General features: G+C 65.1%; 51 protein-coding genes, 1 tRNA gene and 1 pseudogene (1 of these 53 running past the window's edge). 25 read left to right on the forward strand and 28 right to left on the reverse strand.

All coding sequences use genetic code 11. The annotated features are described in order from the left end of the window. The 5 genes and pseudogenes from K408_RS0105245 to K408_RS0105265 form a co-directional block, all read right to left on the reverse strand. Window positions 1–283: pseudogene (locus K408_RS0105245) on the reverse strand (transposase); the annotation flags it as partial. A 48-nt stretch (window positions 284–331) separates the two neighbouring features. Beyond that, a complete protein-coding gene (locus K408_RS0105250; protein WP_024341929.1) occupies window positions 332–745 on the reverse strand; it encodes a hypothetical protein in 414 nt (137 codons plus the stop codon). 158 nt (window positions 746–903) lie between these two features. Beyond that, window positions 904–979 (reverse strand) — tRNA-Lys (locus K408_RS0105255). Between the two features lie 368 nt (window positions 980–1,347). Then, complete coding sequence (locus K408_RS0105260; protein WP_024341928.1) at window positions 1,348–4,014, reverse strand: glycosyltransferase; 2,667 nt, start codon at window positions 4,012–4,014, stop codon at window positions 1,348–1,350. Between the two features lie 229 nt (window positions 4,015–4,243). Next, complete coding sequence (locus K408_RS0105265) at window positions 4,244–4,834, reverse strand: hypothetical protein (protein ID WP_024341927.1); 591 nt, start codon at window positions 4,832–4,834, stop codon at window positions 4,244–4,246. Window positions 4,835–5,177: 343 nt separating this feature from the next. Here K408_RS0105265 and K408_RS0105270 point away from each other — a divergent pair, with 343 nt between their 5' ends. After that, window positions 5,178–6,737, forward strand: coding sequence for a glycoside hydrolase family 17 protein (locus tag K408_RS0105270; protein ID WP_024341926.1), 1,560 nt, complete (start codon window positions 5,178–5,180; stop codon window positions 6,735–6,737). Here K408_RS0105270 and K408_RS0105275 read toward each other — a convergent pair. Further along, complete coding sequence (locus K408_RS0105275; RefSeq protein ID WP_024341925.1) at window positions 6,697–7,077, reverse strand: hypothetical protein; 381 nt, start codon at window positions 7,075–7,077, stop codon at window positions 6,697–6,699. The two genes, K408_RS0105270 and K408_RS0105275, sit on opposite strands and share 41 nt — an antisense overlap. 164 nt (window positions 7,078–7,241) lie before the next feature. Between K408_RS0105275 and K408_RS41900 the strand changes: the two genes are divergently transcribed. Further along, window positions 7,242–7,388 carry a hypothetical protein gene (locus tag K408_RS41900; protein ID WP_155248678.1) on the forward strand — a complete coding sequence of 49 codons (147 nt, stop codon included), beginning with the start codon at window positions 7,242–7,244 and terminating at the stop codon, window positions 7,386–7,388. 103 nt (window positions 7,389–7,491) lie between these two features. Here the strand turns inward: K408_RS41900 and K408_RS0105285 are convergent, their stop codons facing one another. Together K408_RS0105285 and K408_RS0105290 are read right to left on the reverse strand one after the other, a co-directional pair. Then, entirely contained in the window at window positions 7,492–7,932 is a 441-nt protein-coding gene (locus K408_RS0105285) for an MgtC/SapB family protein (RefSeq protein ID WP_024341924.1), read from the reverse strand. A gap of 132 nt (window positions 7,933–8,064) precedes the next feature. Further along, a complete protein-coding gene (locus K408_RS0105290; RefSeq protein WP_024341923.1) occupies window positions 8,065–9,423 on the reverse strand; it encodes a hypothetical protein in 1,359 nt (452 codons plus the stop codon). 170 nt (window positions 9,424–9,593) lie between these two features. On the opposite strand from K408_RS0105290, the gene glmU reads away from it, so the two are divergent. Next, window positions 9,594–10,949: a bifunctional UDP-N-acetylglucosamine diphosphorylase/glucosamine-1-phosphate N-acetyltransferase GlmU gene (gene glmU, locus K408_RS0105295; protein WP_024341922.1), complete on the forward strand. Its 1,356-nt coding sequence runs from the start codon at window positions 9,594–9,596 to the stop codon at window positions 10,947–10,949. A 6-nt stretch (window positions 10,950–10,955) separates the two neighbouring features. Here glmU and K408_RS0105300 read toward each other — a convergent pair whose 3' ends face one another. Beyond that, the gene (locus K408_RS0105300; RefSeq protein WP_024341921.1) at window positions 10,956–11,174 is read right to left on the reverse strand and encodes a hypothetical protein; all 219 of its coding nucleotides are present in this window, start codon (window positions 11,172–11,174) and stop codon (window positions 10,956–10,958) included. Between the two features lie 221 nt (window positions 11,175–11,395). Between K408_RS0105300 and glmS the strand changes: the two genes are divergently transcribed. The 3 genes from glmS to K408_RS0105315 all read left to right on the forward strand — a co-directional run bounded on the left by glmS (window position 11,396) and on the right by K408_RS0105315 (window position 15,055). After that, entirely contained in the window at window positions 11,396–13,222 is a 1,827-nt protein-coding gene (glmS, locus tag K408_RS0105305; protein WP_024341920.1) for a glutamine--fructose-6-phosphate transaminase (isomerizing), read from the forward strand. Between the two features lie 89 nt (window positions 13,223–13,311). Further along, complete coding sequence (locus tag K408_RS0105310; protein ID WP_024341919.1) at window positions 13,312–14,082, forward strand: DUF502 domain-containing protein; 771 nt, start codon at window positions 13,312–13,314, stop codon at window positions 14,080–14,082. Between the two features lie 103 nt (window positions 14,083–14,185). Further along, window positions 14,186–15,055 (forward strand): NAD(P)-dependent oxidoreductase, encoded by an 870-nt coding sequence (locus tag K408_RS0105315; protein WP_028145805.1) that lies wholly within the window; start codon window positions 14,186–14,188, stop codon window positions 15,053–15,055. 152 nt (window positions 15,056–15,207) lie between these two features. Here K408_RS0105315 and recG read toward each other — a convergent pair whose 3' ends face one another. The 3 genes from recG to K408_RS0105330 all read right to left on the reverse strand — a co-directional run bounded on the left by recG (window position 15,208) and on the right by K408_RS0105330 (window position 19,257). After that, a complete protein-coding gene (gene recG / locus K408_RS0105320; RefSeq protein WP_024341917.1) occupies window positions 15,208–17,316 on the reverse strand; it encodes an ATP-dependent DNA helicase RecG in 2,109 nt (702 codons plus the stop codon). Window positions 17,317–17,434: 118 nt separating this feature from the next. Beyond that, window positions 17,435–18,067: a peptide chain release factor H gene (gene prfH, locus K408_RS0105325; protein WP_024341916.1), complete on the reverse strand. Its 633-nt coding sequence runs from the start codon at window positions 18,065–18,067 to the stop codon at window positions 17,435–17,437. Next, window positions 18,064–19,257, reverse strand: coding sequence for an RNA ligase RtcB family protein (locus tag K408_RS0105330; RefSeq protein ID WP_024341915.1), 1,194 nt, complete (start codon window positions 19,255–19,257; stop codon window positions 18,064–18,066). The genes prfH and K408_RS0105330 overlap by 4 nt, the downstream gene beginning before the upstream one ends. Window positions 19,258–19,580: 323 nt before the next feature. Here K408_RS0105330 and K408_RS0105335 point away from each other — a divergent pair, with 323 nt between their 5' ends. The 5 genes from K408_RS0105335 (at window position 19,581) to K408_RS0105355 (ending at window position 25,622) form a co-directional block, all read left to right on the forward strand. After that, entirely contained in the window at window positions 19,581–19,871 is a 291-nt protein-coding gene (locus K408_RS0105335; RefSeq protein ID WP_024341914.1) for an FAD assembly factor SdhE, read from the forward strand. Further along, the gene (gene mfd / locus K408_RS0105340; RefSeq protein WP_024341913.1) at window positions 19,868–23,386 is read left to right on the forward strand and encodes a transcription-repair coupling factor; all 3,519 of its coding nucleotides are present in this window, start codon (window positions 19,868–19,870) and stop codon (window positions 23,384–23,386) included. The genes K408_RS0105335 and mfd overlap by 4 nt, the downstream gene beginning before the upstream one ends. A 239-nt stretch (window positions 23,387–23,625) precedes the next feature. Beyond that, entirely contained in the window at window positions 23,626–23,835 is a 210-nt protein-coding gene (locus K408_RS0105345) for a cold-shock protein (RefSeq protein ID WP_024341912.1), read from the forward strand. A gap of 197 nt (window positions 23,836–24,032) precedes the next feature. Continuing rightward, window positions 24,033–25,157 carry an acyl-CoA desaturase gene (locus K408_RS0105350; RefSeq protein ID WP_051160726.1) on the forward strand — a complete coding sequence of 375 codons (1,125 nt, stop codon included), beginning with the start codon at window positions 24,033–24,035 and terminating at the stop codon, window positions 25,155–25,157. A gap of 228 nt (window positions 25,158–25,385) precedes the next feature. After that, window positions 25,386–25,622 (forward strand): hypothetical protein, encoded by a 237-nt coding sequence (locus K408_RS0105355; RefSeq protein WP_024341910.1) that lies wholly within the window; start codon window positions 25,386–25,388, stop codon window positions 25,620–25,622. A 51-nt stretch (window positions 25,623–25,673) separates the two neighbouring features. On the opposite strand, the gene K408_RS0105360 is transcribed toward K408_RS0105355, so the two are convergent. The 3 genes from K408_RS0105360 to K408_RS0105370 all read right to left on the reverse strand — a co-directional run bounded on the left by K408_RS0105360 (window position 25,674) and on the right by K408_RS0105370 (window position 30,346). After that, a complete protein-coding gene (locus K408_RS0105360) occupies window positions 25,674–26,897 on the reverse strand; it encodes a hypothetical protein (RefSeq protein ID WP_024341909.1) in 1,224 nt (407 codons plus the stop codon). 85 nt (window positions 26,898–26,982) lie between these two features. Continuing rightward, a complete protein-coding gene (locus tag K408_RS0105365; RefSeq protein WP_024341908.1) occupies window positions 26,983–28,485 on the reverse strand; it encodes a class I adenylate-forming enzyme family protein in 1,503 nt (500 codons plus the stop codon). Between the two features lie 4 nt (window positions 28,486–28,489). After that, window positions 28,490–30,346, reverse strand: a complete 1,857-nt coding sequence (locus K408_RS0105370) for an extracellular solute-binding protein (RefSeq protein WP_024341907.1) — start codon at window positions 30,344–30,346, stop codon at window positions 28,490–28,492. Between the two features lie 260 nt (window positions 30,347–30,606). Here K408_RS0105370 and K408_RS0105375 point away from each other — a divergent pair, with 260 nt between their 5' ends. Continuing rightward, window positions 30,607–31,422 carry an invasion associated locus B family protein gene (locus K408_RS0105375; RefSeq protein WP_024341906.1) on the forward strand — a complete coding sequence of 272 codons (816 nt, stop codon included), beginning with the start codon at window positions 30,607–30,609 and terminating at the stop codon, window positions 31,420–31,422. 70 nt (window positions 31,423–31,492) lie between these two features. On the opposite strand, the gene hspQ is transcribed toward K408_RS0105375, so the two are convergent. Beyond that, complete coding sequence (gene hspQ / locus K408_RS0105380; RefSeq protein WP_024341905.1) at window positions 31,493–31,825, reverse strand: heat shock protein HspQ; 333 nt, start codon at window positions 31,823–31,825, stop codon at window positions 31,493–31,495. Window positions 31,826–31,931: 106 nt separating this feature from the next. Between hspQ and K408_RS0105385 the strand changes: the two genes are divergently transcribed. Beyond that, window positions 31,932–32,885, forward strand: coding sequence for an AEC family transporter (locus K408_RS0105385; protein WP_024341904.1), 954 nt, complete (start codon window positions 31,932–31,934; stop codon window positions 32,883–32,885). Between the two features lie 78 nt (window positions 32,886–32,963). On the opposite strand, the gene K408_RS0105390 is transcribed toward K408_RS0105385, so the two are convergent. After that, on the reverse strand, window positions 32,964–34,148 hold the full coding sequence (locus K408_RS0105390; RefSeq protein ID WP_024341903.1) for a UbiH/UbiF family hydroxylase: 1,185 nt from the start codon (window positions 34,146–34,148) through the stop codon (window positions 32,964–32,966). Window positions 34,149–34,233: 85 nt separating this feature from the next. On the opposite strand from K408_RS0105390, the gene pcsA reads away from it, so the two are divergent. From pcsA to K408_RS0105405, 3 genes are all read left to right on the forward strand, one after another. Then, window positions 34,234–35,001, forward strand: coding sequence for a phosphatidylcholine synthase (pcsA, locus tag K408_RS0105395; RefSeq protein WP_024341902.1), 768 nt, complete (start codon window positions 34,234–34,236; stop codon window positions 34,999–35,001). Continuing rightward, entirely contained in the window at window positions 34,998–35,723 is a 726-nt protein-coding gene (locus K408_RS0105400; RefSeq protein WP_024341901.1) for a TerC family protein, read from the forward strand. Before pcsA ends, K408_RS0105400 begins: the two co-directional genes overlap by 4 nt. A gap of 86 nt (window positions 35,724–35,809) precedes the next feature. Beyond that, window positions 35,810–36,784, forward strand: a complete 975-nt coding sequence (locus tag K408_RS0105405; protein ID WP_024341900.1) for a quinone oxidoreductase family protein — start codon at window positions 35,810–35,812, stop codon at window positions 36,782–36,784. 101 nt (window positions 36,785–36,885) lie between these two features. Here the strand turns inward: K408_RS0105405 and K408_RS0105410 are convergent, their stop codons facing one another. The 3 genes from K408_RS0105410 to rimO form a co-directional block, all read right to left on the reverse strand. After that, a complete protein-coding gene (locus K408_RS0105410; protein WP_024341899.1) occupies window positions 36,886–38,082 on the reverse strand; it encodes an acetylornithine transaminase in 1,197 nt (398 codons plus the stop codon). A gap of 265 nt (window positions 38,083–38,347) precedes the next feature. Continuing rightward, a complete protein-coding gene (locus tag K408_RS0105415) occupies window positions 38,348–38,989 on the reverse strand; it encodes a DUF962 domain-containing protein (RefSeq protein WP_024341898.1) in 642 nt (213 codons plus the stop codon). Window positions 38,990–39,146: 157 nt separating this feature from the next. Next, window positions 39,147–40,478, reverse strand: coding sequence for a 30S ribosomal protein S12 methylthiotransferase RimO (gene rimO / locus K408_RS0105420; protein WP_024341897.1), 1,332 nt, complete (start codon window positions 40,476–40,478; stop codon window positions 39,147–39,149). A 158-nt stretch (window positions 40,479–40,636) separates the two neighbouring features. On the opposite strand from rimO, the gene K408_RS0105425 reads away from it, so the two are divergent. The 6 genes from K408_RS0105425 (at window position 40,637) to K408_RS41905 (ending at window position 47,443) form a co-directional block, all read left to right on the forward strand. Then, complete coding sequence (locus K408_RS0105425; protein ID WP_024341896.1) at window positions 40,637–41,260, forward strand: hypothetical protein; 624 nt, start codon at window positions 40,637–40,639, stop codon at window positions 41,258–41,260. A 355-nt stretch (window positions 41,261–41,615) separates the two neighbouring features. Then, window positions 41,616–42,206: an ANTAR domain-containing response regulator gene (locus K408_RS0105430; protein WP_024341895.1), complete on the forward strand. Its 591-nt coding sequence runs from the start codon at window positions 41,616–41,618 to the stop codon at window positions 42,204–42,206. Further along, entirely contained in the window at window positions 42,203–43,366 is a 1,164-nt protein-coding gene (locus K408_RS0105435) for a CmpA/NrtA family ABC transporter substrate-binding protein (protein ID WP_024341894.1), read from the forward strand. The genes K408_RS0105430 and K408_RS0105435 overlap by 4 nt, the downstream gene beginning before the upstream one ends. A 332-nt stretch (window positions 43,367–43,698) precedes the next feature. After that, window positions 43,699–45,480 (forward strand): NirA family protein, encoded by a 1,782-nt coding sequence (locus tag K408_RS0105440; protein WP_024341893.1) that lies wholly within the window; start codon window positions 43,699–43,701, stop codon window positions 45,478–45,480. Beyond that, window positions 45,477–47,087 (forward strand): sulfite reductase subunit alpha, encoded by a 1,611-nt coding sequence (locus K408_RS0105445; RefSeq protein ID WP_024341892.1) that lies wholly within the window; start codon window positions 45,477–45,479, stop codon window positions 47,085–47,087. The genes K408_RS0105440 and K408_RS0105445 overlap by 4 nt, the downstream gene beginning before the upstream one ends. A gap of 203 nt (window positions 47,088–47,290) precedes the next feature. Next, a complete protein-coding gene (locus K408_RS41905) occupies window positions 47,291–47,443 on the forward strand; it encodes a hypothetical protein (RefSeq protein ID WP_035697868.1) in 153 nt (50 codons plus the stop codon). 24 nt (window positions 47,444–47,467) lie between these two features. On the opposite strand, the gene K408_RS0105455 is transcribed toward K408_RS41905, so the two are convergent. From K408_RS0105455 to pxpB, 3 genes are read right to left on the reverse strand one after another with little or no spacing between them, the layout of a single operon-like run. Beyond that, the gene (locus K408_RS0105455; protein ID WP_024341891.1) at window positions 47,468–48,238 is read right to left on the reverse strand and encodes a LamB/YcsF family protein; all 771 of its coding nucleotides are present in this window, start codon (window positions 48,236–48,238) and stop codon (window positions 47,468–47,470) included. 31 nt (window positions 48,239–48,269) lie between these two features. Beyond that, complete coding sequence (locus K408_RS0105460; protein ID WP_024341890.1) at window positions 48,270–49,307, reverse strand: 5-oxoprolinase subunit C family protein; 1,038 nt, start codon at window positions 49,305–49,307, stop codon at window positions 48,270–48,272. Continuing rightward, window positions 49,304–50,035 carry a 5-oxoprolinase subunit PxpB gene (gene pxpB, locus K408_RS0105465; RefSeq protein WP_024341889.1) on the reverse strand — a complete coding sequence of 244 codons (732 nt, stop codon included), beginning with the start codon at window positions 50,033–50,035 and terminating at the stop codon, window positions 49,304–49,306. The genes K408_RS0105460 and pxpB overlap by 4 nt, the downstream gene beginning before the upstream one ends. Window positions 50,036–50,295: 260 nt before the next feature. On the opposite strand from pxpB, the gene K408_RS0105470 reads away from it, so the two are divergent. Both K408_RS0105470 and K408_RS0105475 read left to right on the forward strand, forming a co-directional pair. Further along, a complete protein-coding gene (locus tag K408_RS0105470; RefSeq protein ID WP_024341888.1) occupies window positions 50,296–50,994 on the forward strand; it encodes a ribonuclease activity regulator RraA in 699 nt (232 codons plus the stop codon). Window positions 50,995–51,010: 16 nt separating this feature from the next. Then, on the forward strand, window positions 51,011–51,415 hold the full coding sequence (locus K408_RS0105475; protein ID WP_024341887.1) for a (R)-mandelonitrile lyase: 405 nt from the start codon (window positions 51,011–51,013) through the stop codon (window positions 51,413–51,415). Between the two features lie 173 nt (window positions 51,416–51,588). Here K408_RS0105475 and K408_RS0105480 read toward each other — a convergent pair whose 3' ends face one another. Together K408_RS0105480 and K408_RS0105485 are read right to left on the reverse strand one after the other, a co-directional pair. Next, window positions 51,589–51,945, reverse strand: coding sequence for a hypothetical protein (locus tag K408_RS0105480; RefSeq protein ID WP_024341886.1), 357 nt, complete (start codon window positions 51,943–51,945; stop codon window positions 51,589–51,591). Window positions 51,946–52,118: 173 nt separating this feature from the next. Further along, window positions 52,119–52,961 carry a DUF2147 domain-containing protein gene (locus K408_RS0105485; protein WP_024341885.1) on the reverse strand — a complete coding sequence of 281 codons (843 nt, stop codon included), beginning with the start codon at window positions 52,959–52,961 and terminating at the stop codon, window positions 52,119–52,121. Between the two features lie 361 nt (window positions 52,962–53,322). Here K408_RS0105485 and K408_RS0105490 point away from each other — a divergent pair, with 361 nt between their 5' ends. Next, window positions 53,323–53,820 (forward strand): DUF1993 domain-containing protein, encoded by a 498-nt coding sequence (locus K408_RS0105490; RefSeq protein WP_035697916.1) that lies wholly within the window; start codon window positions 53,323–53,325, stop codon window positions 53,818–53,820. 63 nt (window positions 53,821–53,883) lie between these two features. Here the strand turns inward: K408_RS0105490 and K408_RS42625 are convergent, their stop codons facing one another. The 3 genes from K408_RS42625 to K408_RS0105505 form a co-directional block, all read right to left on the reverse strand. After that, window positions 53,884–54,363: a hypothetical protein gene (locus K408_RS42625; protein ID WP_024341883.1), complete on the reverse strand. Its 480-nt coding sequence runs from the start codon at window positions 54,361–54,363 to the stop codon at window positions 53,884–53,886. 157 nt (window positions 54,364–54,520) lie between these two features. After that, window positions 54,521–55,510 carry a hydroxyacid dehydrogenase gene (locus K408_RS0105500; RefSeq protein ID WP_024341882.1) on the reverse strand — a complete coding sequence of 330 codons (990 nt, stop codon included), beginning with the start codon at window positions 55,508–55,510 and terminating at the stop codon, window positions 54,521–54,523. 35 nt (window positions 55,511–55,545) lie between these two features. Then, window positions 55,546–55,946, reverse strand: the end of a protein-coding gene (locus K408_RS0105505) for an ABC transporter ATP-binding protein (RefSeq protein ID WP_024341881.1). It continues 700 nt past the right edge of the window; 401 of the gene's 1,101 nt are visible here — the last part of the coding sequence; its start codon lies beyond the right edge, outside the window; the stop codon is at window positions 55,546–55,548.

Below are 55,946 nucleotides of genomic sequence, written 5' to 3' on the forward strand. Positions count from 1 at the left end.
CGTTTGGCGGCGGGCCCTACCATTTTTTTGAAAGAAGCTCGCGTAGCGCGGCCGCATCGAGCATCTGCTCGGCCAACAGCTTCTTCAGCTTCGCGTTCTCCTCCTCGAGCGCTTTCAACCGCCTGGCCTCGGAGACATCCATGCCGCCGAATTTGGCCTTCCAGTTGTAGATCGTCGCCTCGGAAATCCCGTGCTTGCGAGCCAGGTCGGCCGTCTTCGCCCCGGCCTCATGCTCCTTCAACACGGCGATAATCTGCTCTTCCGTGAACCTTGCTCGCTTCATCTGTCCGTCCTTTTCAGGCCGGACTCTAACTCCATCTGGAGGAAATACTCAGGGGCAGGTCACGGCCTTTAGATTCTCCTGAAAGCGTTCGACGCTAGCGAATTTCTCGATGGGGAAATCGTAAATGATGCGGTCGTCAAGTCGTTCGCAAGACGAGCAGTTGGCGGAAAGGTATTGCTGCATCGAGGCTGTGACCATCTGATGGGATATCATCGGCGCCATCTTCAGGATGAGTGGGACGTACTCGAGGTAGCCCATCATCGCGTGAATGAAATCTTGCGAGATCGCGTCATATCCTGACCGCTTAATTCTAGGTGAGGACTTGTTGGCGTCCTCCGCGCCACCGCTCTTGTCGCGCAACGTGTTCGGGAATTCCCTTCGGAAGCTTCCCCGATGACCGATAGGCTTCCCGTCTTTCAGATAGATGCAGATATAAAAGTTCTGGGGGCGCGCCTGCTGCAACGTCCATCTCCTTACGTTCAACTCTCCCGTGCATCAGCATCCTTCTCCAATCGAGAGAATTCAAGCAGCATGCAGGAATGAACCTAGTCTAGACCTAATCTCAGCTAGGCGAGCCTCCGCCAGGCGAATAGGCATCCATTTGTCTTCAAATGAGAATTTGGTGAGCGCGCTGGGGCTCGAACCCAGGACCCCGTGATTAAAAGTCACGTGCTCTACCGGCTGAGCTACGCGCTCCCATGGCCGCTGATGGCTTCGAAAGAGATGGCCATCGTGATCGGACATTCGAGAGGCATGTCTTGCCGCTGCGCTTGAGATGGCGTCGCGGGGAAAACCGGCTGTTTCCGGATCATGCCTTCGGCCCGCGCTGTGTAGGGGGAGTGGCTGCGGAGGTCAATAGCGCGGGTGGTTGCCGAAGATCGCCGCAGAGGCGGGGTTTCGTTCGTGCAATCCTTGGCTTAAGCCGTGATTCTCAACCTGATTGGCGGGACGCCGTCCACGAACTGTTGGAGGTCGGCGGACGACCTGCGTCTGCATGGTCGCCCGGCGATGCGGAGCATCGTCCGGACGCCCGCCTGCGGCGGGCTCCTCACCATGAGGGTCCTTCAATTCGCCTCGCGGCGGACCTCCGTCGGCACGGCTTGCGGCGCGCCCACGGGCGGCAGAGCGACCGGGCGCAGGCCGATCAGCTCGGCGGTGCGGATGGCGCTGTCGCGCCAGAACTGGAACGAGTTGATGCGGCTGAGCTCGAGGACGGCGATGGCGACGGCGGCCAGGAACGGCAGGCTCTGCAGCACGAGGACGCCGGCGAAGACGTAGATCTCGGTGATCTGCTTGTAGCTGTTGGTGGCGATCAGCACGCCGGCGCCGACCAGGAGCAGGGTGCCGATCACCGCTTCCCAGAACGCCTGGAACTCGATCGACATCCGGCTGAGGCCGCCCTTGGAGGTGCGGGCGAAGGCGATGTGCTCGGTGATGAGGCCCTGCGCCACCGCGCGCGACACCGTCCATTGCACGCTCATCGCCGCGATCATGGCGCCCAGCATCTGGCCGGGCTTGATGGCGACGCGGGCGCGGTACATCGACAGGAAGTGCACCAGCGAGACGACGAAGGCGCCGATGATCGGCAGCGTCAGGATCATGTCGGGGATTGCGATGTCGGCGAAGGCGACGATCGGCACCCAGACGAGGTTGAGCAGCGCCACCACCACGCCGAGGCTTTCGGCGCCCAGCCAGTTGAGCCAGCCGAGGCTGTATTCGCGCTTCTGGTCGGGCGTGAGCCGGCTCGCGCCGGGCAGGAAGCGGCGCCAGTGCTTCTTGACGATCTGGAGGCCGCCATAGGCCCACCGGTGCCGCTGCTTCTTGAAGGCCTCGTAGGTGTCGGGCAGCAGGCCGGCGCCGTACCGGGTGTTGGTGTAGTGGGTGACCCAGCCGAGCTCCTGGATCGCAAGGCCGAGATCGCTGTCCTCGCAGATCGTGTCGCTCGACCAGCCCCCGGCCATGTCCATCGCGGCGCGGCGGATCAGGCACATCGTGCCGTGCACGATGATGGCGTTGGCCTCGTTGCGCTGGACCATGCCGATGTCGAAGAAGCCGGCATATTCGCCGTTCATGATGTAGTGCATGATCGACAGATCGCCGTCGCGATGCTCCTGCGGCGCCTGCACGAGGCCGACGCGCGGATCGGCGAAAGCGGGCACGAGGTCCTTGAGCCAGTCCGGCTCGACGACATAGTCGGCATCGAGGATGCCGATGATCTCGGCGTCGGCCGCGGTGCGGTCCATCGCGATGCGCAGCGCACCGGCCTTGAAGCCCTGCACCTTCTCGGCGTTGATGAACTTGAAGCGTTCACCGAGCGCGCGGCAATGGTCCTGGATCGGCTGCCAGAAGGCGGGATCCGGCGTGTTGTTGATGATGACCACGCATTCGTAGTTCGGATAGTTCAGCCGCGACAGCGCATCCAGCGTCTGCTTGAGCATCTCGACCGGCTCGAAATAAGCGGGGATGTGGATCGAGACCTTCGGGCAGTAATTCTCCGGCACGTTCTCGACCGGCTTGCCCTTGCTGAGCAGCCGCTGCGGCGGCCGGCCGAAGGCCACCGCTGCGATCTCGTCGATGCGCGCCATCGCGATGAGCACGAGCGGAACGAGCAGGATCATGCCGAGCGTCAGCGCGAAGGCCGAGCCGAAGATGAAATAGTGGCTGTTCCAGAAGGCGAACACGGTCGCGGCCCAGGCGCCGACGCCGTTGGCGGTGGCCGAGAGCAGGAAGGCCTGCTTCGCGGTCGCCTTTTCGATCCGCAGGATCGGCAGCGACAGCAGGATGCCGACCAGGAGCGCGATGCCCATCAGCTTCCAGTAATCGGGATTCTCCACCGGGCCGGTCCAGGCGAATTTCGGCTCGCGGCTGGCGTTGAGGACGCCCCAGTAGGGGCCGACGCCGCCTTCGAAGAACTTCCAGGGCTGATCGATGGCTTCGACGATGTTGTATTCCATGCCGATGGCTTCGGCGCGGGTGACGAAGTTGCGCAGGACGAGGGCCTGCTGGAACGGGCCGGGATCGGCGTTGCGCAGATTGTAGCCCTGGCTCGGCCAGCCGAACTCGGCGATCACGATGCGCTTGCCGGGGAACAGGTTGCGCAGGAGGTTGTAGCGGTCGACGGCCTGGTCGACCGCCTGGTCCGAGCGGAAGTTCTCCCAGTAGGGCAGCACGTGCGCGGCGATGAAATCGACGTTGGACGCAAGGTCGGGATTGTCGCGCCAGATGTTCCAGATCTCGCCGGTGGTGACGGGCACGCGGACCGCGCTCTTCACCTTCTTGATCATGTCGATGAGATCTTCGACCTTCTGCTCGCCGCGGTAGATCACCTCGTTGCCGACGACGACGCCGACGACGTTGCTGTTCTTGCGGGCGAGCTCGATGGCGGCCTTGATCTCGCGCTGGTTGCGGTCCGTGTCCTTGTCGATCCAGGCGCCGACGGTGACCTTGAGCCCGAACTCGGCTGCGATCGGCGGCACCAGTTCCACGCCGCCCGTGGACGAATAGAGGCGGATCGCGCGCGTCATGGTCGACAGCGTCTTCAGGTCGGCGCGGATTTTCTCGACGGTCGGGATGTTGTCGATGTCGGGGTGCGCCGAGCCTTCGAACGGCGCGTAGGACACGCTGGGCAACAGGCCCCTGAAGTCGGGCGCGGGTTCCTTCTCGCGCAAGACTCCCCAGACGCCTGCATGGAGCGCAGACACGAGCAACAGAACGGCGGCGACAACGCGCATCGCGGCTAAACCAAAAGGGGCTGGGGTGGCAGGGAAGCGGATCTGACCCCGAGATCCGACCGAGTCCGCGGCAAATGGAGCATACCTCTGCCGCGTGGTTTCACAACTGTCATGGCCTCATGTCCTTATGAGGGCATGCCTTTTGGGATGCGCGGCAGTGCCAACCGTCTCTATGGCCGATCGTTCCTGAACGACAGCTGAAACGACCAGAGCGATTTGAGACCTCGAGCTATTTCGCGGGCGCCGGGGACGGGCTTGCCGCAGGCGAGGGGCTGGCGGCCGGCTGCGGTGCCGGGGAGCTGCCTGCTGCGGGCGCCGCGGGCTGGGACGCCGCGGCCGCTGCCTGCTGAGGCTGAGCGGCCGGATTGATCCAGCACGCGTGCACGCGGCTGTCCAAGGTCTCGGCGACCTTGGGATCGATCTGGCCGCCGAAGCGGGTCAGACAACGGAAGGCGGCCTGGATGTGGCCACCGGGACAGCCGAAACGGTCGTAGAGATCGAGGTGGCGGAATGCGGTATCGAGGTCATCGCGCCACATCAGGCGCACCACGCGGCGGCCGAGCCAGACGCATTCGGGATTGCCGGCCGGGCCGTTGATGACATGGGCTGCTTCCGCGAACTCGTCGGTGCGGCGCTGATTCTGGGCGGCGTCCTTGGCGGCGTCGGCGGGCTGAGCCGCCTTGCCCGGGTCGGGGGTCGGTGTGCCGCTCTGGGCGGAAGCGCTGCCGAGACCGGCGATGACGAGAAGGGAGGAGACGGCCAAGGTGGCGGCGAACTGCCGCAGGACCGCATTTCGTGACTCGAACACCCGTTGCCGCATGAATTCCTCAATGTAACCGCTGGCCGTCCGCGTCAGGATCCCGTGGACGGGTTGGTGATGGCGTCCAAATGGGTCTCCAATGCGGCGAGAAAGGCTTTGCGATTCCATGACCTGTATTTCGAATTTTGTCCAGCAAAGTCACGATGCTAGGCCGCGCTCGAACGACGGCGGTGAAATTTCCTTCGGGGGAGGAGCGGATCCGCGGTGAGGATCGGCATTCGGACACCCCCTTGGCAGACGGCGCCCGAGCAGGTAATCGACGGACCCTTCGCGGAGGACGGAACCGATTTCACTTCGTACGCCATTGGCGCTTCTGCTCGTTTCATTGGGTGCGATTGCCGCCGTGTGGTGGTGGCTGGCGACGCCAATCACGCTCGCACGCGCCCCGATCGATCCCGCCGAGAAGGTCCAATGCGTCTCCTATGCGCCGTTCCGCGGCGAGCAGACGCCGCTGGAAGCCTGGACCCATATCGAGGCCGAGCAGATCGAGCAGGACCTGCGCCAGCTCAAGGAAATCACCGACTGCGTTCGCACCTATTCGATGGAGAACGGGCTCGACCAGGTGCCGGCGATCGCGGCCAAGGTCGGCGGGCTGAAAGTGCTCCAGGGCATCTGGCTCTCCAGCAATCGCACCAAGAACTATGAGCAGGCCGGCCTTGCCATCCGCCTCACCAAGCAGTTTCCCGACATCATCACGTCCGTCATCGTCGGCAACGAGGTGTTGCTGCGTGGCGAGATGACGACGGCGGACCTCGTCTCGATCATCCGCCTGGTGAAGACGCAGGTCAGCGTGCCCGTCACCTATGCCGACGTCTGGGAGTACTGGCTGAAGAACCGCGAAGTCTATGACGCCGTCGACTTCGTCACGATTCACATCCTGCCCTACTGGGAGGATTTCCCCATCAAGGCGAAATTCGCCTCCGCCCATGTCCAGGCGATCCGCGAGCGGATGGCGGTGGCGTTTCCCGGCAAGGAGATCCTGATCGGCGAAACAGGCTGGCCGAGCGAGGGCCGGATGCGTGACGGCGCGCTGCCGTCGCGCACCAACCAGGCGCGCGTCGTCTCGGAAATTCTCAGCCTCGCCAAGTCGCAGAAGTTCCGAGTCAACCTGATCGAGTCCTACGACCAGCCCTGGAAGCGCAAGCTGGAAGGCACTGTCGGCGGCTATTGGGGCCTGTATGACGCGGTGCACCGGACGCTGAAATATCCGCCGGGACAGCCGATCAGCAATTTCCCGTTCTGGAAATGGTACATGGGCGCAGGCATGGGCCTTTCCGTGCTGGTGTTCGCCGTCGCGCTCATCACGCTGCGCCGGCGGCCGTGGACGCCGCGCTTCGCGGCCTGGCTCGGCGTCGGCATCTCGGCGACCACAGCCGGCATCCTGCTCGGGATCGGCATCGACAAGATGTACTACGAGAGCTACGGCATCGGCGGCTGGCTGCTCTGGGGCGCGCTGCTGCTGGCCGGCATCCTGTCGCCGATCTTCTGCGCGCAGGCGATGGTGATCGGCCGCAGCCTTCCGACCTTCCTCGATCTGCTCGGCCCGCGCGAGGGCCGGAAGTGGTCGAAGCTCACCGCCGTGCTCGGCCTGACGCTGGCGGTGACGGCCGTGATCGCGGCCGCGACCGCGCTCGGCTTCGTGTTCGACCCGCGCTACAAGGATTTCCCCTACGCCGCGCTGACGATGGCCGTGGTGCCGTTCGCTCTGCTGATGTTGAACCGGCCGCAGATCGGCCAGCGTCCGATCGCGGAAGCGGTGTTCGCCGGCGTGCTCGCGCTCTCGGCGGCTTACGTGCTGGTCAACGAAGGCCGCGACAATTGGCAGTCGCTGTGGACCTGCGCGATCTATCTGTTGTTCGCGCTCACGCTGTGGCGGGCGCGGGCCGAGCAAAGCCGAGAATGAGCAGGCCGATCGCGAGGCCCGACAGCACGACGTTGTAGAGCACGATGCCGAGGCCGGCGGCGATGATGCCGACGGTGAGCAGCACGATCGACGGACGCATCAGGTTCAGCGTCGCCACCACCAGCGCGACGATGCCGAACACCGAATTCTTGAACAGAACGGTCGCAACCGAACGCCCCTTGCAGATCAGCGTCTGAAGGCCGGCGTCGCAGGCAAGCGCGACCTGCGACAGCTCGATCGCGAGGTACCGCAGATAGAGCGCATAGCCGACGGAGGCGAAGCCGACGACGATCAGGAACTGCACCTGGTAGGGCGTGAGGCGGAAGGGCTTTTTTGTCATGGCGGCAATATGGTCGGGATGGCGCGGGCAGGCAACAGGGCAGGTGACACGGCAGGTGACGTTTCCGTCGATTCGGCCTGCCCCTGCATCATGCAGGAACAGGCGAGCGTCCGGCTGGTTCTGCACATTGTGGGGCCCAACGCAATTGCCGTCGAGGATCGAGCATGGACAAGCCAACGCAGGAGCAGCTCAGCGAGCTCAAGAGGCTGAGCAAGGAAGCGCGGGTGGAGGATTGGTCGGAAATCGTCCAGTCAAAGGACGAAGCCGAGACGCGGATCCGGGATCTGAAAGAGAAGGCGCGCATGGAATAGATCGCCGCCCGCGCGCCAGCGCGATCAGGCTCGGCCTTGCGTGTTCCGGCTCTGCTCCGCGAGCCGGCGCTCGTATGTTTCAGTGATCGAGCCTCGGCGAAACCTATTTGAATCCCAGCCGGCGCTCGACCCAGCCCAGAACGAACAGCACCAGCAACGTCACCGCGATGGCTGCGCCGACGAGCAACCAGGCTCCCAATGCGCAGGCAATGCCGAGGCCGGCCGCAACCCAGACCGTCGCGGCCGTGGTGAGACCATGAACGGTCTTCGACTTGCGATCGTGCAGGATGACGCCCGCACCGATGAAGCCGACGCCGCTCAGCACGCCGGTCACGACGCCCTGAATGACCCTGGAGATCGCATCCGGGTGGTCGCGCATGTTCTGGAACTCGATCACGGAGATCGACACCAGCGCGGAGCCGAGAGCCACCAGCGCCAGCGTGCGCATTCCCACCGGCTTGTCGTTCATATCGCGATCGATGCCGATGAGGAGCCCCGTCGCCGCTGCGACGAGCAGCCTCAGCACATCATCCAGTTCGTTCATCAAGATTCGCGCGCCTTTCGGGAGGGACGACGCTTCGAATGCGAAGCACAAGATCGCGAGCTTGCTGCGAAAGCGCGGCTCAGGCCAAGCGTCCGATAGTCGCATGCCCAAGGTCCACGACGGAAATCAGTATCACCGCCTGAAGAACGACGACAGCGTCGATCCGGCCGATGCCTCCGGTTTCGGCGGCGCGGGCGCAGGCTGCGCGGCCGGGGCGGGCGCGGGCTCCTCGCGCTTCGAGCGCTTCGATGGATAGCTGCGGCGGCGCTGCTGCTTCTCGGGCTTGGCGCTCGCGGGTGCGGTTTCGGCTTGCGGGACCGCGTCGGGGTTCTTCTCCGCGCTCTTGTCTTGAACCCGTTCCTGCGTCTTCTCTTGCGCCTTGTCCTGTCCCTTGTCCTGGCCGCCACGCATCGACAGGCGCTGGCCGTCGAATATCGTGGTCTCGCAGTGACGGTCGTTCTCGGCGAGGCTTGCGCAGAATTTCGCTGCGACGGCGGCGTTGACGAGGGGACCGGCGCCGAGGCGAAGCTGCATTCCCAGGCCCGTGGTGCCTTCCTTGATCATGATGATCGGCCGCAGCGCTGCGATTTCCGGATTGGACTTGGTAAGGCCGCGCCACAGCGCGCGCAGGCCGTCGACCGAGTTGGCTCCGCCGAGATCGATGGCAAAGCGGGTCTGCTGAACCGCGATGGCAGGGGATTCGCTCTCGGCTGCATCGGACGGCTTTGTTGTTGCCGCCACGACCTCGGCCGCCGCGGGCGGCTCGGCCTTCTTCTCGGCGGCGTCATGCTGAATGAGCTTCGGTGCGGCGGGATCCGGCGGTGCCATGATCGACTTGGACGGCACCAGCGGAATGGTCGGCAGCGCCGAATTGTTCGCCGGCGATTGTTGCATGAGCGAGGCTGCGGCAGCGGTCTGCGGCGGTGCGCTCGCGGGCTCCTTCGCGGTTTCCTTCTGCAAGGTTTCCTTCTGCGCATCCTTGGCCGCCTCGGTCCGCGGCTTCTCGCTCGGCGGCGTTGGCGTCGAGGCGACCGGTGCGACGCTGGGAGCTGCGGCCACGGGTGTTGCGTCCTGCGGCTTCGTGCCCTGCGCCGGCGCAGCGGCCTGCTTGGCAATGGCACCGGTGACGGAATCGAGCCCTTGCTCCAGCACGGTGACGCGCGAATACAGCCGGTCGCGATCGGTGTTCAGCGTCTCGATGGCGGCGGCGAGGCGGCGGGCCTCGTTCTGGCTTTCCTTGCTCAGCATCTGCAACCGATCGGCCTGGCGCGCGAGATCTGCGGACGCCACCTGGTCGCGCCGCCAGCCGAGCTGGGCCTGGTTGGCCATGACGGCGACGACGACGGCCCCCACTGCGGCGACGCCCCACGAGCCCAGCCGCCACATCAAGCGCCGGTCGAACGCGCTTTCCTCGGCCAGAAGTCCGGAGAACAGGCCGCCGGTCTCCTTGGCGCCGAAGGCGTCCGCCAGTGGGTCGGAATCCTTTGCCATGAACGTTAAATGCCCAGCCCTGTCCGGCTTCCCCGAATCAATCAGGGAACATTAACAGGAAAAGCGTGCCGCACTTGAATTCCGGGCGTTTGCGGGGGTAGCGATAGCTTCCCCGAGGGCGCTCGCTGCCCGTCGCGCCAAACGATTCGGCCATATCTGACAGGATTTCGATGACCGCCCGTTCCAGCCTCACGATCGTGCTCGCCGCCGGCGAAGGCACGCGCATGCGATCGAGCCTGCCGAAAGTGCTGCATCCGGTCGCGCATCAGAGCCTGCTCGCCCATGTGCTGGCCGCCGCTCCCAGGGGAACCGGCACCTCGCTCGCCGTCGTGATCGGACCGGATCATCAGGCGGTCGCGGACGAGGCCAAACGCATCCGCCCCGACGCGATGACCTTCGTGCAGGCCGAGCGGCTGGGCACCGCGCATGCGGTGCTGGCGGCGCGCGAAGCGATCGCGCGGGGCGTCGACGATCTCCTCGTCGCCTTCGGCGACACGCCGCTGATCTCGGCCGAGACCTTTGCGCGGCTGCGCGCGCCGCTCGCCAGAGGCGCCGCCATCGCCGCGCTCGGCTTTCGCGCCGCCGATCCGACCGGCTATGGCCGCTTCATCGTCGAGGGCGACCGCCTGGTCGCGATCCGCGAACAGGCCGACGCCAGCGAAGCGGAGCGCAGGATCGATCTGTGCAATGCCGGCGTCATGGCGATCGACGGGCGCCGGGCGCTTGCGATCCTGGACAAGATCGGGAATGCGAATTCCAAGGGCGAATATTATCTGACCGACGCGGTCGAGATCGTCCGCAGGCAAGGATGGGAGTCCGTGGTGATCGAGACCGGAGAGGACGAGGTGCGCGGGATCAACACCAAGGCGCAGCTCGCGGAAGCGGAAAGCGTGCTGCAGGCGCGCTTGCGCAAGGCGGCGATGGAGGCCGGCGTGACGCTGATCGCCCCCGAGACGGTGTATCTGTCCGCCGACACTGTGTTCGGCAAGGACGTCACCATCGAGCCGTTTGTGGTGATCGGCCCCGGCGTGTCGATCGCGGACGGCGCGGTGATCCACTCCTTCTCGCACATCGTGCAGACGACGCTCGGAAAGAAGGTCTCGATCGGCCCCTATGCGCGGCTTCGGCCCGGCACCTCGCTGGGCGACGGCGCGCGCATCGGCAATTTCGTGGAGACCAAGGCGGCGACGCTGGAGGCCGGCGTCAAGGTCAACCATCTCTCCTACATCGGCGATGCCACCGTCGGCGCCAACTCGAACATCGGCGCCGGCACCATCACCTGCAACTATGACGGCTTCAAGAAGCACAAGACGGTCATCGGGCAGGGCGCCTTTGTCGGCACCAATTCCTCGCTGGTCGCGCCGGTGACGATCGGCAACGGCGCCTATATCGGCTCGGGCTCGGTGATCACGAAGGATGTCCCTGACGACGCCATGGCCCTGGAGCGCAACCAGCAGACCATCCGGGAAGGCGGCGCTGCGCGCTATCGCGAGATGAAGACGGGCGGCAAGAAGCCGGAGAAGTGAGCGGCGCTATTCTTCGTCGGCGAATTCGGAGAAGATCGCACGGGTCAGGCGCCAGCCGCGCGGCTTGGCGCGCTTCACCGGCTCGCCTTCCGGATGCTTCATGAAGACGGGCTTGCTTTCCTTACCGCGCTGCGGCGGCGGCCAATGCGCAAGGTGCGTGCCCGTGGTCTCGCTTGCGCGCACCGACATCGAAGACAGACCTTTGCGGTCGGACGAGCCTTTCATGGCCTTGTTCTCCTCATCGGAAGCGTTGGCCAAATTCGTTGACAACGAGTTAACGCACGCGGTTTAAGGTCGGCCAATTCGACGCAGGCGAAGCTCAGATCGCGATCCAGTGCTGTCTCAATCGGCAATAATTATTGAGTATCTGGTTCGCTGGGAATCTCGCTAAAAAACGAGCGCGTCGTTTAGGCGATTTTTCGACGATTTGGGGGATAGTGAACCGCATGTGCGGGATTGTCGGCATTCTCGGGCGCGAGCCGGTTGCAGAGCAATTGGTGGATTCGCTCAAACGTCTTGAATATCGCGGTTACGATTCCGCGGGCGTCGCCACGCTCGAGGGCAGGCACCTGGAGCGCCGCCGCGCCGAAGGCAAGCTGAAGAACCTGGAGAAGCGGCTGGAAGCCGAGCCCTTGAAGGGCACGACCGGGATCGGTCACACGCGCTGGGCCACCCACGGCAAGCCGACCGTCAACAACGCCCATCCGCACGCGACAGAGCGCGTCGCCGTGGTCCACAATGGCATCATCGAGAATTTCCGCGAGCTGCGCGAGGAGCTCGAGAGGAAGGGAACGGTGTTCCACACCGAGACCGATACCGAAATCGTGCTGCACCTCGTCGACGATCTGCTCGCGCGCGGCAACAAGCCGGTGGAAGCCGTCAAGCTGACGCTGGCGCGCCTGCGCGGCGCCTTCGCGCTCGGCTTCATATTCGCCGGCGACGACGACCTCATGATCGGCGCCCGCAACGGACCGCCGCTCGCGATCGGTTATGGCGACGGCGAGATGTATCTCGGCTCCGACGCCATCGCGCTCGGCCCGTTCACCGACACGATCAGCTATCTCGAAGATGGCGACTGGGTGGTGCTGACGCGCAAGAGCGCGACGATCTACGACAAGGACGGCTACGCCGTCCAGCGCGACAAGATCAGGCACGCGGCATCGACGTCGCTGGTCGACAAGGCCAATTACCGCCACTTCATGGCCAAGGAGATCCACGAGCAGCCGGAAGTGGTCGGTCACACGCTGGCACGCTACGTCGACATGGCGACCGAGCGCGTTGCGCTGCCCGTGAACCTGCCGTTCGATTTCAACGACATTCGCCGCATCAACATCACCGCCTGCGGCACTGCTAGCTATGCCGGCTTCGTCGCAAAATACTGGTTCGAGCGCTTCGCGCGCCTGCCGGTCGAAGTCGACGTCGCCTCCGAGTTCCGCTACCGCGAGGCACCCTTGCGCAAGGGCGATCTCGCCATCTTCATCTCGCAATCCGGCGAGACCGCCGACACGCTGGCGGCGCTGCGCTACGCCAAGGCGGAAGGCGTGCACACGGTCGCCGTCGTCAATGTGCCGACCTCGACGATCGCGCGCGAGAGCGAGACGGTGCTGCAGACGCTCGCGGGACCCGAGATCGGCGTCGCCTCGACCAAGGCCTTCACCTGTCAGCTCATGGTGCTGGCCAGCCTTGCGATCGCGGCCGGCAAGGCCAGAGGTGAATTGTCCGAGGAGGACGAGACCAAGCTGGTCCATGGCCTCGTTGAAGTCCCGCGCCTGATGGCGGATGCGCTCACCAGCGAGCCCCAGATCGAAAAGCTCGCGCACCGGATCGCCAAATCCCGCGACGTGCTCTATCTCGGCCGCGGCACCAGCTTCCCGCTGGCGCTCGAAGGTGCGCTGAAGCTGAAGGAGATCTCCTACATCCACGCCGAAGGCTATGCCGCCGGCGAGCTCAAGCACGGGCCGATCGCGCTGATCGACGAGACCATGCCGGTCGTCGTCATCGCGCCCCACGACCGCGTGTTCGAGAAGACGGTGTCCAACATGCAGGAGGTCGCCGCGCGCGGCGGCAACATCATCCTGATGACGGACGCCAAGGGCGCGGCAGAGGCGACGGTCGAGTCCCTTGTCACCATCGTCATGCCGGACATGGCGGCGGCGTTCACGCCGATGGTCTACGCCGTTCCCGTGCAGCTGCTCGCCTATCACACGGCTGTCGTCATGGGCACCGACGTCGACCAGCCGCGCAATCTCGCGAAATCTGTGACCGTGGAATAGGCAGTAGGGATATCGGACGGTCGGTTCGTGGTCTTCCAAAACCTGCTAGAAGACCCTAGCTTGTGTGCTGCGACCGACTTGGAACCCGAATGACCCCCCGCGACGACGCGCCTGCGCCTCTTGATCCCGTCCCGGAACCGCATACCGGCCTGATGGGCCGCTTCCGCAACTATTTCCTCACCGGCCTCGTCGTCACGGGGCCGATCGCGATCACGCTCTATCTCGTCTGGTGGTTCGTCACCTGGGTCGACGGCGTGGTGCGGCCGTTCGTGCCGCTGGCCTACCGGCCGGAAACCTATCTGCCCTACGTCATTCCCGGCTGGGGACTGATTGTCGCATTCTTTACGCTGACGCTGGTCGGTTTCCTCGCGGCCAATTTGATCGGCCGCACGCTGGTCGACGTCGGCGAGACGTTCCTAGGGCGGATCCCGGCCGTCCGCGCGATCTATCGCGGCCTCAAGCAGGTGTTCGAGACGTTGTTCTCGGGCAAGGGCTCGAGCTTCCGCAAGGTCGGCCTGGTCGAGTTTCCGTCGCCCGGCATGTGGTCGATCGTGCTGATCTCGCAATCGCCGAACGAGGACATCGCGCGCAGCCTGCCAGGGCAGGAAGAGCACGTTTCGGTGTTCCTGCCGTGCTCGCCGAACCCGACCACGGGCTTCTTTTTCTACGTCCCCAAGAGCAAGATCATCGAGGTCGACCTCACCGCGGAGGAGGCCGCGACGCTCATCATGTCGGCAGGCGTGGTGCAGCCGGGCTCGACGCCCGATTCGAAGAAGGCGGCGGCGCTCGCCGGCGTGGCAAACGCCGCGCGCATTGCAAACGCCTCGACGCTCAAGCCGGAGCCTGCGAAAGTGGAGTAGGGCCATTCCCGCGCGGGATGGGCCCCCTTCACGCCGGTGATCGCATCCTCTGCTAGTCTCCGCTCAGCCGGGCGTGTCGCTCGGAATTGAGCTGGAGTGCACGATGTCGAAGATGACGTCAAAGACCATTGCCATCCTCGCCCCCGGTGCGATGGGCAGCGCGGTGGCGCGCCGGCTCAGCGAGAACGGCGCACGCGTGCTGACATCGTTGCAGGGGCGCAGTGAGGCGACCCTGAAGCGGGCGGTGGACGCCGGCATGGTCGGCGCCAAGGACGACGCGATTGCGGAGGCCGACATCATCCTCTCGATCGTGCCGCCCAGTGAAGCGGTCGCGCTGGCAGAACGGCTGGCCGCGCTGATCTCCACGCGTGCCCACAAGCCCATCGTCGTCGACTGCAACGCGGTCAATGTCGAGACTGTGCGGCGGATCGGCGAGATCATCGCCTCTGCGCAGGCACCGTTCGTCGATGGCGGCATCATCGGTTTTCCGCCGCAGCCAGGTGGCAAGAGCCCGGCCTTCTACATGTCCGGTGAGCACGCCAGGGACGTCATGGTGCTGAAGGATCTCGGCCTCGACGTGCGGATCATTGAGGGCCCGGTCGGCGCGGCGTCGGCCTTGAAAATGTCGTATGCGGGCATCGTCAAGGGCCTCGCCGGGATCGGCTCGGCCATGGTGATCGCGGCAACGAAAGCGGGTGCGGCCGATGCGCTCCGCGACGAACTGGCACTGAGCCAGCCCGCGATTCTGGCGCGGCTCGAAGTGGCGTTGCCCGACATGATTCCGAAAGCGTATCGCTGGGTCGCGGAGATGCGGGAGATTTCCGGTTTCCTCGGGCCCGATCACCCGGCCAGCCAGATCTACGAGGGCTTCGCGCGCTGGTTCGAGCATCTGGCCGAAGATGCGAAGGGCGAGGGGGCGGACGCGGAGCTGATGAGGGCTTTTGCTGCGCGCGTCGCGCAAACGGGGGCCTGATCGTCAGCATGCACTTTGGCCGAGATTGTCGCGCTGTATTCACAACATCATTGCGAGCGCAGCGAAGCGGTCCAGAGCCCCCGCAGTAGTCCTGGATTGCTTCTTCGCTTCGCTCCTCGCGATGACGAGGGAGGAGACAGCGTGTCCAACGGCTAGCCCGCGCCGATCAGCGGGATCGCCTCGTCTCGCTCGTACAAATACAGCAGGCACCGCAGCGCCTCGCCGCGCTCGCCCTTGAGCTTCGGGTCGTCCTTCAGGATGCGTAGCGCTTCGTCTCGAGCCTGGGCGATCAGCTGGCCGTGCACCTCCGGGCGCGCGATGCGGTAGCCGGGCAGGCCGCTCTGGCGCACGCCCAAGACGTCGCCTTCGCCGCGCAGCTTCAAGTCTTCCTCGGCGATGCGGAAACCGTCGGTGGTTTCGCGGATCACCTTGAGCCGGGCTTTCGACATCTCGCCGAGCGGCTCGCTGTAGAGCAGGATGCAAGTCGACGCCTCCGAGCCGCGGCCAATGCGGCCGCGCAGCTGATGCAGCTGCGCAAGCCCAAAGCGCTCCGCATTCTCGATCACCATGATGGTCGCGGCCGGCACGTCGACGCCGACCTCGACCACGGTGGTCGCGACCAGGAGCCCGATCTCGTGGGCGGCGAACTGGCCCATCACGCGGTCCTTCTCCGTGCCCTTCATCTGGCCGTGCACGAGACCGACGCGTTCGCCGAAGCGCTTTTGCAGGCTCTCGAAACGTTTGGTCGCGTTGGTGAGATGCTCGGTGCCTTCCGCCTCGGACTCTTCCACCAGCGGGCAAATCCAGTAGACCAGTTTTCCCGATTGCAAAGCGCGGCCAACACCGTCCATGACCTCGCCAAGCCGGCTCATGGCGACGGCGCGGGTGTCGACGGGCTGGCGGCCGGCCGGCTTCTCGCGCAACTCCGAGATGTCCATGTCGCCGAAATAGGTCAGCACCAGCGTGCGCGGGATCGGGGTGGCGCTGAGCACCAGCACGTCGACGGCTTCGCCCTTCGATGTCAGCGCGAGGCGTTCGCGCACGCCGAAGCGATGCTGCTCGTCGACGATGGCGAGGGCGAGATCCCTGAAGATCACATCGTCCTGGATCAGGGCGTGGGTGCCGACGAGCAGGTCGATCTCGCCGTCGGCGAGCTGCGTGATGATCTCGCGCCGCTCCTTGCCCTTTTCCCGGCCGGTGAGGATCGCAACCCGCATGCCGGCGCGCTCGGCGAGCGGGGCGATGGTCTTGACGTGCTGTCGCGCCAGGATTTCGGTGGGCGCCATCAGCGCGGCCTGCTTCCCGGCTTCGGCGACCGCGGCGGCGGCCAGCAGCGCGACCACGGTCTTGCCGGAGCCGACGTCGCCCTGGAGCAGGCGGAGCATGCGCACGGGCTGCTTCAGGTCCTCCGCAATGGCCGCGGCGGCGCTGCGTTGCGAGGGCGTGAGCGCGTAGGGCAGGGCGTCGATGATCTTGTTGCGCAGGTGTCCGTCGCCGGCGTTGCGCACGCCGGCGGGACGGCGCAACTGCGCGCGAATCAGGGCGAGCGCGAGCTGGCCGGCCAGCAGCTCGTCGAAGGCGAGGCGCGACCAGAACGGCTGGTCCGGCAGGATGTCGGTGAGCTCGGCCGGCTGGTGCACGCGGGTGAGCGCTTCCGCAACAGGCGGGAAATTGCAGCGGCGCATCACCTCCGGGCTGATCCATTCGGGCAGCGCCGGCAGCTTTTGCAGCGCCTGGCCGATCGCGCGGCGCAGAGAGCCGAGCGCAAGTCCTTCGGTCAGGGGATAGACGGGGTCGATGCCGGAGAGCTTTGCAATCGCCTCCTCGTCGAGCACGCGGTCGGGATGCACGATCTGCGGGATGCCGTCATACATCTGCAGCGTGCCCGAGACGAAGCGCTTCTCGCCGACCGGCAGAAGCTTCTCGACATAGCCCGGCTTGGCGCGGAAGAAGGTCAGCACGACGTCGCCGGTATCGTCGCTGGCATAGACCAGATAGGGCGCGCGCGCGTTGCGCGGCGGGGGCGGGCGGTGGCGATCGACGGTGACCTCCAGCGTCACCATGGTTCCGACGGCGGCGTCGCGCACCTTCGGCCGGGCCCGGCGATCGATGACCTGGCTCGGCAGATGCAGCAGCAGATCCACCAGCCGCGGCGTCTCGCTCCGGCTGAGCAGATATTGCAGCAGCTTGTCCTGCTTGGGACCGACCCCGGGCAGGCTGGTCACGGGAGCAAACAGCGGGTTGAGCAGGCTGGGGCGCATTGGTGCAAACTAAGACCGTTTGCGGCCGTGATGGCCGGTTTTGTGCAAGACGTCTATGGCTTTGTTCCGTCCCGACAATGATGCGGAACGTCCGGATCGGCCTAAGGCCAACCCGGACTCAACGCTGCCAGACGGCTTGAAAATTCGCGCCTTTGAACCGCTTGACCGGCCGGCCACGTTCGAGCTGATCGTGGGCTGCATGAGCTTCGTTTCGGGCCGCGATCGCCGTCAACTCCGCTTGCAGCCTGAGCAGCCCAGCCAGCCGGTCCAGCGCCAGCGCCTTGTTCCGATGTTGCGAACGTTCCTCGCGCGCGACGACGGAAAGGCCGCTCGGAACGTGAATGGCCCGCACCGCACTCTCGGTCTTGTTCTGGTGCTGGCCACCGGGGCCGCCGGCCCGGAACGCTTCGAAGCGTACGTCCTGGGCGTCGATGGCCTTCGGTACGTCAGGCAGCGGTGGCAGCTCGAAGATGCCGATGAACCAGTTCTTTCTCTTGTGATGGGGCCTCAACGGACTCTGCGCCGTCCATTGGATCACACCGATCCACGGACTGGCGAAGGCGGCCGCGGGATCGCCGTGGACGACGACGATGGCCGATGCCGGACCATGCGCGTCCGGATTTGGTCCCTCCAGATAGTCGGTGTCGAGACCGAGCGCGGTCGCCTCGGCAATGAGGAGAGCCGCCGTCTTCGCAACAGCGATCCGGCATTCCCCCGGACCGCGCCCGCTGGTCAACAGGAGCCGGATCATCGGCGATCCTCCTTCCAGCGCTTGCCGCGCCTGGCGTCCCGCACCGCGACGCTCGACTGCGCCCTCTTGAAGGTCAGCAGCGGCCGGAAGGTCGCCACGACGCGCGCGAGGCCGAACTCCACGAGGTCGGCGATGACGCGCTCGATGCTCTTGTAGGCGTCGGGCGCCTCCTCGGCGAGCAGGCCGCGATCGCCGCAGACGACGATGCCGCCGAAGGGATTGCGCTCCAGCCGTGCGACATCGGACTTCTTGACCCGAACGCGCCCGTGCATGGAGGCGCGATCGTACTTGCGGCCGGCACCGTGTGCGAGCGAAGCAAGTGCATCGCCCGGCATCTCCGCCAGTGGCTCGACCAGATAGGACAGCGTTCCGCGCGATCCCGGCACCGGCACCAGGCCGCGATCTGCGGGGGCGACTCCCTTGCGATGTAGCGCCAGGGCCTCGCCAGTTGCGTCAGCCTGTTGCTCGATCATGTTGTGCGCGAGGTCGCTGATGGGGCGCAGGCTCGCGCGTGCTGCCACTCCTGTCCGCTCAGCAATGATGCGACGATTGAGTCTTGCCCATTGCACGGCGTGATCGTGCGCCGCCAGATAGGCTTGTCCCCGGTCGCTTCCGATGGGGAGCGCATCTGGTCCATCACGCAGAGCCTGCTCCAGGATCGAGAAGCCAAGGCCCCGGGAGCCGGAATGGACCAGGACATAGGCAAGGTTCCGGTCGAGGCCGGCCCGCGCGGCCGCCTCAGGCGCGAGGATCTCGTCGATCGCTTGGACTTCGCAGAAATGGTTGCCGCCACCAATGCTGCCGAGCGCGGCATCGAATATGCTCGCGCCAATGCCCGCGTCGGCCAATTCGGTTTCCACGCCGCCATCCCAGGGCCGGTCGAGCGCATGCATGCGTTCGGCCAGATGATCGAGCCGCAGCTTGCGTGCCGCGATGTCCAGCTCGAAGAGGCCCATGCCGCAGCCGATGTCGGAGCCGACCAGCTGCGGATAAATTCGGTCCGACAGAATGGCGCAACCGACGGGGCCATATTTGCCCGGATGCAGATCGGGCATGGCAGCGACCGTCCGGACTCCAGGTAGCCCAGCGACGTGTTCCAGTTGTAGTGTTGCGTTGCCTTCGATCCATGAATTGGACGAGGCGAAGATGTGGATCGGCGCGCGGCCGTCCACGTTGGCAGAATTGCCCATTGAGAAAGCTCTCAGCAGATAGGGATCGTCGGCACGCGCAAGGGAATGCGCATGATTTCCCTAACCGCGCGGCCAGCGCACGCGCAGTTTAGGCGATGCCCTCGACGGGGCGGCGAGACATGATCGTCATCGAGCCTTCTCCCTGATGATCGCGCCAAATGGGCGCCGGATCGGGGGAGACACATAGCGGCGAAATGGAGAAGTCGCAAGCCACAGGCGGTGTGCTTCCGGCGACAAAAGGCTGCTGACATTTGGAGGTGCAGGGCCTATATCACCCCCCGCCCGGCACGTCCGGGCTTTCTGCGTTTGACTGGATCTGAGACATGACGGGAACGACACGATCGAGCGAGGGGCTGGACGACCGCCGCAAGCGGCTTCTGTTCCGCTGCTGGCATCGCGGCACGCGCGAGATGGACTTGATCCTCGGCCGCTTCGCGGATGCCGAGATCGGCAACCTGTCCGACGCCGAGCTCGACGAGCTCGAGCGCCTGCTCGAGGTCAACGATCCCGATCTGTATGCCGCCATCAGCGGCGACAAGGTATTGCCGGCGGACGTCACCGGCGCGCTGTTTGCCCGCATCAAGGCGTTCCCGATTGCGGAACGCGACGTATGAAGCAGGGGATGAAATCACCGGCCGAGCAGCTGACGCCCGGCCGTGCGCTGACGCTTGCCAATGTCGCGGAGGGCGCGGAAGGGCTCGTCGTCTCCGATCTCGCCCGAGCGATCGCTGCGCGGCCGAAGAAGCCGGCCGTCAGCCTCGCTGTGGTCTGCCGCGACGGCGGGCGCATGCAGCAGCTCGAGCGCGCACTACGGTTCTTCGCGCCGGATCTGCCGGTGCTGACCTTTCCGGCCTGGGACTGCCAGCCCTATGACCGCGTCTCGCCGCATGGCGGCATCCTGGCCCAGCGCCTGACGACGCTGGCGCGGCTGGCCTCGCTGACGGGCAGCGACAAGCCGCTGATCGTGCTCACGACCGTGAATGCCGTCGTGCAGCGCGTGCCCGCGCGCGAGCTCGTCGCCGCACAGGCGCTGTCTGTCGCGCCCGGCAATGTGGTGCCGATGGATACCATCGTCGCCTGGCTCGAGCACAACGGCTACAACCGCTCATCGACGGTGCGCGAGCCCGGCGAATACGCCGTGCGCGGCGGCATTTTGGATCTGTTTCCGGCCGGCCTCGAGCAGCCGGTGCGCTTCGACTTCTTCGGCGACAGCCTGGAATCGATCCGCTCGTTCGACGCCGAGACCCAGCGCACGCTGCTCGACATGCGTTCGCTCGACCTCGTGCCGGTGTCCGAGTTCCAGCTCGTCACCGAGACCATCCGCCGCTTCCGCATGGGCTATGTCGCCGAGTTCGGCGCGCCCGAGCGCGACGATGCGCTCTACGAGGCCGTCAGCGAAGGCCGCCGTCATCCTGGCATGGAGCACTGGCTGCCGCTGTTCCAGGACAGGATGGACACGCTGTTCGATTATCTGCAAGGCGCGGCTGTCGCGATCGAGCCGCAGGCCGAGGACGCCGTGCGCGAACGCTTCAAGCAGATCCTCGACTATTACGAGGCCCGGCGCGAGGCAATGGAGCATCCCGGGGGCGGCGCCATCTACAAGCCGCTGCCGCCTGATCGGCTTTATCTGACCGAAGAGGAATGGGGCAGGCGCCTCGGCGATGTCCCGCTGGCGCGGCTGACGCCGTTCTCGGTGCCGACCGACGGCACCAGCGTGGTCGACGCCGGGGCGCGCAAGGGCCGTGACTTCGCGCCGGAGCGCAACGACACCAAGGTCAACGTGTTCGAATCCGTCGTCGCGCATGTGATGGCCCTGCAGGCCCAGCGCAAGAAAGTCGTGATCGCGCTGTGGACCGAAGGCTCGCGCGACCGCATGACCTCGATGCTGCGCGACCACAAGCTGGCACATATCACCAGCGTCAACAGCTGGCGGACGGTGCAGGCGACGCCGCGCAACGAAACCATGCTCGCCGTGCTCGGCCTCGAAAGCGGCTTCGAGACCGACGAGATTGCGCTGATCAGCGAACAGGACATACTCGGCGACCGCCTGGTGCGGCCGCGCAAGGCCAGCCGCAAGCTCGACAATTTCATCTCGGAGGTGACGAGCCTCACCGCCGGCGACATCGTCGTGCACGTCGATCACGGCATCGGCCGCTTCATCGGGCTGCAGACCCTCGACGTCGCCGGCGCGCCGCATGATTGTCTCGAGCTGCATTATGCCGCCGAGACGAAGCTGTTTCTCCCCGTCGAGAACATCGAGCTGCTGTCGCGCTACGGCTCCGACCAGACCAGTGTCGAGCTGGATAAGCTCGGTGGCTCGGGCTGGCAGACCCGCAAGGCCAAGCTGAAGAACCGCATCCGCGAGATCGCGGGCGAGCTGATCAAGATCGCCGCCGAGCGCATGCTGCATGAAGCGCCGAAGCTGCCGGTGCAGCAGGGCCTCTACGACGAGTTCTGCGCGCGCTTCCCCTATGACGAGACCGAGGACCAGCTGGGCGCGATCGAGTCCACGCTGAAGGACCTCGAAAAGGGCCGGCCGATGGACCGCCTGATTTGCGGCGACGTCGGCTTCGGCAAGACGGAAGTCGCGCTGCGCGCCGCCTTCGCGGTCGGGCTCGACGGCAAGCAGGTCGCGGTCGTGGTGCCGACCACGCTGCTGGCGCGCCAGCACTACAGGACGTTCAGCGAGCGATTCAAGGGCTTTCCTGTCAACGTCGCGCAGGCCTCGCGCCTGATCCCGACCAAGCAGCTCAACGAGGTCAAGAAGGGTCTTGCCGACGGCTCCGTCGACATCGTCGTCGGCACCCATGCGCTGCTCGGCAAGGCCATCAAATTCCGCGATCTCGGCCTTCTCATCGTCGACGAGGAGCAGCATTTCGGCGTCAGCCACAAGGAGCGGCTGAAGGCGCTGCGTGCCGAGGTGCACGTGCTGACGCTGTCGGCGACGCCGATCCCGCGCACGCTGCAGCTGGCGCTCACCGGCGTCCGCGAGCTCTCGATCATCGCCTCCCCCCCGGTCGATCGCCTCGCGGTGCGCACCTTCGTCGCCCCGCACGATCCCCTGATGATCCGCGAGGCGCTCTTGCGCGAACGCTATCGTGGCGGCCAGGCGTTCTATGTGGTGCCGCGCATCGACGACCTCGCCGAGGTCAAGGACTTCCTCGACAAGAACGTGCCGGAGATGAAGGTCGCGGTCGCGCACGGCCAGATGCCGCCCGCCGTGATCGAGGACATCATGACGGCATTCTACGACGGCAGGTTCGACATCCTCTTGTCGACCACCATCGTGGAGTCAGGCCTCGACATTCCCAACGCCAACACGCTGATCGTGCACCGCGCCGACATGTTCGGCCTGGCCCAGCTCTATCAGCTCCGCGGCCGCGTTGGCCGCTCTAAGCTGCGGGCCTATGCGCTGTTCACGCTGCCGGCTCAGCAGAAGATCACCGCGCAGGCCGAGCGCCGGCTCACCGTGCTGCAATCGCTGGAGACGCTGGGCGCCGGCTTCCAGCTCGCTTCCCACGACCTCGACATCCGCGGCGCCGGCAATCTCCTCGGCGAGGAGCAGTCCGGCCACATCAAGGAGGTCGGCTTCGAGCTCTATCAATCGATGCTGGAAGAGGCGATCGTCAACCTCAAGGCCGGCGTCTCCGAGCCCGCTGCCGACCGCTGGTCGCCGCAGATCACCATCGGCATGCCCGTGCTTATCCCGGACGACTACGTCAGCGATCTCTCGGTGCGGCTGTCGCTGTACCGGCGACTTGCCGATCTCGACACCGAGGAGGAGATCGAGAATTTTGGGGCCGAGATGCGCGACCGCTTCGGCGTGCTGCCGGACGAGGTGCGCTACCTCTTCAAGGTCGCCGCGATCAAGGCGTTCTGTCGCCGGGCCAATGTCGAGAAGATCGACGCCGGCCCGAAGGGCGCCGTCATCGTCTTCCGCGACAATTCCTTCGCCTATCCCGATCGCCTCGTGACCTTCATCCGCAGCTATGGCCAGGCAGCGAAAGTGCGGCCCGACATGAAGGTGGTGTTCCTGCAGGACTGGGAGACGCCCGAGGAGCGTCTTGCCGGCACCACGGAGATCATGCGGCAATTGGCGCAGCTCGCCGAGAGCAAGAAGGCGGCGTGAGCATGCAACTTCGGAGCCAGCGCGGTTCCGGAGTCTGCTTGCAGTGTCCAGACAGCGACATAACGTCACTTGCGGATCAGACGGCGCGAGGCCATATCCCGCTCATCGAGTTTCGGCCGAACGACTTGGCCTCGCCGCTGACAAGCGCGCCTGACTGACGACCCTCCCTCCAAATCTCGACGACGCCGACTGCGCCTCTCAGCGCGGTCCTGGACATATCATGTTGAAGGACGACCCCAATGACGACGGGAATTGTGAAGTGGTTTAACAGCCAGAAGGGTTTCGGCTTCATTCAGCCGGACGAGGGAAGCCAGGACGTTTTCGTTCATATCAGCGCGGTTGAACGCGCAGGCTTGAATACCCTCAACGAGGGGCAGAAGGTTTCTTTTGAAATCGTTGCAGACCGCCGAACTGGCAAGTCTGCGGCCGAGAATCTGCGCGCCGAATAGGTGCCGCAATCGTCATGATGAAGCTTTGACCACGGATGTACTGGCAGAGCTTCGGTTCTCTTGACCCGCGGCCGGTTTACCGGCTGCGGGTTTTTCATACCGGTTGCGGATTGACCCGCCATCGAAACGACTGAGAAACGACTGAGGTGGCAAGGGTGCCTGTTAACATCGATCCGGACCGCGAACACGACGACATCATGTATCCGCAGGTTCTGCCGTTCCTGTTGATCCACGCCGGATGCGTCGCGGCGATCTGGACGGGCGTCTCGTGGCAAGCGGTCGGGCTTTGCGTCGCGCTGTACTGGCTGCGCATGTTTGCGATCACGGCCGGATATCACCGGTACTTCTCGCACCGGGCCTACGCGACCAGCCGGGTCTTTCAGTTCATCCTTGCCTTCCTTGCTCAGAGCAGCGCGCAGAAAAGCGTGCTGTGGTGGGCTGCCAAGCACCGCCATCATCACCTTCACTCGGACACAGCGCAGGACGTGCATTCGCCCCGGCACAAGGGGTTCCTCTACAGCCATGTCGGCTGGATCTTCTATCGTCAGCATGATGGGACCGACCTCGTCAAAGTGGCCGATCTTGCCTCGTATCCCGAACTGATGTGGCTGCACAGGCTGGAGTTGCTGCCGGCAGCTGCGCTGGCGGGTCTGTGCTTTATCGTTGCCGGCTGGTCCGGACTCGTGGTCGGCTTCCTCTGGAGCACCGTGCTGCTGTATCACGCCACGTTCTGCATCAACTCGCTGGCCCATGTTCACGGACGCAAGCGGTATGTGACTGGTGACGACTCCCGAAACAACTGGCTGCTGGCCCTGTTGACCATGGGTGAGGGGTGGCACAACAACCATCACGCCTATCAGGCCAGTGCTCGACAGGGCTTCTACTGGTACGAGATCGATCTGACCTATTATGTCCTGGTGGTCTTGTCCTGGTTCGGGATCGTCCGGGACTTGAAGATGCCTCCCGCTCAGGTCCTGCGCAATCAGCAACGGTTGGGATCGCGCGTGGTCAGGCAGGCGGCGGAACAGCTCGCCGCCCGTTTCGATTCCGAGCGCATCGCGCTGGCGATCCGGACCTCGATCCATGAAACCGAATTGTCGGTCCGTGATGCTCTCACTCTGTTGCAGCAGCGTGCCGGCGAACGTTTGTCCAGCATGCCAACGCGCGATCAGCTGCTGGCTGAAGCGCAGCGCATGTTCGTGAAGACCATATCGCTGGACGACATTGTCGACCGTGCCTACGAGCTCCTGAACGATTCGGTCGGTCTGCTCCTGGCGGCTCCCGCTGTGCCGATTAAGGCGAAAGCGGAGGGTGGCGTTTAGCGCGGCGATACCCATATAGGGGTATGACACATTGGCAGAAGTCCAGTTCGCGGCAAGCACCCAAGTCCAAGGCCGAACTCCGGGAGATGCTGACCGAAGCGGTCCGCAACACGCGACCCGTCCCTAGCCGAAGCCAGGCAAAGGCGCCGCCGATCCCCGAAGAGCCGTCTATTTCCAATCAGGCGTTCAAGGTCCTCCCGGCCGTTCGCTAACCGGAGCAGGAGCCGTATGCGCAAGTTTCCCGATCCCACCGACCAAGAACTGAGTGAGGGGCCGCAAGCCGTGGCCTTCCAAATCGCGAATGGGAACACGCGACAGAACTGTATCCTGCAAACGAACTTGCCGACCAAGGTGCAAGCGCAGCGATATCTTCTCGCGAACTGGCCGGCCGTCGAGAAGATGGCCCGCGACGCTCTCGCGCTGGGGAAGTTCGAGAACGGCGAGATCAGGCTCGTGATGCCGTAGAGGTAGCGGCCGGCGTCAACGAACCCGTCAAGTCAAGAGATACTTTATCGGCTACGACGCCGCCCGCGACGCCTCTGCGGACAGCCGTGCCAGCAGGGACCGCGCTGTGTCCGACGGCGACAGCGAGTCCACGCTGACGATGGGATCGCTGCGCATCTCGTGCTTGCCGTTCGAAGTGTGCCGCATCACCGCCGACAGGCGGCGGGCGATCATGTGGGCGGTGCGGAAATCGGTCTCGGCGAACACGACGATGACCGAGCCATCCTTCTGTGCAGTGCCAAAATCCATCTGCCGCATCAGACGGCTGAGGATGCGCGCGGCATCGAGCTGGGCGCGGGAATTGTTGGCGTCGAAGGCGAAGCGCGCGACCGACAAACCGCCGCCGCGGGCGAGCGTCTGCTCGACCGCCTTGGCGAAATCGCGGGCGAAGGCTTCCACCGTCAGGAGGCCGCTGCGCGGATCGAGCCAGCCGCCCGCATCGATCGAGCGCAGCGTGCGGCTTAGCTGCGCTTCCATCGCGTGTTGACGAATCAGCGGCAGCGCATTGGCGGCGATTCTTGCCGGCTCGCCCGGGATCAGCTCGAGATTGGGAAGGTCGTAGGTCTGCGTCAGCTGGTGCGCGGTGACGATCACGGGCAGGCTGCGGAAGCGGGTGTCCTCGGCGAGGACGGTGAGAAATGCGTCGGTGACGCGCGCGGTAAAGCCTTCGGCGAGCACGACGCCGTCAAGGTCGCGGGTATTGAGGTGTTTGGCGGCGGCCTCGATCGAGAGCGCGCCGACCACGCCGACGCGTTCACCGAACGCCACGGAGAGCGCGGGATAGGCCGCGCCGCGACCGATCAGGAGTACGGTCGCATCGCGTGCGGGATCGCCCTGCGGCAGCGCGACCTTCACTTCGGGCAGCCGGCGCAGCACCGTGGCATGAAGGGTGCGCACCCGCAGCGCAGCGCGAAGCCGCGCGATCAGCCGATCGGGATTGCCACCGCGCGAGGAGAAGGGCAGGGCGTTGTCAGGCTGAATGCCCGCCGCATCGAGGGCCACGAAGGGCAGGTAGGGCGATTGATCCGCGATCTTCCTTGCGAGCGTTGCGATATGGGGCTGGTGTCCGGCATGCATCGCGGCGAGGACAGCGGCCGGCTGCACCTCTTCGACCGCGCGTGTCGCGCCAGCCCAGTCGGTGTCGACGACCGGAAAGAGCCGGGCCTCGTCGAGCGCCGCCACGAAACCGGGGCGTCCGGCATCGGACACAAACAGGATCGGGCCCGCCTGGGACATCGCAAAACTCTGATCACGCAACAGATGCCGCGCAATCTAGTTCGGCCGGCTTAATGCGGCGTCAACGGAACTGGCAAAACTGTGTCTAGGCCGGCCCGGAGCGATCGCGAAAAGCCTCGACCATCAGAGGGTTAAGCCCAAGCTCGCTGAGCGCCTCGCGGGCGCGGGCATTGTCCTGGGCGCGTCCGGCCAGCCGGTGACCCGAGAGGCGGTCGGGCAGCGCCGTGAGCAGGGCGCCCTGGCCGAGCCGTCGGGCCCATTCCTGGAGATCGTTGGAAAGGAAGCGGTAGCCGCCGACGGCCATGATGCCGGAAGGGGGCGCAGTGATGCAGATCGCGCCGCTCGGACGGTCGAGCCGTGCCGCATAGCCCGTGTCGACATAGTCGCGGGGCGGCTGCGCCGTCAGCGTCTCGCCGACTGGCTGCGGCGGAGCATAGGCCGCGATGGGCACCATCGCGCCGCGCAGGCCGAGCGTGCCCTTCGGGGTCAGCAGGATCTCGCCGGCAATGGAGGACCCGGATTGTTCGCGCGGGGCGCCGTGCGGCCCGGGCATGACCGGCACCGGCATGCCGTCCTCGCCGCGGCGGGCGCCGAACAGCCCGGCCTCGCCGAACAAATAGACGTCGGTCAGCGGTGCATGCGGCGCGATCCAGGCATCGCTTGCGGCGACCTGCTCGGGCGCGCGCCACAGGCCGATGACGTTGCGCAATGAGGGCATCCGCGCCGCGAGGTCGGAAACGCCGAGGCGCAGTGCGAGCTGGGCCGGCGCGATCAGCACCTCGCATTCGTGCGCGTTGATCTGCTGCTCCAGCACCTCGTTCTCGAAGGGATGGTGCAGCGCCAGCGCGCCACCCGAGAGCAGCCACACGGCAAGGGAGGAGGCGAGGCCAGCGAACGACATCGGCGCGAACGCCGCCATCACGGTCGCGCCCTGCTTGATGTCGGCTTCGAGCGACATCGCGAGTCCACCGGCGATCAGGCTGAAATGCGGGCGCGGCACCGGGCGAAAGCCCTCGGCGGTGACGTCGAAGGAGATCATAGCCGCCTTGCGGCCGTCCTGGATCACGGCCCGCGTGGTGCCGGGCGGGCGCGCCAGCACGTCGTCGAGCGACGCCATGCCTTCGGGCAGGTCGCTTCCGAAGCCGTAGACGTGCCGGATCGAGAAGGCTTCTGCGGCCGCATGCATCGCAAGATCGGCGTAGCTGACACCATCGACCGTGCTCATGGTGACGATGGCGCGCGCCGCGGTGCGGTTGAGGGCGGCTGTCAGTTCCGCATGCCGCCAGAGCAGCGGCAGCACGGCGACGACGAGGCCGGCGCGATGGGCGGCGAGCACGGTGAGCACGAACTCGACCGTGGCAGGCAGCTGGATCGCGATGACGGAGTTGGCGGGCAGGCCGGATTCGACGAAATGCGCCGACAGCGCCTCGATGGCCGTATCGGCCTCGGCATAGGTCATCCGCCGCGGCTGGTGCCCGGTCACGCGCGCCTTGTTGAGGGGATCGAGCAGAGCGAGCGCGTGCGGCTGTCGCATCAGCGTGCGCTGAAACAACGTGTCGAGCGTCGGCGATATTGCTGGCTGGTTCACGGCGTCACTTTGCTTGATGAGCTTGCGGCTGCCCTTTCGACCACCAGGTCTCCGGCAAGTAGCCGGACAGCGAAGTGGCCTTCGGCCGTTCTATCCGATTCCAGCGCGCGATCCATTGCTCCGATACGTTAAACAGGGGGATTGTGTAGAAGCCCGCGATCAGGGCGCGGTCGAGCGCGCGCACCGCCGAGACGAAGTCCGTATGTTCACGGGCCTCGAGCAGGGCGGCGATCATGGCATCGACGGCGGGATCTCTGGCGCCCATGTAGTTGCGGGTCCCTGGGTTGTCTGCGGCGGCGCTACCCCAGTAGAAATATTGCTCGTTGCCCGGCGAGAGCGACTGGTCCCAGCGGTTCTGGATCATATCGAACTCATAGGCGAGCCGGCGCTGGTCGAACTGCACGGGATCGACCGAGCGCACGGTCGGCTCGATGCCGGCACGCCTGAGGTCGCGCTGGAACGCGAGTGCGATGCGCTCCTGGTCACGGGTCGTGACCATGATCTCGAAGGTGAAGGGAGCCTTGGTTGCACGGTTGCGCAGCACGGTGCCCTCGAGATCGTAGCCGGCCTCTGACAGCAGCTTCAGCGCAGCCCGCAGAGTCGTACGGTCCCGGCCCGAACCGTCGGTGGCCGGCAGGCGGTAGCTGCCATCCAGGATGTCGGGCGGGATCTGTGCGGCGAAGGGCTTCAGCAGCTCACGCTCGCGCGCGTCCGCAGGACGCCCATAGGCCGACAGGTTCGAGCCGGCGAAATAGCCCGCGACGCGCGAATAGAGCCCGAAGAAATAGTTGCGGTTGACCAGCTCGAAATCGAACAGCAGCGTCAGCGCCTGCCGTACGCGGATGTCGGCGAAGATCGGGCGGCGGGTATTGAAGACCAGGAATTCGGACGGTTGCGGCACGCCGGGCTTGACGGTGTCGCGGATCACCTCGCCGGTTCTCGCCGCAGGAAAGTCGTAGCCATCGTGCCAACGTAGCGGCTCGTGCTCGATGCGGAAATCGTAGAGGCCGCGCTTGAATGCTTCGAACTGGCCGTTGGCCTCGCGAAAATAATCGAGCCTGATCTCGTCGAAATTGTAGAGCCCGCGATTGATGGCGAGATCGCGGCCCCAATAGTCGGGATTGCGCGTGAGCGTCACGCTGGCGCCCGGCTTCACCGCAGTGACCCGATAGGGGCCGGAGCCGACCGGGGCCGCCAGCGTCGTCTCCTCGAAGGTCGCGACGTCTATCGCATGCTTCGGCAGGATCGGCATCAGGCCAAGGATCAGCGGTAGCTCGCGGTCATTGGCACCTGCGAGGTCGAAGCGGACGGTGAGGGGGCCGAGGGCCTCGGCCTTGGCAACTTTGGCGTAGTACTGCCGGTGGTTCGGGCGGCCGTGGTCGCGCAGCAGTTGCCAGGAGAACAGCACGTCGTCGGCGAGGACCGGCTTGCCGTCGGAGAAGCGGGCGCGCGGATCGAGGCGGAACGTGACGAACGTCCGGTCGTCGTCGGTCTCGACCGACCTGGCGAGCAGGCCGTAGAGCGTGAAAGGCTCATCCTGCCCGCGGGCCAGCAAGCTCTCGACCACGTAGTTGCGGACGGGCTGCACCGCCAATCCCTTCACGATGAATGGATTGAGGCTGTCGAAGGTACCGAGTAGGCCCCAGGTCAGGCGACCGCCCTTGGGGGCATCGGGGTTGACATAGGGCATGTGGGTGAAATCGGCAGCCATGGCCGGCTTGCCGTGCATGGCGATAGCGTGGGACTGCTCCGCCCGGGCGCCGCCGGCCGACAGCCCGAGGGCGAGGGCCAGAACCAGGGCCTGGGCGAGACGGCAAAGGCCGGGTCGGGGGCCCTCGACGAGGCGCTGGAACATGAACATCGGCACACGCTGATTCGAGGACCGGCGGGCCTGAATCCTATCACAGGGAATTTCCCGCAGCGCAGCTGTGGATGTTGCCAAAGACGCCTGTTGGCATTGATCTTTTCGTCGGCCACGTTAAGAAGGCAGCCAATCGCGCAAGAGCGTCGAGCCCGTCACTTATCCGCCTCAATTGACGGGGAGAGAGCCGCGCCCAAGGCGGCCAGGTTCGGCGCTTCGGAGCGGTTCGGGCACTTCCCGTTCAGAAAGGGTTTTCCGCAATGAATTTCCGTAACTTGGCCGCGTCCGTCCGGCCGCGCGGGCGACTTCTCGTCCTGTTGACGGCGACGGCGTTGGTCGTCCCGTTTGCCGCTGAGGCCCAGACTCCCGCACCGGCTCCCGGCGCGCCCAAGGCGACTCCGGCTCCGAAGGCTGCTCCCAAGGCCGCTCCCAAGGCTCCGGCGCCCGCAGCGTCTCCGCAGGCTCAGCCGGCTCCCGGCCAGGGCGGCCAGCAGCAGGGCGCCGCCCAGCCGGCGGATCAGCAGATTCAGCTGATCTACGCCCCCTGGACCAAGTTCTGCCTGAAGGGTCAGGACGCCAACGCCAAGCAGGTCTGCTTTACCGGCAAGGACGGCCGCATCGAGTCGGGCCAGCCGGTCATCGCGGCCGTGATCATCGAGCCGGAAGGCGAGCCCAAGAAGATCCTTCGTGTCACGCTGCCGCTCGGCATGCAGCTCGTGCACGGCACCCGCATCATCGTGGACAGCAATGCGCCGCTGCAGCAGCCCTACGTGATCTGCTTCCAGAACGGCTGCATGTCGGACTACGAGGCGACGCCCGAGCTCATCAACAGCATGAAGAAGGGCCAGAATCTCGTTGTCCAGGCAATCAATGCCAATGGCGCCCCGCTGACCCTGCCGCTGCCGCTCGCGGGCGAATTCCAGAAGGCCTATGACGGTCCGCCGACCGATCCGAAGGTGTTCGAGGAAACCCAGAAGAAGCTCCAGGAAGAGCTTCAGAAGAAGGCCGAGGAGCAGCGCAAGAAGCTCGAGCAGCAGGGTGGGGCGCCCGGCGCAGCTCCGACCGGTCAGAAGTAATCGGCAGATCTGAATATGAAAAAGGCGCTCGCTCGAGCGCCTTTTTTGCTGGCCGCCTGTCGTCGAGGAATCAGTTCAGCGACGGATTGCGCGGGCGATAGCCGCCGGCCTTGTCCTTGACGAAAATCTCGGCGACCTGGGAATGCCTGACCGGCTCGCCGGAATCGTCCGGCAAGAGGTTCTGCTCCGAAACATAGGCGACGTATTCGGACTCAGCGTTCTCCGCGAGCAGGTGATAGAACGGCTGGTCCTTGTGGGGCCGCACCTCTTCGGGGATCGATAGCCACCATTCCTCGGTGTTGTTGAATTCCGGATCGATGTCGAAGATCACCCCCCGGAACGAGAAGATCCGGTGGCGAACGACCTGTCCGATCTGGAATTTGGCGGTCCGCGCTTTAATCATTCCCCGTCGATAGACCAGGATTGTGGCCGATGCTAGTGGCCTTATCCGGAATTAACCTTCGCCTCAGGGGCAGATAGCCCGCAAGTTCTCAGAAAATACTTCAATAATGGCCGACATCCTCAATCTAGCTCTACCTTATTTTGGATTGATCTTCGTCGGGTTTGCCTGCGGCAAGGTCAAGGCCCTGCCGGAATCGGGGCTGGCCTGGATGAACTTCTTCCTGCTCTACGTGTCGCTCCCGGCGCTGCTGTTCGCGATCATGTCGAAGACGCCGTTCGCCGAGCTGAACAACCCGCCGTTCCTGGTCGCGACTACGCTGTCGACGGTGGCAGCCTTCACGCTGGCGCTGGTGGTCGGCAAGGTGTTTGGCCGGCTGACCTTGCGCGAGGCAACCCTCGCAGGTCTCTGCGGCGGCTACGGCAATATCGGCTACATGGGTCCCGGGCTCGCGCTCGCCGTGCTCGGGACCAAGGCTTCGGCGCCGACAGCGCTGATATTCTGCTGCGACAGCATCTTCCTGTTCACGATCGTGCCGCTGCTGATCGAACTCTCCGACCGCGACCATCCCTCGCTCGTCCATGCCTTCGGAGTCGTGCTGAAGCAAATCGTGCTCAATCCGCTGATCATGTCGGCCTGCTTCGGCGCCGCGGTGGCGGCGCTGCATATCGAGATGCCCGTAGCGCTCGATCGCACGATTACCTTCCTGCAGAACGCAGCTGCCCCAACTGCGCTGTTCGTGCTCGGCGTGACGGTGGCGTTGCGCCCCTTTGACCGGGTGCCGTGGGAAGTGCCGGGCGTGATCGCCGTCAAGCTGCTGTTCCATCCGCTTGCAGCATTCGGCTTGATGCTCGCGTTCGGGCCCTTCGCGCAGCCGTGGGCGGCCACCGCCGTACTGATGGCCTCGCTGCCGCCGGCGCTGAATGTTTTCGTGATTGCCCGACAGAACGATGCCTGGATCGAATCCGCTTCGGTCGCAGTGCTGCTTGGAACCTTCGCGTCGGTGGTCACGCTGATCAGCGTGATGTGGATAATCCAGAGCGGGCGGCTGACGTTTCCCTGAGTGGCGACCGGCGACAGGATGTTCACCTCCTCCCCGCGGGGAGAGGTGAAGCGAGGCTCGCGCGGGGATCGAACGCAGCTAGCGCCGCCACGTCGGTGTCAGGCCCTCGCGCATGGCAAAACGGCGGAGCGGGCCGACAGCGCCGAGCAGGTGCATGCCGACGGCGCGGACCGGCTGGAGCGGCAGGAAGTCGTTGAGCAGGGAGCGGTTCGCGATGTCGATCGCAAAGGTGCGGCTCAAAATGTCCGGCCGTCGCGCCCGGTCATAGCGTCTGAGCACTTCGTCCGCGCCGGGATCCTGGCCCGCGGCGATCGCGTCGCTCGCGAGCCTGGCAATGTCGGCAGCATCGCGAAGGCCGAGATTGAGGCCCTGTGCCCCGATCGGCGGGACAACATGGGCGGCTTCGCCGACCAGCGCAATGCGATCGCGGCCGAAGGATTTTGGGCGTTCGATCGCCAGCGGGAACAGGTTGCGCCCGGGTTCGACCGTCATGCGGCCGAGAATCGAATGCGACTGCTTCTCGATCGCGGCTGACAGTTCCTCATCGCTCAGGGCGCGCAGACGCTCGGCGTCCGCAGAGGTCGAGACCCACACGATACTGCAGCGGTCGCCCGGCAGCGGCACGAACACGCAAGGCCCGTGCGGCGTATGGAACTCGGTCGACACGTTGCGATGCGGCCGGGCATGGCTGACGTTGAAGGTCAGCGCGGTCTGGTTCAGATCGCGCCGCGTCACCTCGATGCCGGCTGCTTCGCGGCACAGCGAGTGCCGGCCGTCGGCGCCGACCACGAGCCGGGCCGAAAGAAATTGTCCGCAAGCCGTGCGCACCGAGACATCGTGGGATTCGATGACGACGCTTTCAGCCTCGTCGTCGAAGCGGACGAGGTTGGGCAGCTCGACGGCGCGCTCTTCCAGCGCCAGCATCAGCGAGCGGTTGTCGATATTGTAGCCGAACGCATCGAGGCCGATCTCGTGACAGGAGAACCGGACCTCCGGCGCGCGAAACAGCCGGCCGGTGTCGTCGACGAGACGCATCACCTCCAGCGCTGCAGCCTTGTCCTTGCAGCGTGGCCAGACGTCGAGGCCTTCCAGGAGATCGATGGAGGCGCCCAACAGCGCGGTGGTGCGATTGTCCGCATAGGGCGCACGCCGCGCCACCAGCGCCGTCCGCGCGCCCGCCTGCGCCAGTGCGATGGCCGCTGCGAGCCCCGCCGGTCCGCCGCCGATCACGGCTGCGTCATGGAGTGTCGATGCGTCTGTCATGAACGACAAATGACACGCCCTGCGGCAAATTCAAGCCTGCTGATTCTACCTGCTTCCATCGTTAATCGTGCGACGGAGCGCCGCAATGGCGGATGTGCAAACCGGTCCCATTCTGATAGCAGAAGCCATGGACACCCAGCAGGATTCACTCAAGCCAAGACCGGCGATCCGCGCCGCAGCCTTCTCGGTGCACATCTTCACCGCGTTCGGCGCGGCGCTCGCGCTGCTTGCCATGCTGGAGGCCGTGCGCGAGCACTGGGCGGCGATGTTTCAGTGGCTTGGCCTCGCCCTGGTCATCGACGCGATCGACGGACCGATCGCTCGCCGGCTCGACGTCAAGAACGTGCAGCCGAACTGGTCGGGCGACGTGCTCGATCTCGTGGTCGACTTCCTCACCTATGTCTTCGTGCCGGCCTATGCGATCGTGGCCAGCGGCATGCTGCTGCCGGTGGCCGCTCCCTTGCTCGGCATCGCCATCATCGTCACCAGCGCATTGTATTTCGCCGATCTGCGCATGAAGGCCGACGACAATCATTTCCGCGGCTTCCCTGCGCTGTGGAATGCGGCCGCGTTCTACCTGTTCCTGCTGCACTGGCCGCCTTTGTGGTCGACGCTGCTGGTGGCCGCGCTCGTCGTGCTGACCTTCGTGCCGTTCCACGTGCTGCATCCGGTCCGCGTCGTGCGTCTGCGCTGGCTGACGATGTCGCTGATGGCGATCTGGGCCGTGCTCGGCCTCTACGTGCTGGCGATGGATTTTCGCGTCGGTAGCGGCGTGACCATCGTGCTCTGCGCCATCGCGCTCTGGATCAGCTTCAGCGACACCTTGATACGCCTGGGGAGATCGTTCGCATGATGGAGCTTCTTGCCAGCCCCGAAGCGTGGGCCGCGCTGCTCACCTTGACGGCGCTCGAGATCGTGCTCGGCATCGACAACGTCATCTTCATATCGGTGCTCGTCTCGCGCCTTCCCGAGGCGCAGGCCCACCGCGCCCGCCAGATCGGGCTTGCGCTGGCGCTGGTCTTCCGCCTCATCCTGCTCAGTCTTCTGGTCTGGCTGATCGGCCTGACCGAGCCGGTGCTCTCGATGAAGGGCTACGCCTTTTCCTGGCGCGACCTCATCCTGATCGGGGGCGGCCTCTTCCTGATCGCCAAGGCCACGCATGAGATTCACGGCGAGGTCGAATCCGATCACGGCCGGAGCGAGAAGAAATCCACAGGCAGCGCCTTCTTCTGGGTGATCTTCCAGATCATCGTCGTCGACCTCGTATTTTCTCTGGATTCGATCATCACCGCGATCGGCATGGCGGAGGACATCCGAATCATGATCACGGCGGTCGTGATCGCCTGCGCGGTCATGTACGTTTCGGCGGGGCCGGTGTCGCGCTTCGTCGCGGAGCATCCGACCACGAAGATGCTGGCATTGGCATTCCTGGTGCTGATCGGCGTCGCGCTGGTCGCCGACGGATTCCAGTTCCACATTCCGCGGGGCTACATCTACTTCGCGATCGCGTTCTCGGCGGCGGTCGAGCTCTTCAACGTGCTGGCCAGGCGCAACCGCACGAAAGCCGGGAACTAGTCGTGTTTGGCCCGCCTCGATCGGCCTCGAGTTGACAAGGCGGGCGCGATGGCTTTCGCTTGCCCGCGAAAAGAGGAGGTCGACTGATGACCAAAGCCGTCCGTGTGCACAAGGTCGGAGGCCCCGAAGCCCTGGTCTATGAGAGCGTCGACGTGCCGGCGCCCGGGCCGGGCGAGGTGCGCATCCGACAGCATGCGGTCGGGCTCAACTTCATCGACGTCTATTACCGCACCGGCCTTTACAAGGCACCGGGGCTTCCCTTCATCGCGGGTAACGAGGCCTCGGGCGATGTTGTCGCGGTGGGGCCCGGCGTCACGAATTTTCATCCCGGTGATCGCGTCGCCTATTACCACAATCTCGGCGCCTATACCGGCGAGCGCAACATTCCCTGGGAGAAGCTGGTCAAGCTGCCGGACCACATCACCTACGAGCAGGGCGCCGTGTTGATGCTGAAGGGGCTGACGGTCTGGTATCTCCTGCACAAGACCTTCAAGGTCGAGCCGCATCATCGCGTGCTGATCCATGCCGCCGCCGGCGGCATCGGCCTCTTGGCCTGCCAATGGGCGCGGGCGCTCGGTGCGCACGTCATCGGCACGGTCGGCTCGCGCGAGAAGGCCGAGCTTGCGGAGGCCAACGGCTGCGATCACGTCATCCTCTACAACGAGGAGGATTTCGTCGCCCGCGTGAAGCAGATCAGCCGCAACGAGGGCTGCGACGTGGTCTATGACGGCGTCGGCAAGGCGACATTCCCGGGCTCGCTGTCCTGCCTGAAGCCGCGCGGCATGTTCGTCTCCTTCGGCAATGCCTCCGGGCCCGTGCCGCCGTTCTCGATCGCCGAGCTGAACAATCACGGCTCGCTGTTCGCGACGCGGCCGAAGCTCAACGACTATGTCGGCACGCGCAAGGAACTGCTGGAAGGCGCCGACACGCTGTTCGCGGCCGTCATCAACGGCAAGCTGCACGTGCCGATCAACCATGCCTACGCGCTGAAGGATGCGGCGAAGGCGCATATCGATCTCGAGAGCCGCAAGACCACGGGCGCGTCGATCTTGAAGCCGTAGCTTCTCGTCATTGCGAGCGAAGCGAGGCAATCCAGGACTGTCGCCGCGGAGCCAGTCCGGATTGCTTCGTCGCTTCGCTTCTCGCAATGACAAGGATGGACCTACGCCACGCGCCGTGCCGCGCCGGCCTTGGTCAAGATCCCGTCGAGACAATCGACCATCTCGGCGATCTGCGCCTTCGTGACGTTCAGCGCCGGCATGAAGCGCAGCGTGTCGACTTGCGGCGCGTTCAGGAGCACGCCGGCCTCGAACGCCTGCGCGACGATGCCGGGCGCGATTGGCAGCTTGAGGTCGAGCGCGAGCAGGAGGCCGCGCCCCCGCACGCCGCCGAGGCCGTGCCGGGCCGAGACTTTCTGCAACTCGCTTTCGAGCAAGAGGCCGGTCTCGGCGACAGCCTTCAGGAAGTCTGGCTTGCTGACCTCCTGAAGCACCGCCAGGCCCGCCGCGCACATGATCGGATTGCCGTTGAAGGTGCCGCCCTGGTCGCCGTGCTCGAAGCAGGAGGCGCGTTCGGTCGCGAGCAGGGCGGCGAGCGGCACGCCGCCGCCGATTCCCTTGCCGAGCGTGATGATGTCCGGCGCGATGCCCGTGTGCTCGTAATGGAAGAGTTTTCCGGTCCGGCCCATGCCGGTCTGGATCTCATCGAAAATGAGCAGCATGCCGTGCGCCTGCGTCAGCGCGCGCAGCTCCTGCAGGAACTGATCGCTCGCCGGCCATACGCCGGATTCACCCTGGATCGGCTCAAGCATGACGGCGACGGTGTTGTCGTTGATCAGCGCTTCGACCGAAGCGATGTCGTTGAGCTTCGCCTTCTTGAAGCCGGCGACCTTCGGCTCGAACAGCGGCTCGAACGCCTTCTTGCCCGAAGCCGACATCGTTGCCAGCGTCCTTCCATGGAACCCGCCTTCGAAGCTGATGATCTCGAAGGCGCCGCCTTTGTGCACGCTGCCATATTTCCGCGCGAGCTTGATCGCGCCTTCATTGGCTTCCCCGCCGGAATTGGCAAAGAACACCTGGTCGAACGCACTGTTCTCGACGAGCGCCTGCGCCAGCTTCAGGCTCGGTTCGTTGTAGAAGGCCGGGCTCGGTGTCAGCAGCCGCCTGGCCTGCGCGCCAAGCGCCTCAGCGACCGCGGGCGGGGAGTGGCCGAGACAGTTCACGGCCCAGCCCTGCACGAAATCGAGATAGCGCTTGCGGCTGTCGTCCCAGAGGTAGGAGCCGGCGCCGCGGACGAATACGGCCTTGGGCCGTGCGGTGATGTCCATCAACGCGTCATACGGATGGGTGGCGGTGGTCATGTCGAACTCCTCTGGGGCGGGTGGAAAAGGGACGCAAAAGCAAGAAGGCCGCACTTTGCGGGTGCGGCCTTCTCGAAAACTGGCTGAGCTCTAATGCTTCAGCGGCGTCGTCGGACATGGCGCAACCCATCATCGTCGCGGGTGCGACGACGGAAAGCTGCGCGGCGGTGGGTCCGAGAATTGATCATGGGGCGCGTCCCTACAGCTGAACGTGAGGGCTTGTCAAGCGGAGGTTTCTCGGGATACCCGCCGGTCCGTGGGTCGATCATGTCGGACGCGCGGCTTCCTCGGCATCCTCTTCGCCCCAATCGGCGTCTGCAATCGCGGTGTCGATGAGCTCGCCGCGCATCAGCTTGAGCGGTGAATTCCAGTACAGTGCGATGTTGTGGAACGGGTCGGTCAGCACCTTGAACACCCAGACGAGGCCGGTCGTGACGTCGCGCGTGACGAAGAGCTGGAGCATGCGCGCAAGTCCGCCGCCGATGCCGATCGCAAGCCAGAGCGTGCCGACATGCCGGATGAAGTCGAGGCGAGTGGCCGGCGCATCGAACAGGCCGAACAGCGTCGGATACAGGTAGAGCGCGATCGGCGCGCTGCCCCACACCAGCAGCAGCACGATCTTGCGGGTCTGGTTGTAGCCGACCTTGATCGCTTCCTTGTAGTCGTTGCTGACGTCGTTGACGGCGTCATAGCCGTTCGGCTCAAAGAAGAAGTGGCCGGTCTGCCGCGTCAGCATCGCGAGCCAGCCGACGATGCCGGCGAGCGCCGGGTCCTTGAACAGAAGGGCGTAGCTGGCGAGGAAGATGACGGCGCTGATCAGGTGCAGCGTCTGGTTGACCGTGCTCTGGTGGTAGAAGCGATAGTCGTCGAAGCGCTGCGTGCGCAGCATGTCCGGAAGGCGGCTCATCCTTGTTCCTCGCTCGCGTTGAAAGCGCGGGCAGAGTTAGGACGAGTCCGTGACCCCTGCGTGAATGCACTATAATGTCACATTCTGGCGCGGCCGGTTCGGGTGCGTCTCAGCCGATATGCCGGATTGCCCTGCTGCGCTCGCAATGACGGGTGGCTCAGAATCCGGCAACGCTGCCGTGCAGGTCGTATGCATCGGCGCGCTCGATCTTGGCGGTGACGATCTCACCGACACGCAGCGGACGGCGGCTCGTGAGATAGACTGCGCCGTCGATCTCCGGCGCATCGGCCTTGGAGCGGCCCTTGGCCACGGTCGGGCCGACCTCGTCGATGATGATCTGCTGCCGGGTGCCGACCTTGCGCTTGAGACGTCGGGCGGAGATTTTCTGCTGGCGCGCCATCAGCGCGTCGTAGCGTGCCTGCTTGATCTCTTCCGGCACGGGATTCTCGATCGCGTTCGCGGTCGCGCCGGCGACCGGCTCGTACTTGAAGCAGCCGAGACGATCGATCTCGGCTTCATCCAGCCAGTCGAGCAGATATTCGAAATCGGCATCGGTCTCGCCGGGGAAGCCGACGATGAAGGTCGAGCGCAGCGCGAGATCCGGACATTCCTCGCGCCAGCGCTTGATGCGCGCCAGCGTCTTGTCCTGCGCCGCCGGGCGCTTCATTGCCTTGAGGACGTTGGGGCTCGCATGCTGGAACGGGATGTCGAGATAGGGCAGCACCTTGCCCTCGTTCATCAGTGCGATGACCTCGTCGACATGCGGGTAGGGGTAGACGTATTGCAGCCGGACCCAGGCTCCGAACTCGCCGAGCTCGCGCGCGAGGTCGAGGAATTTGGCGCGGACCTGGCGCTCCTTCCACGGGCTCTCGGCGTATTTCAGATCGATGCCATACGCCGAGGTGTCCTGCGAGATGACGAGCAGCTCCTTGACGCCGGCGCCGACCAGTCGCTCGGCCTCGCGCAGCACATCGTTGGCGGGGCGAGAGACCAAGTCGCCGCGCAGCTTCGGGATGATGCAGAAGGTGCAGCGGTTGTTGCAGCCCTCGGAAATCTTCAAGTACGCGTAGTGCCGCGGCGTCAGCTTGATGCCCTGTGGCGGCACCAGATCGAGATGCGGATTGTGCGTTGGCGGCAGCGCGCGATGCACGGCGTCAAGCACGCTCTCATATTGCTGCGGACCGGTGATGGAGAGCACGCCGGGATAGGCCTGCTCGATCGCTTCCGGTTCCGCGCCCATGCAGCCGGTCACGATCACCTTGCCGTTCTCGGCCATGGCCTCGCCGATGGCCGAAAGCGATTCCTGCTTGGCGCTGTCGAGGAAGCCGCAGGTGTTGACGATGACGATGTCGGCCCCGTCATGCTTGCGGGCGAGCTCGTAACCCTCCGCGCGCAGGCGCGTGATGATGCGCTCGGAATCCACCAATGCCTTGGGACAGCCGAGCGAATGGAAAGAGATGCGCGGCGCACCTTTAAAAGTTTCGCTCAAAGCGAGTATCCTGAATTTTGCAGAGATTTCGATCCAAGTAACTGTTGTGATAGCGAAATTCAATCCCTTTCGAATGTGCCGTCTGTGATAAAGTAATGCACGCTCTCGGCGAGTGGAATCCACCAGTGCCTAGGGAGCGGGATGCTTGCGGGTAATCGATGAACCCAGCTCTGTACGAGGGTTATTTGGCGCGGCTGGCCGAGGGACGACGGAAGGACGCGGCGGTGATGCTCGACGCGTTTCTCCGATCGTTCAATTCTTCCGCGGAACGGGAGCAATGGACCCGCACGTACTTGAACACCCATACCTATGGCGCGAGAGTTCGGCATGAGATCTACGCCGAACTCATATTCCCGGTTTTGCTGGCCGGGAGTAAACGAAATGATGCTTGGAGCCTCTACTGGCTGGCTGGAACCTGCCAGAATTTATACAGCGCACATAGGCTGTATGCGCTGATAAAGTTCAAAGGAAAGACTGATCTGCTCAAGGAGGCATATGCGATAGACCGTACCTCAACCGAGGTGCGTCAAGCGTTGCTGAAAAGTCTGTTGGATGATTTCGCTTACGCCAGTCATGAGTGGCCGGCCGGTATATTGTGGAGCATGAACGGGGCTACACTGGAGCAGTGCAACGAATTCATGTCCGAGGTGACCTTAGCGCGAGAGTTGGACCGTGAAAGTACCTATGCGTCGTCGATCGACGAGTTCGAGAGCAAGGTCAAGCAGTACAAAAAGCGACTGATGTCTAATTTGGGGACGAGCTACAATTTTGAGCCCCGCTAATTGCGACCGGTATGAGGTGCGACCGGCAACGCTCGGTCGAGCATGTGAGTTTCTGCTTGGCATCCGAAAGCGGACGTCTCGCCTTGATGAGCGCACGAACCGCTGGACGAGCTGATAGTTCAAATGACAGCCGCCTCCGGGCGGCTTTTTCTTTGGGCAGCGCGGCCCGGATTTCTATACATTCGTTGTCTCAGGGACACCCGAGCGACACGAAGCTGACCTTGGGCGCAGCCGTCTGATCCATATCTGAACTGCCTGATTGACGGGCCTCAGCTAGTCCCAATTGCCCGCAATTACAACCCTTTGCAGGGCGATCCGGCGTGCTATGGATGGATCAGCTGCCGCCGAGTGAGCCATGAGCGCCGAACAGTCGCCCAAAATCGTGATCGTCGACGAAAGCCCGATCCGGGCTGCGATCCTGGAGGAGGGGTTGCGGGAGGCCGGATTCACGCAGGTCGTCCACATCAGCGAAATGCAGAGCCTGCTTGCCCGTATTTATGCGGTCGATCCCGACATCATCCTGATCGATCTGGAGAACCCCAGCCGCGACGTGCTCGAGGCGATGTTCCAGGTCAGCCGTGCCGTGAAGCGGCCGATCGCCATGTTCGTCGATCAGAGCGATTCAGCCTCGATCCAGGCCTCGGTCGAGGCGGGGGTGTCCGCCTATATCGTCGACGGGCTGAAGAAGGAGCGTATCAAGCCGATCCTCGACCTCTGCGTGTCCCGCTTCAACGCTTTCGCCAAGCTCCAGGAGGAGCTGGAGCGAACCAAGTCGCAGCTCGAGGACCGCAAGGTCATTGAACGTGCCAAGGGCATCCTGATGAAGGTGAAGGGCCTGACCGAAGAAGAGGCCTATGTGCTGCTGCGCTCCACAGCGATGCGCGAGAAGAAGAAAATCGGCGAGATCGCGCAGTCGATCATCACCGCGTCGGAGATGCTGAAATGACCGCCACCCTCCGCATCGGGTTCATTCCGCTGGTCGATGCCGCCGCCCTGATCGTCGCGGTCGACAAGGGGTTTGCCGCCGCCGAAGGGCTCGACGTCGAGCTGGTGCGCGAAGTCTCCTGGTCGAACGTCCGCGACAAGCTCAATATCGGCCTGTTTGACGCCGCACATCTCCTGGCACCCGTGGCGATCGCGTCTTCGCTCGGGCTCGGCCACGTCAAGGTGCCGATCGCGGCGCCATTCAACCTCGGTATCAACGGCAATGCCATCACTGTGTCGCCGGCGCTCCATGCCGCGCTGATGGAGCAGATCGACGGCGATCGTTTCGACCCGATGGTGACCGCGAAGGCGCTGGCGAAGGTGGTCGCCATCAGGCGCAAGGCAGGGGCCGAGCCTCTGACCTTCGGCATGACCTTCCCGTTCTCGACCCACAATTATCAGTTGCGGTTCTGGATGGCAGCGGCCGGCGTCGATCCCGACGAGGATGTGCGCCTCGTGGTGCTGCCGCCGCCCTACATGGTCGACAGCCTCAAGAACGGCCATGTCGATGCGTTCTGCGTCGGCGCGCCCTGGAATTCGATCGCGGTCGATCTCGGCATCGGCCACATCCTGCATTTCGTCTCCGACATCCTGGTCCGTGCTGCGGAGAAAGTGCTGGCCGTTCGCCAAGCCTGGGCGGACAAGAATCCGGACGTGGTCGCAGCGCTGGTGCGCGCGGCGGTGAAAGCGGCCGAGTTCATCGAGCATCCCGAGAACCGGACCGAGGCGGCGCAAATCCTGGCTCAGCCGGAGCGGATCGGGGTCGACGCCGAGGTCATCCAGCGCACCCTCACCGGACGCCTCAAGATCTCGCCCGACGGCACTTTCCGTGAGAGCGGCCGCTATCTCCTCGTTGGGCGCGAAGGGGCAGGGCGCCCCGAGCCGGTCCAGGCCGCCTGGCTCTATGCTCAGATGGTGCGCTGGGGACAGACGGCGCTGACCCCCGATGGTGTCAAGACGGCCATGGCGGTGTTCAGGCCGGACCTCTACGATGCAGCCCTTGGCAGCAGGGCGCCCACCGAGGCTCCCGCGGCCTTCGGCGCCTTCGCCGGCCCCGTCTTCGATCCCGCCAACATCCGGGGGCACCTTGAAGCCTTCGCGGTTGGGCGCTGGAAGGCCTGATTCGCCGCTGCTTCGTTTTTGAGCGCATCGGTCCCCTTGGCTAATGTTTGGGCTGGCTGCTCGAATTTCGGGAGAGCTGCCCGGCGGGGTGCCCCGGCACTCTGCCTCAACCGTCTGACATCACTGATGTTTCAGTCTCGACCAAGCTGGCACGCAACTTGAATGTTGCACTGCGGCCAGCTTGTCATAGGTGCCTGCTGAGCCAAGTCCCGCAGCAACGAAGCTGATCGGACCGTGGGTGACGAAGCCGGCGCTGAGCCGGCCCAAGCTCCCCCGCGGGTCGCGCCAACCTCGGAGCCACTCTGGTGGCCGCAGGAGCTTCGTTAGCAACCATGAAAATCGAAACGCTCTCAGTCGACTTTACCGACGAGCAGAAGCGCTATCTCGAAGGCTTCACGACGGGCCTGCAGATCAGCCGCGTCGGTCGCGCTCTGGGCGGCGGCGCCGTCAAGGCGAGCGCCGAGCCGACCGGGCCCGATGCCGTGCACATCAAGGCGCAGGACAGGGTGATTGCGTCGGGCAAGAAGCTTGCCGACCAGGAGAAGTTCAAGCGCGAGGAGCATCCTTTCGACGCCTATCCGCGGTTGCGCCAGCAGGCGCTCGACAACGCGGCGCCGAGCCCGGCCGACAATTTCCGCTGGCGCTATTACGGCATCTTCTATGTCGCGCCGACGCAGGATTCCTACATGAGCCGCCTGCGCATTCCGAACGGCATCATGAAGCACTGGCAGCTGTCCGGCCTTGCCGACCTCGCCGACGAGCTATGCGGCCCCTACTGCCACGTCACGACGCGCGCCAATCTTCAGCTTCGCGAGATCCCGCCGAAGCACGCGATCAAATTCCTCGAAGGCATTCAGGAACTCGGCCTGTGCTCGCGCGGCTCCGGCGCCGACAACATCCGCAACGTCACGGGAACGGCGACCGCCGGCATCGATCCACAGGAGCTGCTCGACACGCGGCCCTATGCGCGCGAGTGGCACTACCACATCCTCAACGACCGTTCGCTCTACGGCCTGCCGCGCAAGTTCAACGTTGCCTTCGACGGCGCCGGCAGGATTGCGGTGCTCGAGGAGACCAACGACATCGCGTTCACGGCTTATGAGGTGAAGGACGGCTTCGGCGTCGAGCCCGGCGTCTGGTTCCGCCTCGGCCTCGGCGGCATTACCGGGCACAAGGATTTCGCCAAATATTCCGGCATCATCGTCAGGCCGGAGCAGGCAACCGCCGTTGCAGACGCCATCGTGCGCGTGTTCATCGACCACGGCGACCGCACCAACCGCAACAAGGCGCGGCTGAAATATGTGCTCGATGCGATGGGGCATGACGGCTTCGTCAAGCTCGTCGAGGAGCGGCTGAAGACGCCGTTCACGCGCGTGCCGGAGGAGGCGTTCGCACCACGCCCCGCGGCGGACCGCATGGCGCATGTCGGCGTGCACAGGCAGAAGCAGGAGGGCCTCAACTGGATCGGGGTGTCGCTGCCGCTCGGCAAGCTCACCTCCGATCAGATGCGAAGCCTCGCCAAGCTCGCGCAGGATCTCGGTGACGGCGAGATCCGGCTGACGGTCTGGCAGAACCTGCTCATCTCGGGAGTGCGCGACGAGAACGTCGAGCTTGCGGTTGCGGCGATCAAGCAGATCGGGCTCGCGGTCGAGGCCTCGCACATCCGCGCCGGCCTGATCGCCTGCACCGGTAATGCCGGTTGCCGCTTCGCCGCGGCGAACACCAAGCGTCATTCCGCCGAGATCGGCGACTGGTGCGAAACGCGCGTGGCGATGGACAAGCCGGTCAACATCCACGTCACCGGTTGTCACCATTCCTGCGCGCAGCATTACATCAGCGACATCGGCCTGATCGGCGCGCGCGTGCCGGTCAGTGAGGAAGACACCGTCGAGGGCTATCACCTCTTTACCGGTGGCGGGTTCGGGCCCGACGCCGACATCGGGCAGGAGGTCTACCGCGACCTCAAGGCCGAGGATGCGCCAAAGACGGTCGAACGACTGCTGAAAGCCTACATGGCGCATCGTTCGTCGCCCGATGAAACCTTCCTCCATTTCGCGCGACGCCATGACGGTGAAACGCTGCGCAAGCTGGCCGATGCACAGGTGTCCGCATGAACCAGATCACCCCTCCGCCGAAGCTCGACCTCATTCCCCCAAGCGCACCGTTCTCCGACGCGCAGCGCTCCTGGCTGAACGGCTTTTTCGCCGGCCTGCTGTCGCCTGAGGTCGCCGCGCCGCTGTCAACGGAGCAGGGCGCCGCCGTCATGCAAGGCGCGGCCGGCGACGGCGATGACGGTGAAGCGCCGTGGCACGACCAGACCATGCCGATCGCCGAGCGGATGAAGCTCGCCGAGGGCCGTCCCGTGCGCCGCAAGATGATGGCGGCGATGGCGCAGCAGGATTGCGGCCAATGCGGCTATAATTGCCACGACTATTCGGAAGCGATTGCGAGCCGCAGCGAAGCGCGGCTCAACCTCTGTGTCCCAGGCGGCAAGGAAACCGCGCGGATGCTGAAGTCGCTGTTCGAGGAGCTCGACAAGACGCCTGCGGCGAAGCCGGCCGACAAGCCGGATGCGGCGGCACCAGCCGTGACCGTGACCATCGCCGAACCCGGCCGCTCACGCGACAATCCTGTCGCGGCGACCTTCCTGTCGCGCCGCCTGCTCAACAAGGGCAAATCGGAGAAGGAGACATATCACGTCGAGTTCGATCTCTCCGAGAGCAAGCTCGACTACGTGGTCGGCGACAGTTTCGGCGTGTTCGCGCGCAACGATGTCGGCCTCGTCGACCAGATCATCGCGCTGCTCGGCGCCTCCCACACCACCAAAGTCAACGGCAAGACGCTGCGCGAGGTGCTGATCGACGACGTCTCTCTGTCGCCGGCGCCTGACACGCTGTTCGAACTGATTTCCTTCATCACCGGCGGCGCCGCGCGCGAGAAGGCACGTGCGCTGGCGCAGGGCGAGGATCCCGATGGCGATGCGGCCACGCTCGACGTCATGGCCGCGCTGCAGAAGTTTTCCGGCACGCGGCCGCATGCCGAGGCTTTCGTCGAGGCGCTGGAGCCGCTCCAGCCGCGGCTCTACTCGATCTCGTCCTCGCACAATGCGTCGCCGGGAAAGCTGTCACTGACGGTGGACTCCGTGCGCTACATCGTCGGCAAGCGCAAGCGCCTCGGCGTCGCCTCGACCTTCCTCGGCGAACGCATCAAGGAGGGCGATAAGCTGAAGGTCTATGTGCAGAAGGCGCATGGCTTCGGCCTCCCGCAGGATCCCAAGACGCCGATCATCATGATCGGCCCCGGCACAGGCATCGCGCCGTTCCGGGCCTTCCTGCTCGACCGCAAGGCGACCGGTGCGCCCGGCAAGAACTGGCTGTTCTTCGGCCACCAGCGCAGCGATTGCGATTTCTTCTACCAGGAGGAGCTCAACGCGATGAAGACCTCGGGTCTACTGACGCGCCTGTCGCTGGCCTGGTCGCGCGACGGCGAGAAGAAATTCTACGTGCAGGACCGCATGCGCGAGGTCGGGCGCGAGCTTTGGACGTGGCTCGCCGAAGGCGCGCATCTCTACATCTGCGGCGACGCCAAGCGCATGGCCAAGGACGTGGAGCGTGCGCTGGTCGACATCGTCGCCCAGTTCGGCGCGCGTTCGACGGATGAGGCCGTCAGCTTCGTCGCCGAGCTCAAGAAGTCCGGTCGCTTCCAGGCCGACGTGTACTAGTCTGCTCTCACACCGGCGTTGTACGGGCCGGTTCCGGCTGGCTCGGATTTTAACGAATGAGATTCTCGGAACCTGCCGGTCGGGAGAATATGCGTCTGCGATCAGGCTTCTTAGAAGAAGCTCATCGCTATTTCTCTCGGCATCTTGCCTCGTCCCCTGGCTGATCCTTCATACTCCCGCAAATGGGGCGTTGGAGACCGGCCATGCGCGAATTATCGGCGGAAGCCAGACTGCATTTCTACGCGCGTTCGCTCTCGCGGCGAACCCGGGGGACGCTGCATCATGTCGCGATGTACAGCGCCTTCGCCGTCATCGCGGCGATCGTGTTCGGGACGCTTTCGGTGCATCCGTTTTAATGTGTCGTTCCGGGGCGGCGAAACTCACGCCCCGCGCCTGAACGGCGCGACCTCGATTCCCGCAGCCTTCAACGCCTGGCGCACGCCGCGGGCGATGTCCACGGCGCCGGGCGTATCGCCGTGGATGCAGACCGTGTCCGTGCGCATCTTGATGACCTTGCCCGTGACCGACACGACCGCGCCGTCCTGCACCATCCGCACCACGCGGTCAGCGATCGCCTTGGCGTCGTGCAGGACCGCACCGGGCTTCTTGCGCGAGACCAGATTGCCGTCGTCCTCATAGGCGCGGTCGGCGAACACCTCGTGCACCATCGGCAGGTTGGCATCTTCGCCCGCCTTCACCAGCTTGGAATTGGCAAGCACCACGAAGATCAGGCCGGGATCGACCGCCTTGATGCCGGCGGCGATCGCCTTCGCGGTCATGTCGTCCTCGCAGGCGACGTTGGAGAGCGCGCCATGCGCCTTTACATGGGTCACCTTGTGGCCGGCCGCTGTCGCGATCGCCTGCAGCGCGCCGATCTGGTAGGCGACGAGGTTCTCGATTTCGGAGGCCTTGAGCCCTGCGATCGGATGGCGGCCGAAGCCATGCAGGTCGCGATATCCGGGATGCGCGCCGACCGACACGCCGCGCGCCTTCGCGAGCTCGACCGTCCGCCGCATGATGTCGGGATCGCCGGCATGGAAGCCGCAGGCGACGTTGACCGAGCTTGCGAGCTCGATCATGGCGGCGTCGTTGCCCATCTCCCACGCTCCAAAACCCTCGCCGAGATCGCAATTAAGGTCGACTGTCTTCATCGGTGCTCTCCGCCTCTGGTCTTGTTGTCGCTTACGGCTCCGCCGTGACCTGCCAGGTCCCGGCATCGACCGCGCTGACCGCATAGCCCGCCACGTTAGCATCGCTGAGCGCCTCGATGTTGAGTGCGACAGTGTCGGAGGAGCGCAGGCGATCGGGCAGGCTGCGGATCAACTGTGCAAACTTGCGTGCCTCGTCCTGCGCTTCGGCCATGCTGACAGCCTTGAAGCGGAACGCGGTTCCCGCCGAGGTCTGGGCGAGGCGACCGATATCGGCCGTTATCACCGTTGCGATCTTCGGATAGCCGCCGGAGGTACCGCGGTCCATCATCAGCGCGATGGGGGCTCCGTTGCCGGGCACCTGGATGCTGCCGTTCACGGTGCCGTCGGAGACGATGTTGTGGCCATGCAGATGCTTGATGGCGGGGCCCTCGAGCCGGTAGCCCATGCGATCGGAAGTCGCCGAGATCTTCCATTCGCTCTCAAGGAACAGAGCCTTGTTGGAGTCGTCGAACTCGTCGTCCTGCGGTCCCAGCAGCACGCGGATCGGGCCACTCACCGGCTTCGGCAGCTCGATGCGAAGCTCCGGCGCGCCGCTCGCAGCGTCGACGCTGAACTCGTCGCCAGCCTGAAGCGGGCGCGGGTAGGGGCTGCCGAGGCCTGCGCGGGCATTGACGGCGAGGCTGCCGAACACCGGCTCGCCCTTGATGCCGCCCTCGATCGCGAGATAAGTGAACGCGCCGCCGCGGGCAAAACCGAGCGTCAGCGTCTCGCCGTCCTTCAGCGTTACCGATGCGTCCATCGCGACCGGGCTGCCGGCGATGTCCGCGTTGCGCGGTGCGCCTGAAATCGCGACGCGCACGGCGCCGTCGCGGGCGGTGAAGGAGGCGCCGACCGGGCCGATCTCGATGGCGGCCGCGAAAGGCTCGTTGCCGACGAGGGTGTTCGCCGCCGCAAGCGACAGGCGGTCCATCGCTCCGCTCACCGTCAGGCCGTAGCGTTGCGCGCCGAGCCGCCCGCCGTCCTGGACCGAGCTTGCCGGGCCGATGCTGGCAACGACGAGGCGGCTCATGCGACGACCTGCTCGGCGACGATCTCGCCGGCTTCCGCAGCGCGGTCCAATTCCTCGAATGTCTTGTGGTCGATTGCGAAGAACGTCACGCGATCGCCGGGTTCGGTGAGGAAGGTCGGGTTGCGATGGAGCTGATAGGTCCTGACAGGCGTGCGGCCGAGCAAATGCCAGCCGCTCGGCGCGGCCAGACATTGGATTCCGGCCTGCACGCCGCCGATCGAGATGGTGCCGGCCGGCGTCAGCAGGCGTGGCGATTGCCGCCGCGACATGTGCAGGGATTTGTCGAGGCCGCTGAGATAGGACCAGCCCGGCGTGAAGCCGATCATGGCCACCTTGTAATCGCCGCCCGCATGCCGGGCGATGATGTCATCGGGCGTGGTGTTGAGCGCCTTGGCGACATCCTCGAGGTCGATGCCGTGCTCGCCGCCATAGGCGACCGGAATGCGCCAGCGGCGCGCCTTGGTGACCGGCGGCAGCGGTTGGCCCGCGAGCGCGAGCAGCTTCTCGCCGAGCGCATCAAAAGCGATTGCGCAGGGATCGTAATGCACCAGCAAGGAGCGATAGGTCGGTACGGTCTCGGTGATGCCCTCGATCGGACTTGCTGCCAGCGCCTTGTCGAGTGCCAGCACGCGCTGGTTGGCGACATCATCGATGGTGCGGCTGAACTCGACCGTGACGGCGCTGTCGCCACTGGGCAGAAGGCGGGGCGGGAGAAGCGTCGCGGCCATTGAGCTGTCGAAGAGTTGTCGAAATCGGGCTTTTGGAAGCGCGCGGGCTCGACGTTGAGCTCCGCGTCACCTCTGCTTCGCGTAAATGCGCCCGCAAGTCCAATAAATTAATGCAAGGGGTGCCGATAAAGCCTTGTTATCGCGGCGCATAACAGCTCAGCGGCCCTGCGTTATTGGGACCCTCTTGGCCCTTGACGCAAGGGCTGCGGCTCGCAAGATGCGCGCGTTGTTTCCCGCCCATCCGGAGCTCGTCCGTTTCCATGTCGCTGTCCCCCGAAGCTCGCAAGACTCTCGCCGGCATCACCACCGCCACCATCACCACGGTCCTGCTGAAGAAGGGCCTGCGCAATGTGTGGATGCGCGGCGCACGGCCGCTGCGCCCGGGTCTGCCCCGCTTGGTGGGACCAGCCTTCACGCTGCGCTTCGTGCCGGCGCGCGAGGATCTGGCGACACCGGAATCCTGGTCTTCGCCGATCTCGACCCGCACGGCGATCGAGGCGATGCCGGAAGGATGCATCGCCGTGGTCGACGCCATGGGCATCACCGACGCCGGCATCTTCGGCGACATCCTGTGCGCGCGCATGGTCAAGCGCGGCGTCACTGCGCTCGTCACCGACGGCGTCGTGCGCGACGTCGAGGGCGTGCTCGGCACCAACCTGCCGGTGTGGTGCGACGGCTATGCCGCGCCGCCGTCGGTTGCAGGTCTTACCTTTGTCGGCTGGGGCGAGCCGATCGGCTGCGGCGGCGTTGCCGTGTTCCCGAATGACATCGTCGTTGCCGACCAGGACGGCTGCGTGTTGATCCCGCAGGCGATGCTTGATCACGTCCTTGCCGAGGGCGTCGAGCAGGAGCGGATGGAGGCCTGGATCGTCAACGAGGTGAACAACGGCGCGGCGCTGCCGGGCCTGTACCCCATGAATGCCGAAACCAAGGCGCGCTACGCCGCGAGCAAGAAGTAACAGGAGAGCAGACCCTATGGAGATCACCGTCGCAGGCACGCGGCCGACCCGCCGCGCGCCCAAGGAAAACTTCACCGGCACCGTGTGGCAGGACCCCGTCATCATGGCGCCGTCGCCGGCACGGCTGAACTGCTCGCGCGTCGCTTTCGAGCCGGGCGCGCGCACCAACTGGCATCATCATCCCCTCGGCCAGACGCTCTACGTCATTTCCGGCGTCGGACGCGTGCAGTCCAAGGGCGGCCCGATCCGCGAGATCCGTCCCGGCGATACCGTCTGGATTCCTCCGGGCGAACTGCACTGGCACGGGGCGTCGCCGACCAACGGCATGTGCCACATTGCCATGCAGGAAGCGCTCGACGGAGTCTATTCGACCTGGCTGGAGCCGGTCACGGACGCGGAATACGGGGCCGCGGTGGGCTGATCTGCATGCCCCGGACAAGACGCATCGCCCGAGGGCGATGCGTCGCGGAGCGGGGGCCGGGATATTGCAGTGGTCGACACCGCTGGGTCGCGGCTCGGCGCAGCAATGCCGTCAACGCGTTCACACGCGTCCTCGATGCGCTATTGCATTGCCGCTTGTCCGGGACAGAAGCCCTACATCCGCTCCGCCGTCCACGTTCCCCTGCACATCGCACCGCGCCAAGTGCCGGAGCCCGAGCTGCCGCTGAGCCGGCCGAAGCCGACCGCGCGCTTGATGCCGGTGCTCAAGGTGACATTGATGCGGCCGGCATCGGCCACGTGACCGGACGCGTTCACCGCGGCGCTGCTCGAGGCGATCTGGCCTTTGTTGATGCCGATTGCGACGGTTGCGCCGTTGCCGCAGGTCTCGCTCGATGACGAGATGCGGACATTCCATGTGCCGTCGAAGGTGCTTGTCGCGGCGTCAGCCTGCGCGAATGGCAAGGCGATGGCGACGAGGGAAGCGAAGAGACCTTTGCGAAAGCCGTTCATGACACGCCCCTGTGGGTGACCATGCGCGGATCGTGGCATGGGCGCGGAACCGGCGCTGTGAGGGCAGTCACGTGCGCAAGGGGCTCCGTGAGCCTGCGCACGTCGCGATGCTCCCCCGGGAAAAGCAAAGGGGCCCGGATCACGAGCCCCTTGTCTCCGTCAGGACGTTGAACTCAATTCACGCGCGTCCAGGTCTGGCCGCCGCAGAACATGCCGCCGAAGGCGCAGCCCTGCACACGCAGGCGGTCGGTGCCCTTCATGGCGATCGTTGAATCGTAGGTCGAGCCCGAGTTCGGATCGAGGATGCGCCCGGTCCATTTTTGGTCCTTGCCCGGCTTCATGTTGATCAGAACCTGCTCGCCGTTCTGGTTCGACCTGGAATCGACCGAATAGCCGCAGAGGTTGGTGCCGCATTGCTCGATGCGGACCTTGCCTTCCCTCTCCTCGGTGAGCCAGACGCCGAGCGGCGAGCTGAGATCTCGCGTGGGCGCGGTTGCCGGAGCAGGCGTTGTTGCGGCTGCCTGAACGGGAGCGGCGGCAGGTGGCGGAGGCGGCGCCGGGGGGGCGGCGGCCACACTCGGGGCGGGCGGCGGAGCGGTGGCAGGCGCTGCCTGCTGCTCGACTGGAGCAGCGGCCTGAGGCGGTGCAGGCGCTGGTGCGGCAGCCGCGCCGGCCGGCGAGTTGGTGGCGGTCGTGGTCGGCGGAGGAGCTGGTGGCGGTGCGGGGGGCGGCGCCACGGCAGCAGCCGGAGCCGGCTGCACAGCTGCGGGCGGGGCGGGGGCAGGTGCCGGCGCAGCCGGTGCCTGCGGGTCGACCGTGGCCTGCTGCGGCGCCTGCTCGCTCTTCTTGGCCTTCTTGGGCTTGCTCTGGCCCGTGTTGTCGTAGACCCCGGGAATCTGCACCGTGCCGCGCTCCGGGTCGATGCGGATGGTGCGCCCGCCATATTCGAAGGTGTACTGCGCCTGCGCGGCGGTGCTTGCCAAAAGGAATGCGGCCGTGGCCAACAGCTTCCTCATTTCCGTCTCCTGAACCGGTGGTCCCCGCACCGACGCTTACGCGCCGGTCCGATCGCAGAAAGTGATCCAGATCACTGTCGTCAGTATGAGTCGTGCTTCGCAGGTTCCCGGTTCAATAGGCCCGAAGCCGGCCCAAAGTTTGGCAAGGCAAGCGACAGGAGGACGCGGCCTCAGGCGGCGTTCAACTTATAGGGCCTCCACTGCTGATGGCGTCGGCAGACATCGCTTTAGTCGGGCCAAGCCGTGTAGATCTTTGGCGTTGCCGTCTTCCATCGACATGTTGAGCTGGCATTGTGCAACTGTTCGACGGCGGAATTTGACCAGACGCCGAAGATAGGGGAATTCTGGCATGACGATCTCGATCTACGAGGCCTCGGTGGGCCTGTTCGTGCCGTACCTGCACAACCTGTCGGTTCTGCTCGACAAGGGTGTCGCGTATGCCGAGACCCGGAAGTTCGACCCGACGGTTCTGCTCGGCATGCGCCTTGCGCCGAACATGTACGATCTGGCGCAGCAGATCGGCGAGGCCTGCCGCCACGCTACGGTTGCGCCAGCCTTGCTGGCCGAACGCGAGCCGGTCACGTTGCCCGTGCTCGAGCACGATATGGCCGGCCTTCAGGCGCGCATCGCGACGTCGGTTGAGTTCATCCAAAGCCTGCCGCGCGCGAAGATCGATGGGGCGGCGGAACGGGATGTTGTCTTCAGGCTGAAGAATGGCAGCGAGCTGCCCTTCACCGGGCGAACGCTGCTGCTGACGTTCAGCCTCCCACAGTTCTTCTTTCACGTGACGACGGCTTACGACATCTTGCGGCACGCCGGCGTCGAGCTGGTGAAGAAGGACTATCTTGGGAGGAAGTAGTTGGTGGCTCGCACACCTCTGTTTTCGGGAGAGGTGTGCAAAGTGAGCGGGCCGAAAATGGCCTTACGCTTCGCCCTTGCGCTCGTAATCTGCAAGCGAGCTGCGGCCGGCGATCTCGCTGCGCAGCAACTCGAAGCGCTTGTTCGCCTCGTCCTGCTGCCCATCGACGAAGCGGACCGCGGCCTCGCTCGTCATGGGGCCGCTGACCACGGGGGCGGATTGTTCGCCGATGGTCTCGTGGACATAGTACTGGCCGTCATCGCCACGATGGACCGTCCACTTGAGACGGATCGCTACCATGGGCCCCGGACCGACCTTGCTGTAGCCGTCGGCATCCGTATGCTCGGGCGCCAGCGGCTGCTCCTCGACCACCGGATGCTCGTCGAGAACATTATGCTCTTCGACGGACGGCTGCTCGCCCACGACGACGATTTCAGTCTCTCGAATAATCTCGGTTTCCCGGACAACGAGCGCCGGCTCGGGATTTTCCAGAATGCTCGCGATGGTCGCAAGCGCATGGTCGGTCGGATCGATCTCTGACAAGCGTCATCCTCCAGCTCGACGCGGGCGGCCAGTCTGTCCCGCTGCCGCCGCGGCAAGACGCATTACGCGCGTTTGATTAAGGCTGAGTTGGGGCTCGATCTGCACCAAAATGGGACGCTTTCTGGCCATCCACATCCAGATGCGTCCTGAATTCCGCTCAGCCCAGCACGTTCTGGTTGATCACGTTCTGCCGGATGGGGTCGCCGTCCAGAACACTCAGGATGTTGCGTGCGGTCTGTTCGCTCATGCGCTCGACGGCTTCGACCGTGACGCCGGCGACGTGTGGAGCGATGATGACGTTGGGCAACGCAAACAGCGCGTTGCCGACCGGCGGTGGCTCCACCTCGAAGACGTCGATCCCCGCGCCGGCGAGCCTGCCGGACGTGAGCGCGTCGTACAGTGCCGCCTCCTTCACGATGCCGCCGCGCGCGGTATTGATGAGGTAGGCTTTGGGCTTCATCCGGCCGATCCGCGCCGCGTCGAACAGGCCGACGGTCTCCGGTGTCTTGGGGCAGTGGATGGTGACGAAGTCGGCGCCCGGCAGCGCGGCGTCGAGGTCAGTGACGGGCTCGCAGCCGGCTGCCTTGATCTCGGCGGCTTCCTTGTAGGGATCGTAGACCTGGACGTTCATTTCGAATGCCAGGCAGCGCTTGGCGGTGCGGCTGCCGATGCGGCCGAAACCGACGATCAGCACGGTCTTGCCGTAAAGGTCGAACGGCAGCATGCCGAGCCGGTCGGCCCATTTGCCGTCCTTGACGCAGGCGTGCAATTCCTGCGCGCGCTTGGCCAGCGTCAGCATCATGAACAGCGCGGCTTCGGCGACCGAGGGCGAGTTCGCGCTGCCGGCGACCATCAGCGGCACCTTGCGGCGCGAGAGAGCGGGCACGTCGACGGCGTCGTAGCCGACGCCGATGCGGGTCACCACCTTCATGTCTTTCGACGCTTCGAGTTCGGTCTCGCCGAAAGCGGTTGCACCCAGCGCCACGCCGTGGACGGGGGCGTGGCTCTTCAGCAGGGCCTCGAAGTCCTTTGCGGAGATCAGGTTCGGAAACTCGACGAGCTCGATATCGTCCCGCTGGGTGAGGAGGGCGCGTGCCCCTCGCGACAAAGTTTGTGTAACGAAAATCTTCTTCTTGTTGGTCGCCATCGCTCCCCTGCCTGCCCAGCGTTCTCAAGGCGGCGTCACAATACGACGCCGGTCTCTTCGTTTAGCAGGTGCATGTTGTTGAGGTCCATCGCCAAACGCATGGGTCCCCCGTCCTTGGCGCCGGCATTGGGATTGACGCGGCCGCAGACCGGCGTGCCTTCGAGGCCGAAATAGACCAGCGTCTCCATTCCCATCGGCTCGGTGACGTCGAGCACCGTGTCGAAGGTCTCGACGCCGGGCTCGAGATGCGCGTGCGACTCGGTCAGATGCTCGGGGCGCAGGCCGAGCAGCAGCTTTTCGGTGCGCGGCAGCGCGTTGTAGCGGGCCGCACGGGCGGGCGGCAGCGGGAAGGCAAGGCGGTCGGTGAGGCGGATCTGGAGCGTGCCGCCGACATCCTCGAGCCGGCACGGGATGAAGTTCATCGCCGGCGAGCCGA

This window comes from Bradyrhizobium sp. in8p8, from assembly GCF_000426845.1.
In the GTDB taxonomy this organism is placed as follows: domain Bacteria; phylum Pseudomonadota; class Alphaproteobacteria; order Rhizobiales; family Xanthobacteraceae; genus Bradyrhizobium; species Bradyrhizobium japonicum_C.

Excerpts from the sequence above, each read along its gene's own strand:
- K408_RS0105260 (WP_024341928.1), bottom strand. The coding sequence starts at position 4,014 with ATGCGCGTTGTCGCCGCCGTTCTGTTGCTCGTGTCTGCGCTCCATGCA.
- K408_RS0105265 (WP_024341927.1), bottom strand. The coding sequence starts at position 4,834 with ATGCGGCAACGGGTGTTCGAGTCACGAAATGCGGTCCTGCGGCAGTTC.
- K408_RS0105275 (WP_024341925.1), bottom strand. The coding sequence starts at position 7,077 with ATGACAAAAAAGCCCTTCCGCCTCACGCCCTACCAGGTGCAGTTCCTG.
- K408_RS41900 (WP_155248678.1), top strand. The coding sequence starts at position 7,242 with ATGGACAAGCCAACGCAGGAGCAGCTCAGCGAGCTCAAGAGGCTGAGC.
- K408_RS0105285 (WP_024341924.1), bottom strand. The coding sequence starts at position 7,932 with ATGAACGAACTGGATGATGTGCTGAGGCTGCTCGTCGCAGCGGCGACG.
- K408_RS0105290 (WP_024341923.1), bottom strand. The coding sequence starts at position 9,423 with ATGGCAAAGGATTCCGACCCACTGGCGGACGCCTTCGGCGCCAAGGAG.
- glmU (WP_024341922.1), top strand. The coding sequence starts at position 9,594 with ATGACCGCCCGTTCCAGCCTCACGATCGTGCTCGCCGCCGGCGAAGGC.
- K408_RS0105300 (WP_024341921.1), bottom strand. The coding sequence starts at position 11,174 with ATGAAAGGCTCGTCCGACCGCAAAGGTCTGTCTTCGATGTCGGTGCGC.
- glmS (WP_024341920.1), top strand. The coding sequence starts at position 11,396 with ATGTGCGGGATTGTCGGCATTCTCGGGCGCGAGCCGGTTGCAGAGCAA.
- K408_RS0105310 (WP_024341919.1), top strand. The coding sequence starts at position 13,312 with ATGACCCCCCGCGACGACGCGCCTGCGCCTCTTGATCCCGTCCCGGAA.
- K408_RS0105315 (WP_028145805.1), top strand. The coding sequence starts at position 14,186 with ATGTCGAAGATGACGTCAAAGACCATTGCCATCCTCGCCCCCGGTGCG.
- recG (WP_024341917.1), bottom strand. The coding sequence starts at position 17,316 with ATGCGCCCCAGCCTGCTCAACCCGCTGTTTGCTCCCGTGACCAGCCTG.
- prfH (WP_024341916.1), bottom strand. The coding sequence starts at position 18,067 with ATGATCCGGCTCCTGTTGACCAGCGGGCGCGGTCCGGGGGAATGCCGG.
- K408_RS0105330 (WP_024341915.1), bottom strand. The coding sequence starts at position 19,257 with ATGGGCAATTCTGCCAACGTGGACGGCCGCGCGCCGATCCACATCTTC.
- K408_RS0105335 (WP_024341914.1), top strand. The coding sequence starts at position 19,581 with ATGACGGGAACGACACGATCGAGCGAGGGGCTGGACGACCGCCGCAAG.
- mfd (WP_024341913.1), top strand. The coding sequence starts at position 19,868 with ATGAAGCAGGGGATGAAATCACCGGCCGAGCAGCTGACGCCCGGCCGT.
- K408_RS0105345 (WP_024341912.1), top strand. The coding sequence starts at position 23,626 with ATGACGACGGGAATTGTGAAGTGGTTTAACAGCCAGAAGGGTTTCGGC.
- K408_RS0105350 (WP_051160726.1), top strand. The coding sequence starts at position 24,033 with ATGTATCCGCAGGTTCTGCCGTTCCTGTTGATCCACGCCGGATGCGTC.
- K408_RS0105355 (WP_024341910.1), top strand. The coding sequence starts at position 25,386 with ATGCGCAAGTTTCCCGATCCCACCGACCAAGAACTGAGTGAGGGGCCG.
- K408_RS0105360 (WP_024341909.1), bottom strand. The coding sequence starts at position 26,897 with ATGTCCCAGGCGGGCCCGATCCTGTTTGTGTCCGATGCCGGACGCCCC.
- K408_RS0105370 (WP_024341907.1), bottom strand. The coding sequence starts at position 30,346 with ATGTTCATGTTCCAGCGCCTCGTCGAGGGCCCCCGACCCGGCCTTTGC.
- K408_RS0105375 (WP_024341906.1), top strand. The coding sequence starts at position 30,607 with ATGAATTTCCGTAACTTGGCCGCGTCCGTCCGGCCGCGCGGGCGACTT.
- hspQ (WP_024341905.1), bottom strand. The coding sequence starts at position 31,825 with ATGATTAAAGCGCGGACCGCCAAATTCCAGATCGGACAGGTCGTTCGC.
- K408_RS0105385 (WP_024341904.1), top strand. The coding sequence starts at position 31,932 with ATGGCCGACATCCTCAATCTAGCTCTACCTTATTTTGGATTGATCTTC.
- K408_RS0105390 (WP_024341903.1), bottom strand. The coding sequence starts at position 34,148 with ATGACAGACGCATCGACACTCCATGACGCAGCCGTGATCGGCGGCGGA.
- pcsA (WP_024341902.1), top strand. The coding sequence starts at position 34,234 with ATGGCGGATGTGCAAACCGGTCCCATTCTGATAGCAGAAGCCATGGAC.
- K408_RS0105400 (WP_024341901.1), top strand. The coding sequence starts at position 34,998 with ATGATGGAGCTTCTTGCCAGCCCCGAAGCGTGGGCCGCGCTGCTCACC.
- K408_RS0105405 (WP_024341900.1), top strand. The coding sequence starts at position 35,810 with ATGACCAAAGCCGTCCGTGTGCACAAGGTCGGAGGCCCCGAAGCCCTG.
- K408_RS0105410 (WP_024341899.1), bottom strand. The coding sequence starts at position 38,082 with ATGACCACCGCCACCCATCCGTATGACGCGTTGATGGACATCACCGCA.
- K408_RS0105415 (WP_024341898.1), bottom strand. The coding sequence starts at position 38,989 with ATGAGCCGCCTTCCGGACATGCTGCGCACGCAGCGCTTCGACGACTAT.
- K408_RS0105425 (WP_024341896.1), top strand. The coding sequence starts at position 40,637 with ATGAACCCAGCTCTGTACGAGGGTTATTTGGCGCGGCTGGCCGAGGGA.
- K408_RS0105430 (WP_024341895.1), top strand. The coding sequence starts at position 41,616 with ATGAGCGCCGAACAGTCGCCCAAAATCGTGATCGTCGACGAAAGCCCG.
- K408_RS0105435 (WP_024341894.1), top strand. The coding sequence starts at position 42,203 with ATGACCGCCACCCTCCGCATCGGGTTCATTCCGCTGGTCGATGCCGCC.
- K408_RS0105440 (WP_024341893.1), top strand. The coding sequence starts at position 43,699 with ATGAAAATCGAAACGCTCTCAGTCGACTTTACCGACGAGCAGAAGCGC.
- K408_RS0105445 (WP_024341892.1), top strand. The coding sequence starts at position 45,477 with ATGAACCAGATCACCCCTCCGCCGAAGCTCGACCTCATTCCCCCAAGC.
- K408_RS41905 (WP_035697868.1), top strand. The coding sequence starts at position 47,291 with ATGCGCGAATTATCGGCGGAAGCCAGACTGCATTTCTACGCGCGTTCG.
- K408_RS0105455 (WP_024341891.1), bottom strand. The coding sequence starts at position 48,238 with ATGAAGACAGTCGACCTTAATTGCGATCTCGGCGAGGGTTTTGGAGCG.
- K408_RS0105460 (WP_024341890.1), bottom strand. The coding sequence starts at position 49,307 with ATGAGCCGCCTCGTCGTTGCCAGCATCGGCCCGGCAAGCTCGGTCCAG.
- pxpB (WP_024341889.1), bottom strand. The coding sequence starts at position 50,035 with ATGGCCGCGACGCTTCTCCCGCCCCGCCTTCTGCCCAGTGGCGACAGC.
- K408_RS0105470 (WP_024341888.1), top strand. The coding sequence starts at position 50,296 with ATGTCGCTGTCCCCCGAAGCTCGCAAGACTCTCGCCGGCATCACCACC.
- K408_RS0105475 (WP_024341887.1), top strand. The coding sequence starts at position 51,011 with ATGGAGATCACCGTCGCAGGCACGCGGCCGACCCGCCGCGCGCCCAAG.
- K408_RS0105480 (WP_024341886.1), bottom strand. The coding sequence starts at position 51,945 with ATGAACGGCTTTCGCAAAGGTCTCTTCGCTTCCCTCGTCGCCATCGCC.
- K408_RS0105485 (WP_024341885.1), bottom strand. The coding sequence starts at position 52,961 with ATGAGGAAGCTGTTGGCCACGGCCGCATTCCTTTTGGCAAGCACCGCC.
- K408_RS0105500 (WP_024341882.1), bottom strand. The coding sequence starts at position 55,510 with ATGGCGACCAACAAGAAGAAGATTTTCGTTACACAAACTTTGTCGCGA.